The organism is Caulobacter sp., assembly GCF_049283275.1.
Lineage (GTDB): Bacteria > Pseudomonadota > Alphaproteobacteria > Caulobacterales > Caulobacteraceae > Caulobacter.
In genome coordinates, this window is sequence record NZ_JBAPVS010000220.1 from 1 (window position 1) to 53,615 (window position 53,615).

Here is a 53,615-nt window from a genome sequence, read left to right on the forward strand (position 1 = left end):
GTCTGGGCCTGGGCCGCCGCGCCCTTGGGCTCGGGCAGACCCAGGGCCGTGGCCAGGCCCACGGCCGACGGCGCGCAGAAGGTGGCGGGACGGGTGAAGGCATAGAGCTCCAGCACGTCAAAGATCCCGCGCGCCCGGGCCGGGGTCTGCAGGTTCAGCCGCTTGGCGGTCATCGAGGCATGGGCGACCAGCACCGGCCCGTATTCAAACAGATCGCGCGCGTCGGGCGTGCGCAGGACGCGCCCCTCGCCCGAGCCGTCGGCCACGCCGGCGCGCGGGCCGGGCAGAACCACCAGGGCGGGGGCAAGATCGAGGGCGGGAATCTGTGCGGTCACGCGCCCTTTTAGCGGATCGGCGGCAGAAACGGAACGGGAACAATCCACAGCTTGGCGAGAGCCCAAGGCTCTGCCATGGTTACAACCTCAAATGGACAAATCGATGCGCCTCCTCGTCCTCGTCAGCCTGCTCGGGATCGCTCCCTCGCCGCTCTTGGCCCAAACTCTGGACCCGACCAAGCCGACGATCACGGTGATCGGCGACGGTCGCGCTGAGACCCCGGCGGAGTTCGCCTGGCTGTCGTTCAACCTGCGCGGCGAAGGTCCTACCTCGCCCGAGGCGGTCACGGCCCTGACCACTACCCACCGCAAGCTGGACGCCAGCTTCAGGGCTCTGCCGGGCAAGCCCGCGCTGGAGACGCGCGACGGCACGCTCTCCATCCGGGAAGTCCGCCCCAAGGCGTGCACGGTCAACTATGGCGCGCCCAATCTCAGCACCGGCGAATGCGCGGTGATCGGCAGCATCGCCACCACAAACGTTCAGGTGAAGGTCACGCCGGCCAAGCAGGTCGGCGACGTCGCCTCGCTGGCGGCCCAACTTGGCGCCGCCGACGTCAACGTCAGCAATGGCGGTTTGACCGACACTCAGCCGCTGGAGGACAAGGCCATGCGGTTGGCGGTCGCCGACGCCAGGCGCCAGGCCCAGCTGATCGCAGACGCATCCGGGCGCACGCTGGGTTCGATCTTGCGCATCCAGGACTCGCAGACCAGCGTGAACAGCCCTCTCCCGATGCCGCCACCGCCAGCGCCACCGCCCGCCTACGAGGCCCGGGAGGACATCGTGATTTCCGCCGCCAAGCTTGCGGCGCCCCTGGCCATGACGCCGCCGACGATCACGCGCGCGGCGCGGGTGAGCGTGACCTACAGCCTGCTGCCCTAGAAGGTTCAGGCGATCGGGGTTTCCGACGACCCGCCCTCAAGGCGCTCGACGGCGTCCTCGGCCATCTCGGCCACTTCAGCGTCGTCGCTCTCGGCCGCCATCCGGTACAGCTGCACAGCCTTGGCGCGGCTGGCTTTCACACCTTCGCCGTCCTCGTACATCTGGCCCAGGTCGTAATAGGCCGCCAGGTTGCCGGCGCTGGCCGACAGGGCGAAGAGGCGCAGGGCCTTTTCCAGATCGACCTCGACCCCCTCGCCGTTGCGAAAGGCGGCCGCGACATTGGCCATGGCCACCGCCGAGCCCTGCTGCGCCGCGTCCGCGTAGAGCGTCAGGGCCTGTCCCTCGTCGACCGGCACGCCATACCCCTGCAGATAGTACGAACCCAGGTCATTGATCGCGTCGACCGAGCCGGCGGCGGCCGCCTCGCGCATCCAGGCCACGGCCTGAGTCTCATTGGCGGGCACGCCGCGGCCCAGCTGATAGGCCAGGGCCAGCTTGTACATGCCGCCCTCGTCGCCGCCGGCGGCCGCGCGCCAGTACCAGCCCAGGGCCTGGGTCAGGTCGTCAGAGCTGACCTCGTAGACCAGGCCGGCGTTGTAGGCGCCCAGGGCGTCGCCGTTGGCGGCGGCGGCCTTGTACAGCGACAGGGCCTTGGCCTCGTCCTGGTCCAGGTCCTCGCCCGCGAAATAGAGGTTGCCCAAGGCGATCATGCAGTCGGTGTCGCCGGCCCTGACTCCGACGTTGAGCCAGCGCACCGCGGCGTCGACGTCGCGCTGGTCGCCCTTGGCGTTCAGATAGCTGTCAGCGAGCAGGTCATAGGCGCTGACGTCGCCGGCCTGGGCGCGACGCAGCAGTTCGGTGCGGGCGGGCTCGTCGCGCCCTGCGGGCGCCGCCCAGACCGGGGCGCCCGTCGCCAGCATCGCCGCCACGGCCAAGCCCGCCAGGCCGCTCTTCGCCATCCATCCCATCGTCGCACGCCCCCAACGGTCTGAAACCACGGATGGACTCGCGTATCATTCTTGTCAAAAGACCGGAAAGCGGCAGGTAGCCGCATGGAAACGGAACGGGAACATGCTATAGGCCTGGGCAATGCTCGCGGCGACCGCCCTTCCTGCACGCTTTCAAGAGTGGTTCGCCTCGCGCGGGTGGGCGCCGCGGCCGCATCAGTTGGCCATGATCGAGAAGGGCCGACAGGGCCGCGACGCCCTGCTGATCGCCCCCACCGGCGGGGGCAAGACCCTGGCGGGTTTCCTGCCCAGCCTGATCGAACTGGCCGAACGTCCGCCACGCAACACCCCGGCCGGCGTGCACACCCTCTACATCTCGCCGCTCAAGGCCCTGGCGGTCGATATCGAGCGCAACCTGGCCACGCCGATCCGCGAGATGGGCCTGAACATCGTCGCTGAAAGCCGCACCGGCGACACCGGCGAGGCCCGCAAGCAGCGCCAGCGCCTGCGGCCGCCCGACATCCTGCTGACCACCCCCGAACAGCTGGCCCTGTTCTGCGCCTGGGAGGGCGCCCGGGGCTATTTCGCCGACCTGTCGTGCGTGATCATCGACGAGGCCCACGCTCTCTGGCCGTCCAAGCGCGGCGACCTGCTGTCGCTGGGCCTGGCGCGGCTGCAGGTGTTCGCCCCGAACCTGCGGCGGGTCGGTTTGTCGGCGACGGTGGACGATCCGGACCTGTTGCGGCGGTGGCTGGGCTGGAACCGTCCGAGCCCTCTCCCTGTGGGGGAGGCGACGCGAAGCGTTGGTGGGGGGAGTCTTGATGAGCCACCCCCTCTCCCCTCCGTCGATCTTCCATCGACACCTCCCCCACAGGGGGAGGACCTTCATTCCGTTGATCTCGTCCTGGGTTCCGGCGGCGCGCAGCCGATCGTCGAGGTGCTGGTGTCCGGCGGCAAGGTGCCGTGGGCCGGGCACACGGCCCAGCACGCCATGGCCGAGATCTACGAGATCATCAAAGGCGCCAAGACCGCCCTGGTCTTCGTCAACACCCGCTTTCAGGCTGAGTTCGCCTTCCAGGAGCTGTGGAAACTGAACGATGACGGCCTGGCCATCGCCCTGCACCACGGCAGCTTGGCGGCCGAGCAGCGGCGCAAGGTCGAGGCCGCCATGGCGCGCGGCGAGATCCGGGCCGTGGTTTGCACCTCGACCCTGGACATGGGCATCGACTGGGGCGACGTGGACCTGGTGATCCAATTGGCCGCGCCGAAGGGCGCTTCGCGGATGGTCCAGCGGATCGGCCGCGCCAACCACCGCCTGGACGAGCCCTCGCGCGCCATCCTGGCCCCGGCCAACCGCTTCGAATATCTGGAGTGCCGCGCCGCCGCCGACGCCATCCTGGGCGGCCACCTGGACGGCGAGCCGGCCCGCACCGGCACGCTGGACACCCTGGCCCAGCACATCATGGGCTGCGCGTGTTCCGAACCCTTCGCCCTGACCGACCTCTATGACGAGATCCGCACGTCCGGCCCCTATGCCGACCTGTCGTGGGAGGACTTCGAGACCGTCGTCGACTTCGTCTCGACCGGCGGCTACGCGCTTCGCACCTACGACAAGTTCCGCCGCATCGTGCCCGGCCAGGACGGGCTGTGGCGGGCCCGAAACGCCCAGGCCGTGCTGGCCCACCGGATGAACATCGGGGCCATCGTCTCGCCGGCCATGATCAATGTGCGGATCGGCGGTGGAAAGCGACCGATGGGCGGGCGTAAGGTCGGCGAAGCCGAGGAAGGCTTCTTCGAGGCGATGAAGCCCGGCGACACCTTCGTCTTCGCCGGCCAGGTCTGGCGGTTCAACAGCCTGGTCGGGGCCGACGCCTTCGTCACCCCCGCCCCGGACAAGGACCCGATGATGCCCAGCTGGGGCGGGTCGAAGTTCCCGCTGTCGACCTATCTGGCCGGGCGCGTGCGGGCGATGATGCACGACGAGCGGGAGTGGCCCGCCCTGCCCCCTGACGTCCAGGAATGGCTGAACTACCAGAAGGTCCGCTCGATCATGCCCGAGCAGGACGAGATGCTGCTGGAGACCTTCCCGCACGGCAAACGGTTCCATCTGGTCTGCTATCCCTTCGAGGGCCGCCTGGCCCACACCACCCTGGCCATGCTGTTGACCCGGCGGCTGGATCGGCTGGGCGTCGGCCCGCTGGGTTTCGTGGCCAACGACTACGCGGTCGCCATCTGGTCGCTGAAGCCGATGGACGGGCTCGACCTGGACGAGCTGTTCGCCCAGGACATGCTGGGCGACGACCTGGAGGCCTGGCTGGACGAGAGCTTCCTGATGAAGCGGGCCTTCAAGGCCTGCGCCCTGATTTCCGGCCTGATCGAGCGCCGCCATCCGGGTCAGGAGAAGTCGGGCCGTCAGGTGACCTTCTCGACCGACTTGATCTACGATGTCCTGCGCCGCCACCAGCCCGACCACCTGCTGCTGCGCTGCGCCCGCGCGGACGCGGCGACAGGGTCGCTGGACGTGGCGCGGCTGGGCGACCTGCTGGCGCGGATCGGCGGCGGCCGGATTCGCCATGCGGCGCTGGATCACGTTTCGCCGTTCGCCGTGCCGATCATGCTGGAGATCGGCCGTGAACGCGCGCCGGGCGACGCGGCCGGGGAAATGATCCTGGCCGAGGCCGAGGAAGACCTGATCGCCGAGGCGATGGCTTAGTGAGCGGCTTTTTGTGAGGGTGTGGGCGACGTGACCAGTCTGGCGTTCCAAATCGGCGATTGCGGCGGCCTGCGGATCCAGATCGCGGGCGCGCCCGCCGTGCTGCGCCACTCCGGAGCCCTATGGCTCGAAGCGGAGCGCACGATGGTCGTGGCCGATCTGCACTTCGAGAAGGGCAGCAGCTACGCCGCCCGCTTTGGCCAGATGCTGCCGCCCTACGACACGCGCGAGACCCTGGACCGGCTGGAGCGGGAATTGGCGTCGCTGTCGCCCGCGACCCTGGTCTTCCTGGGCGACAGCTTCCACGACGGGGCCGGCGAGGATCGGCTGCCGGGCGATGACCGGGCCCGCATCGCCGCCCTGGCCCTGGGCCGGCAACTGGTCTGGGCGGTGGGCAATCACGACGCGGACGGCCCCCGCGCCCTGCCCGGCGACGTCGTCGACGAGGCGAGGATCGCCGGCCTGACCTTCCGCCACGAGCCCCTGCCCGGCGCCCAGCCTGGCGAGGTGGCCGGCCACCTGCATCCGGCCGCCAAGGTGACCAGCGGCCGGGCCACCATCCGACGGCGCTGCTTCGTCACCGACGGCGCGCGGTTGATCCTGCCGGCCTTCGGGGCCTTCACGGGCGGGCTGAACATCCTGGACCAGGCGTTCGCGCCACTGTTCGGCGGCCCGCCCCTTGCCGCCGCCCTGGGTCCTCGGCGCGTGCACGCGGTCGGTTGGAAGTCGCTGCGCCCGGACTAGGCCGCAATCGGACGGATCACCCTTCGCGTCCGGGCGTTTGATCCCCGGGACATTGGAAATGGAGAACCGTTATGCGACCGATCCTGATCGGCGTCGGCGCTGTTCTGGCCCTGTCGGCGCCGCTGGCCGCCATGGCCGGCGAAGCCCCGGTAAAGACCGTGGCCAAGCTCGACGCCAAGGACCCGAAATACGACACCGAAGCTTGTAAGGCGCTGCGCGCCAAGGCGATCGACTACGAGAAGCCCGGCCTGCTCAACAAGGCGCTCAGCATGGGCGGCAACGCCGTCGTGCCGTTCGCCGGCACCGTGGCCTCGGCAGCTTTGGGCATGCAGCAGGGCGGCAAGGAAGAAAAGCTCAGCAAGCAGGTGGCGGTGGCCTGCGTTTCGGACCCGCTGAACGAGGAAACGCCGCTGATCAATGCGCCGAAAGCCGAGGTCGTCCCGGTGGTCGACGCTCCGAAGGCCAAGGCGGCCCCGGTGGTCGTGGTCGCCGCGCCGGTGGCCGATGTCGCCACGACCGGGGCGGTGAACGCGGCTGCGACCGAAACGGTGGCCACCACGCAGTAGTCGATCCTAGAGGTGGAGGGCTTGCTCCAGGGCGAAGGCCAGGGAGATGGCCGCGCCGGACGTCAGCAGGGTGCGCAGGCGTGGGCGCCAGGCGGGTCCGTCATGGTTGGTCACGTCCCACAGCCATTGCAGGATGAAGACCAGCAGGAAGCCCGAAAGCTGCCAGGCCGGCTCGAACTTCAGACCGCCCAGCAACAGGCCGAAACCGGCCAGGGGGAACAGAAGCGACAGGCCCAGGGTGAGCCAGCGGGGGTTGGCGCGTTCGATCTCGAGGCCGCAACGCACGCCGCCCAGGTAAGACATCATGGCGCTTGAATAGGCCAGCAGGCTGATCAGCGCGACCTGACGCAGGTCGATCGGGCCGTAGCAGAACAGGACCGAGCAGATGACGAAGGGTATCAGAGTGGCCAGGCCGCAAACCCATACGGCCGGGGGAACCGGCACGCGATCTTGCGGATGATCGGCCGCTGCTGCTTCAAACGCCATGTCTACTCCTTAGAGCGCGAGCTCCGACGCGCGCCCTTCCCCCCGGAAGGGGCGACTATTACCGAGGTCGGCCCATAGGTCCACGGACGATATTCGGCAACGGGCCGCGGCTTGTGGACAAGGCGGGGTGGGTGTTCGACCGCAAAGGCTTTCAGAACTTGGCTTTGGGGACGAAATAACCGACCGGACTCAGCGAGCCCAGGTCGACAAATGGCTGAGGGTTTCGCCGTCAAGCGCCCCGGAGGTCTGGAGATTCTGGTCGCGTTGATAGGCGGCGATGGCCATCTGCAGGGCCGGCGAGGTGACGCCGTCCTGCGGGCCTTGATAGTAGCCCAGCTTGGACAGGGCGCGCTGGGCGGTGGCCAGGCCCGCGCTGGGCGCGACGGCCGAGGCGACGGCCTGAACGGGTTCAGCGGCCTGCGAGCGGAAGGCGCTGGCCGAACGCTCGGCGATCCGCTGACCTTCAGTGGTCAGTTGGGCGCGCAGGGCCATGGCCCGGGCGCGCGAAGCGGTGTCGCCCGACCGCGCCGCGATCAGGTACCACTTGTAGGCCTCGGTGGGGTTCTGGCTGACGCCCCAACCGCCTTCATAGAGCTGGGCGAGATTGAACTGGCTGTCGACCAGACCCAGGTCCGACGCCTTGCGGAACCAGCTCGCGGCCTTGGTCGAGTTCCGCTCGCCGCCGTCGCCCTTGTAGTAGTAGAGGGCCAGGTTGTGCATGGCGCGGGCTTCGCCGGCCGTGGCGGCGCGCTCGGTCCAGCGACGGGCTTCGGCGAGATCTTTCCTCACCCCGCCCTCGCCGGCTTCGTACAGCTTGGCTAGGTAGAATTGGGCGCGCGGCAAGCCCAGATTGGCGGCCTTGCGCAGGCTTTCCAGACCCGTGCGGTCCTTGGCCTCGATGCGGCGTACGCCCTCGTCGTAGAGAAGCTGGGCGTTCTCGCCGGGTTGAACGGCGGCGGGCGCGGCCGGGATCGCCTCAACGGACGTCGGAGAGGCAAGCGCCACGGCGGCTCGGGCGCCGGCGAGATTGGCGTCGATCTCGGCGGTGCGGATCTCGCCCGTCGACTTGCCGGACACGCCTTGGGCCACGCGCTCGGGGAGCGGGCCCGTGGGGTGGAGCGAACTGATGACGACGCCGGCGGCGCCGGCGCAGGTGAAGGCGGCGACGGCCGAGACCATCAGCGCGGTCTTCATGCCGCCCTTCTTGGCCTTCTTCTCCGAGCCCTTGGCGCCGAAACCGGCGAACAGCGAGGCGCCGGCCTTTTTGATCTTTTCCTTGCCCTTGGCGTCGCCGGTCAGAGCCGCCTGGCGGGCGGCGGCCCGGGCCTGCTCGATGACTTCGCGCGTCGACAGCGGGCGCGGCGGCGCGGACGGTTCTTGCGGGGCGGAGAACTCAGCCGAGGCGAACTCGGCGGCGGCGAACTCGGGGACGCCGAACTGCGGAGTCGAGAAATCGCTGGCGTCTTCGGCTTCCAGCTCGAACGCCGTTTCCGGTTCCAAGGCCGAGGTGAAGCCGTCGGCGGCCTCGAAATCCTCTTCGTCGAACTCGAGGGCGGACGGCCCGCTGGAGGGGAAGGCTGTGGAGTCGAACACCTGAGCCTCGAACGCGGTCGAGGCGACGTTACGGGCGGGAATGGCGGCGGCCGGCTGATCGAAAACATCATCGAGAACGGTCTCGCCGTCCGGCGAAGCGTGCTCATCGTCGTCGAACGACGCCGAGACGGGATTTTCGGGCGGCGCGGCCGCGACGGCGGCCTGTTCGGCCAGGCGGCGTTGCGCCTCGCCCAATGTGGCGTCGATCTTTTCGCGGGCTTCCTCCAGCAGGCGCGCCGTGCGCTCCTCGCTCTGGCGGATGCGGTCGACCAACTCCTGGGACGTGCGCTCGTGACGCTGGTTCAGGCGATCGGTGACACGGGTGACCTGGTCGCCGACGTCGTCAATGGCCAGGGCGTTGCGGCGTTCGGCGGCGCCGATCCGCTCTGCCAGCTTCTCGGTGATCCGAGCGATTTCCGTACCGAGCTTCTCGAGGGCCTGGGCCTGGACGCTGTCGGCGCGGTTCAGCTTCTGGTCGATGCTGGAGGCGACCTGTTCGATGGCGGCGGCGTTGCGGGCTTCGGAGGTCTGGACGCGGCGGTTCAGGGCGTCAGCCATGCTGACCACCTCGTGACCCATGCGCTCGATGGCCTGGGCAGAGCGCTGCTCGGCGGCCTGCACGTGGGCGGTCATCTCGCCCAGCTTGTGCTCCATGCGGTCGAAGCGGCCGTCGGCGGATTCGCGCAGCTTGGCGGCCATTTCCAGGCGGGCGGCCTCCATGCGTTCGGTCAGGCTGCCGGTCAGGTCGTCCAGGCGCTTCTGGACGCCTTCGCCCGGCGCGCCGTTTTCGACGGTCTGCAGACGGCCGTCCAGGGCGCTGAACGAGGCGTTCAAGGCATGCAGGGCTTCGGCGGTGCGGGCCTCGGCCGCTTCCAGACGCTGACCCAGGCGGGCCACGACCTCTTCGACCAGAGCCGACGGATCGCCGCCCGCGACGCCCGCCTGGCTGTCCAGCCGCTGTTCCAGATGGGCGATGGTCTCCCGTGTGCGGGCTTCGCCTTCGTAGAGGTGGCCGGCGACCTTGCCCAAGGCGCCTTCAAGCGCTCGCAGCGCCTCGGCCGAGCGCGGGCCGGCGGCTTCGGCCTCGATACGGCGCAAGCGTTCGGCGGCGCGGTTCTGGTCGGTCTTGATCTCGCCCACCGCGCCCTCGAAGCGGGCCGCCACGGCGACCTGCTCGCGCTCGGCGGCGACGAGACGCTGGAGAGCGTCGCGCACGGACTCGTCGATGCCGGTGATGGCCTGGGCCGAACGCTTCTCGGCCGCCTCGATGCGGTCGGTCAGGCGGTCCAGGGCGACAGCCACGCGGCCGACCTCGTCGGCGGGATGTTCGCGGGCTTCGATGCGCGACAGCGCGCCGCCACGGGCGGTTTCGTAATAGGAAGGGTTGGTGCGGTCGTTGTTGACCGCCAGGGAAGGACGATTGGGTTGGCCGAAGGCTTCGAGAGAGGAGGCGTCGAAACCCTCACCCTCGATGATCATGCGGTTGAGCCACTCACCGAGCGTCATGCCGGAGCGACGCGCGAGGTCTTTGGCGACCTCACGTGCCTTGGGGTCGATCCCCTTAACGCTCCATGGCGCAGCGGCCGTCATCCGAATCGTTCCCTATGCACCTGGGAACCAACGCTAGTCACCGATTCCTAGCGTGTAAACGCGACCTCAACCGCTACATATAGTTACGGCCAAGATTAACTGTGGATGGTTAACAGGCACACCTTCTCAACGTGTGTACCTAAGATTCGGCTGCACGTGGTTAACGCGTGTTAACGATTTGCATGGCCGATTGTCGCAGGCCATGAGAGGCGAATGGACCTTTCTACGACCATCGTCAGCGCCGTCATCGCCCTGCTGTTCACCGTGTTCTGCGGCTGGCGCGGAGCCCGTCCGATCAATGTTTTAAAGGGTCCGCGCATGATGCCGTGGCGTCCGCTGATGGTGGCCGGCGCCCTGGCGACCCTGCTTCTGGCGGCTCATATCCTCAATCTTCTGGGGATGAAGACGGGCGACCCGCGCTACTAGGTCGCGGCCTTTTCGTCAGGCCGGAGACGCCGCCGGACGACAACAGGCCGATATCGGCGAGCAGAAATGGGATCGTCCACTTGTGAGGCGCGGCAATGTAACGCGGCTGCCAGACCGGATCGTACTTGTCCTTGTACCGTCGCACGCCCTGGAAATTGTATATTTCCTCGCCACGCTCATAGAGCAGTCGGCCCACGCGCGACATGATCGGGGCCAGCGGACGGTCTTCCAAGCCGGCCAGCGGAGCCACCCCGAACTCGAACGCCTGGTAGCCTTGCTCCTTGCCCCAGCCCAAGAGCTCGACGAACAGGTAGTCCATGACGTTCTTGGGCGCGTCGTCCGAATAGCGCATCAGGTCCATCGAGAACGAGACCTTGCCCGCGGTGGTCCACAGGGTGGCGAAGGCGACGATCTGGTCCTCGACCCGCACCAGGGCGACCGGGAACTCGGCCACGTAGCGCTCGTCGAAGCCGCCCATCGAGAAGCCCTTCTCGCCGCCGGCATGGTGGGCCAGCCAGGCGTCGGAGATCGCCTTCAGCTGCGGCATGACCGTGTGAACCTGCTCGGCCGGCAGCACCTCGAAGGCCGCCCCGCCCTCCCCGGCCTTGCGCCAGTTGCGGCGCAGCACCTCGCGGCGGCGGCCGGCCAGGGAGAAGGCCTCCAGCGGCACCGCGGCGCTCTCGCCGGTCTTCTGGATGGCCAAACCCAGGTCGACGCTGTCGGGCAGGTCGGCGGGGCCCAGGGCGTAGAAGCCGGCGCGGGCGGCATGCGCGTCGGCCAGTTCGCGGAACCGCCAGAACAGCTCCATGCGCTCGTCGTCGCGCCCGATCGGCGGACCCATGGCGATCCACGAGCGGCCGCGCACGCCGAACATCAGGAAGCTCTCGCCCGAGGCCGAGAACAGGAAGCGCTTGTCGCCCAGCAGGGCCAGGTTCGAGGACGGTTCGGCGTTTTCGGCCTTGGCCAGGATGGCGCGGACGCGATCGAACTCCGGATCGGTGTCGTCGACCACCGGCGGGGTGGCCGGCGTCGCGATCAGCCGCCACACGCCGATGGCCATCAGCACGATGGCGGCGGCGGCCGACGAGCGGATGGCCCGGGCCACTTCGCGGTCCCCGATCGTCTTCATCACAGATTGGTCGGCATATTCGGTGTGGGCGAAGGTCCACCAGCCGCACAGGGCCACTCCAACCAGGGCCGCCGCCGCCGACAACAGCCAGCCAGGCGTGATCTCCATCCGCGACAGGGCCGCTTTGCGCGGGAAGGCTTCGTGGAACGGCAGCATGGCCAGCAGGATGGCCGCCAGGATGACGGTCTCTTCCCAGTTCAAGCCCTTGAACAGCGCCAGGACGGCCCCGCCGGCCAGGGTGAACAGCGCCGCCCACCAGGCCGCGTCCAGGCGCGCGCGCAGGCCGAAGGCCAGCAGGATCAGGACCAGGCCCAGGATAGACGAGACGAAGTGGCTGATCTCGATCAGCGGGCCGGGCGCGACAGCCACCCAGATCGCGAAGCGGGTCGGCTCGGACGGCGTCGCGCCCGAGGCCAGCAGCAGGATCCCGGCGCAGGCCGCCAGGATGGCCGACAGCGTCGGCGCGACGGCAAGGAAGGCTGGCCTCAGTTGCGGCGCGGACATCAAGACCCCTGATCGGCGAATCCCGGCGGGACACGTCACCAGCCCTTCTATAGCGCGGCTCGCCCCCAGCGGGCGCCCGCCGCGTGGCGAACAGGTGTTTGAATCAACTTGCCCCCATCGTTTCATCGCGTAGTCTGCCGGCCGAACGGCGCGGATAAGCGCCGCGAACGACAAGGCGAACCGGTTAGGGAGAACGGCCATGGCGGATTTCGGCGGCGGCGAACTGGACACCTTCCGAGCCGAGACGCGCGCTTGGCTTGAACAAAGCTATCCCGCGTCGCTGAACGCCCCGATGGGCGAGGACGACGCGCCCTGGGGCGGCAAGAAGTTCAAGTGGAAGGACCCCGACGCCAAGCTGTGGCTGGACCGCATGGCCGAGCGCGGCTGGACCGCGCCGATGTGGCCCAAGGAATACGGCGGCGGCGGCCTGTCCAAGGCTCAGAACAAGGTGCTGGAGCAGGAGCTCCGCCGCCTCAAGGCCCGCCCAGCCCTGATGAGCTTCGGCATATGGATGCTTGGGCCGGTGCTGCTGGAATACGCCACCGAGGAACAGAAGCAGCGCTTCCTGCCGCAGATCGTGCGCGGCGAAATCCGCTGGTGCCAGGGCTATAGCGAGCCGGGCGCCGGTTCGGACCTGGCCTCCCTCCAGACCAAATGCGAAGACAAGGGCGACCACTGGCTGATCAACGGCCAGAAGGTGTGGACCAGCTACGCCGACCAGGCCGACTGGATCTTCTGCCTGGTGCGCACCGACACCACCAAGAAGCACGAGGGCATCTCGTTCGTGCTGTTCGACATGACCTCGCCGGGCGTGGAGGCCCGGCCAATCAAGCTGATCAGCGGCTCCTCGCCGTTCTGCGAGACCTTCTTCGACAATGTGAAGGTCCCCAAGGAACAGCTGGTGGGCAAGGTCAACGGCGGCTGGGACATCGCCAAGCGGCTGCTGCAGTACGAACGCCAGAACATTTCGGCCTCGGGCTTCGGCGGCGGCGGCGGACTGGACCTGGTCGACGTGGCCAAGAAGGAGATCGGGGTCGACGCTTCGGGCAGGCTGGCCGACGGCGACTTGCGGGCCCGCATCGCCCATCACCGCATGGACGCCCATGCCTTCATGCTGACCGTGCGCCGCGCCGAGACGGAGTCCAAGCAGGGCTCGGGGCCCAGCGCCGCCGTGTCGATCATCAAGTACGCCGCCGCCAAGATGAACCAGGAGCGCACCGAGCTGCTGGTCGAGGCCATGGGCCTGCAAGGTCTGGGCTGGGAAGGCGCTGGCTTCGACAAGGACGAACTGGCCGTGCCGCGCGCCATGCTGCGCGCCAAGGGCAACTCGATCGAAGGCGGCACCAGCGAGGTCAACCTCAACGTCGTGGCCAAGCGGGTGCTCGGGCTGCTGGACCATCAGTAGTCCGATGATCGAGTTCTGGTACGACTTCGCCTCGACCTATTCCTACCCCGCCGCCATGCGCGTCGAGGCGATGGCCCAGCGCGCGGGCGTGGCGGTGGCGTGGCGACCGTTCCTGCTGGGGCCGATCTTTCATGACCAGCAGGGCCTGAACGACAGCCCGTTCAACGCCTTCCCGGTCAAGGGCGACTACATGTGGCGTGACCTGCAGCGGGTCTGCGACATGGAGGGCCTGCCGCTTGTCCATCCCAGCCAGTTCCCGCGTAACAGTCTGCTGGCGGCTCGCGTCGCGATCTGCGGGCTGGACGACGGCTGGACCCCGGCTTTCAGCCGCGCGGTTTACCAGGCCAATTTCGTCGACGACCAGGACATCTCGAAGCCCGAAGTGCTGGCCCCGCTGATCGCCTCGGTCGGCGCCGGGCCTGACGAGGTGCTGGCCGCCGCGGCCACCGATCCCATCAAGACCCGCCTGAAGGATCACGTCCGCCAGGCCCAGGAGCGCGGCCTGTTCGGCGCGCCCTCCTTCCTCACCGCCGACGGCGAGCTCTTCTGGGGCAACGACCGTCTCGAACAGGCCCTCGACTGGGCCGTCCGTCATCAAAATCCGGAGCATGCCTGACATGGCCGTCCTGACCGAAGAACAGACCATGCTGCGCGACGCCGCCAAAGGCTGGGCGCAGGACAGCGCGCCCGTCGGGGCCCTGCGCAAGCTGCGCGACAGCGGCTCTAAGCAGAGCTTCGACCCGGCGACCTGGAGCGAGATGGGAGCCATGGGCTGGGCCGGCGTCGTCGTGCCCGAGGACCACGACGGCTCGGCCTTCGGCTATCTGGGCCTGGGGCTGATCCTGGAAGAGACGGGCCGCAACCTGGTGGCTTCCCCCCTGCTCTCCACCGCCCTGGTCGCCGCCTCGGCCCTGGTGCTGGGCGGCTCGGACGCCCAGAAGACCGCCTGGCTGCCGAAGATCGCGGCGGGAGAAGCCGTCGCGACCCTAGCGGTGGACGAAGGCGCGCATCACGCGCCGCTGAATACGGCGCTGCGCGGCGACAAGGTCGGCGACGGCTTCGTCCTGAACGGGACCAAGACGTTCGTGATCGACGGCGAGGCCGCCGACCTGTTGATCGTCGCCGCCCGCACCTCGGGCGCGCCCGGCGACAGCGACGGGATCACCCTGTTCCTCGTACCCGGCGACGCCAAGGGCGTGACCCGCACGCACCTGGCCCTGATCGACAGCCGCGGCGCAGCCCAGATCAGCTTCGACAAGGTCGAGGTCGGCGCCGACGCGGTGCTGGGCGAGGTTGGCCAGGGCTGGGCGATCCTGGAGCTGGTGCTGGACCGCGCCTATGCGGGCCTGGCCGCCGAGATGCTGGGCACGGCCACGGCCGCCTTCGAGATCACGCTCGACTACATCAAGACCCGCACCCAGTTCGGCCAGCTCATTGGTACTTTTCAGGCCCTGCAGCACCGTGTGGCCAAGCTGTTCACCGACCTGGAGACCACCCGCTCCTGCGTCGAGGCCGCCCTGGAAGCCGCCGACGCCCATTCTTCTACAGGGGCCGGGGACACCCGCTTGCTGGCCTCGCTGGCCAAGGCCAAGGCGTCCGAAGTGCTGCACCTGGCGTCCAACGAGATGGTCCAGATGCACGGCGGCATCGGCATGACCGACGCCCACGACGCCGGCCTCTACATGAAGCGCGCGCGCGTCGCTGAAGCCTTGTTCGGCTCGGCTTCGTTCCATCGCGACCGCTACGCGAGGCTGTCGGGCTTCTAGTCCACACTGGCTCATCCCGGCGAACGCGGGATGAGCCAGTGTGCGGGGAAACCAAGCGGCCCGTGCGCCAGACCTCGACGGCGACGGCCGAGGCGCGCCGCTAAGACATCACGTGTCGTTCCAAGGAAAGAAAACACCGCATCCGCCTTGGCCAACGAAAGTTCACGCAGATGCACGTTCGCGCACCAGGCCGGCGTTGTGAACTGTTCCTGTAATGTCGGGTTTCCGACGCATTCAATAGCGATTTCGGAACGCTGTGCAGCGTTCTACATTTGTGTCGACTACTCGACAGCACCGTCCCGGGTTCCAACCTATAGCTTCGAATCTTTACCGCATACCGGTGATCGATTCGCTCGACGGGACTGTCGCACCCTTGAAAAATCGTCTGCTCGCCGCCCTGCCGTCCGAGGATTTCGGGCTGATCTCCCCCCAACTCACTCATCATGAGCTGGAAAAGGGCCGCCATCTGTATGATCCAGGCGACCAGGTCGAGCACGTCTATTTCCCGCACGACTGTGTCATCTCGCTGATGACCTTGATGGAGAATGGCGCGGCGATCGAGTCGGCGCCGGTGGGCCGCGAAGGCGCCCTGGGTCTGATGGCCGCCGTAGCGCCGCGCCAGTCGCTGGTGCGGGCCATCGTCCAGGCCCCCGGCTTCGCCTCGCGGATCAGCGCCTCAGCTCTGCATGACGCCTGGATCCGCAGTCCCACTCTGCGACATCTGATCGACCGTCACAACGAGGCGCTGTTCGGTCATGCGATCCAGTCGGTGGCCTGCAACGCCCTGCACGGCGTCGAGGCCCGCTTCTGTCGCTGGCTGCTGTCTTGCCGCGACCGCATCGACGGCGACACCATCAGCCTGACCCAGGAATTCCTGGCCGACATGCTGGGCGTCCAGCGCACCACCGTCACGGCGGTGGCCGGTTCGCTGCAGGCCAAGGGTTTGATCCGCTATCGTCGCGGTGTCGTCGACATCCTGGATCGCGCCGGCCTGGAGGCCATCACCTGCGAGTGCTACGCCGCTGTGCGGCGGGGTTACGAGCGCCTGCTGCCGCTTCCCTTCGGCTGAGGCCCGCTACCGTTTGCGCGTCGGAAACGGCGCGTGAGCCAGGCGCAGCAGATTGGCCGCCCCGGGCGCTCCGAACGGCGTGCCGGCGACGATCAGAACGCGCTCGCCAGGGCCCACCAGATTCAGTTCGACCGCCTTGGCGACGGCGTCCGAGGTGACCACCTCCAGGCTGTCGGGCTGACCGCTGACCCGGGCCTCCACGCCCCAGACCAGGCACATGCGCCGCACGGCCTCGATGCGCGGCGACAGGGCCAATACGGGCTGCAGCGGCCGCTCGCGGGCCAGGCGGCGGGCGGTGGCGCCGGTGGTGGTGAAGGCCACCAGGCACTTGGTCGAGCCGGCCTTGGCGGCCTGGGCGGCGGCGACCACCAGGACGTCGGCGTCCTCGTCGTCGTGCGGTTGTTCGGCCTGCATCAGCTCGGGCCAGCGCGGGTCGCGCTCCACGCGCTCGATGATGCGGCTCATCATCGTCACGGCTTCCTCGGGATAATCGCCCGCTGCGCTTTCCGCGGAAAGCATGACCGCGTCCGCGCCCTCGTAGACGGCATTGGCGACGTCCGAGGCCTCGGCCCGCGTCGGGGTCGGTGAGCTGGTCATGGATTCCAGCATCTGAGTGGCGACGATCACTGGAATGCCGCGCTCGCGGGCGGCCCGCAGGATGACCTTCTGGGCGACCGGCACTTCTTCCGGCGCCATCTCGACGCCCAGATCGCCGCGCGCCACCATCACCCCGTCGCAAAGATCGAGGATCGGGCCGAGGACTTCCAGGGCCTGCGGCTTTTCGATCTTGGCCAGCACGGCGGCGCGCCCTTCGACGATGCGGCGCAGCTCGGCCATGTCTTCGGGCGCCTGCACGAACGACAAGGCCACCCAGTCGACGCCCAGGCGCAGGGCGAAGGCCAGGTCCTCGCGATCCTTCGGCGTCAGGGGCGACATCGGAATCACGACATCCGGCACGGCCACGCCCTTGCGTTCCGACAGCTTGCCGCCGTTGACGACCGTGGTGTTGGCGTAGCCTGGCCCGGCGTCGGTCACCGTCATCCGCAGCTTGCCGTCGTCCAGCAGCAGGGTCGCGCCCGGCCGCATGGCCACCAGGATCTCGGGATGCGGCAGGTGCACCCGAGTCTCGTCGCCCGGCGTCGGATCATTATCGAACCGGAAGGCCTGGCCGGCCTTCAGCGTCACCGGGCCGTCGGCGAACTTGCCCACGCGCAGCTTGGGGCCTTGCAGGTCGGCCAGGATGCCCAGCGGGCGATCGACGACCTTCTCAGCCGCGCGGATGGCCTCGTAGGCGGCGGCGTGGTTGTCGTGACTGCCGTGGCTGAAGTTCAGGCGGAAGACGTCCGCCCCAGCCCTGGCGAGCGTGACGATCATCTCCGGCGAGTTGCTGGCCGGGCCGATGGTGGCGACAATGCGGGAGCGGCGCGCGCGGATCATGAACCTGCTCCGGAGAGGCTATAAAATGCTGCAATGCGGCAAGAAATGCCGCAGAGCGGAAAGGATTTGCTTCGGGCGAACGCCATTCTCGAATTTCGCACCTGACAACGTTGTCTAACGGTCCGAGCCTGGATTCGCCATCGCTGACTTAACGTCAACTCCAAAGCCTTTCCACCTCCATAAGAAATATGGCGCGTGGCGGACTTGGGCTTTGAACGCTCAGGCGGACTTCGGGTCGCGTCGAAGGACTCGAGCCTAACCGCCGATCCGACCGGTGGACTCACGGACCACCAGCTCGAAGTCCAGCAGACGCGATGGCGGCGGCGCATCGCCCTCCGCGCGGGTCGCGCCGCTCAGCAGCAGGTCGGCGGCGGCGGCGGCCATGGCCTGGATCGGCTGGCGCACCGTGGTCAGCTGCGGCCAGACGACCTTGGCGCCGGGCGTGTCGTCAAAGCCGGCCACCGACAAGGTCTGGGGCACTTCCAGGCGCAGGCGGTTAGCCACCGCCATCACGCCCAGGGCCATGTCGTCATTGGAGGCGAAGATCGCCGTGGGCCGATCGCTGCGGTTCAACAGCCGCTCGGCCGCCTCGAAGCCGGAGCGAAACGAGAACCAGCCCTGCTCGACATGCTCCGGACGCACAGCGTGGCCGTGCTCCTTCATCGCCGCCACATAGCCCTCGTAACGCAGGTGCGAGGCGCCGTGCTCGGGGTGGCCCTTGATGAAGCCGATGTCGGTGTGGCCCAGGCTGATCAGGTGGGCGGTCATCTCATAGGCGGCGCGCACGTCGTCCATGCGCACGTGGGCCGAGCGGTCCAGGTCCTGGTCCGGCGACAGCCGCACATAGGGCACGCCCTCGGCCTCCAGCACGTCCAGCACGGCGACGTTGTCGCACACAGGCGGCGTCAGGATCACCCCGTCCATTCGCAAGGTGTGCAGCATAGGCTCCACCTGGGCCGCCACGTCGCCGGTCGAGTCCAGCGGTTCGACGATCAGGTGGTAGCCCTCCTGACGACAGCGGGCGATCGCGCCCAGCTGCACGTCGGTGACGTAGGCTGGGCTGGGATTGTCGAAGAACACCCCGATCAGATAGGCCTTCGAGCCCGCCAAGCTGCGGGCCGAGATGTTGGGCCGATAGTTCAGGGCGGCGACGGCTTCCTGCACGCGGACGCGGGTGTCGTTCTTGACGTTCGGCTCGCGGTTCAGCACCCGCGAAACGGTCTTGATCGATACGCCCGACATGCGGGCGACCTCGTGGATCGTAACCTTGGAACTCAAGACCGGCCTCGCGAAACGTCGGAAATATCGACAAGCGACGCAATAAAGGCATGACAGCCTTGTCAAGGCGAGCCCACTTCAGGTGGAAAACTCGCCTTGGGTGACCGGAACGGGTCCGTTCCGGACGAAAAGCCCTACGAAATGGCCGCTCGACCGTCCGGGGTCATGGCAACGGCCGCGCCGATCAGGGCGGTGTGGGGGTTCATCACCACATGGGTGGGGATGGCGCGCGTGTAGTCGCTGAGCCGGCCCTTCGACTCGAATCGCTCGCGGAACTGGCCCTTTTCCAGCAGGTCGATGATCCGCGGCGCGATGCCGCCGGCGATGAACACGCCGCCCCGCGCGCCCAGCGCCAGGGCCAGGTCGCCGGCCGCAGAGCCGAGGATGGCGCAGAACCGGTCGATCGTGACCTTGCAGCATTCGTCGCCGGTCAAGCCGTGCTCGGTGATCTGCTTGGCGGTCAGTTCGTCGGCCTTGCGGCCCTCGACTTCGGCCAAGGCCATATGGAGATCCTCCATGCCGGGGCCCGACAGGATCCTCTCGATCGAGCAGCGACCGAAGCGTTTCATCAGAATGCGGAGGATCTCGATCTCGACCTCGTCGAACGGCGCGAACGCGATGTGGCCGCCTTCGGTGGTCAGGGGCGTCTCGACGCCGTGCCGACGCACCATGCCCGCCGCGCCGAAGCCGGTGCCTGGACCAAGGATCGCCAGGTCGCCCTCGCCCGAGGTCTGGTGCGGACCGATCTGGCGCAGGTCCTTGGGAGTCAGGCGCGGGGCCGCCAGGGCCTGGGCGGTGAAGTCGTTGATCAGTTTGGCCGTGCGGAAACCACCGGCCCGGCGCAGGCCGTCTTCGGACAGCTTCCAGTCGCTGTTGGTGAAGTGCACGGCGCCGTGCTCGATCGGCCCGGCGACAGCCACCACCGCCTGGTCGGGGTGCTTGAGGCCCATCTTCGCCAGATAGGCTTCGACCGCGTCCTCGGCCTGATCGTAATCCTCGCCCTTGTACGAGGTCGGCTCGATCAGCCGGGGATCGGCGCCGTCGAAATCGACCAAGGCGAACCGCGCGTTGGTTCCGCCGATGTCGCCGACCAGGCCAAGCCCGATGGAGTTCAAGCCGCTCATCTTCGTCTTCATCCTAAGCAAACAGCACGGAGCCGCCGTGGTCGGCCGCGCCGACCCCCGCCCGCATCCAGCCGAACAGTTCCCGCCCAAAGCCCGGCTTGGACGCCGGGACGCTCGCCGGCGTGCGGGCGCGCAGAACCGCCTCGTCCACCAGGATTTTCAGTTCGCCCGTGTGGGCGTTCAGGGAGATCACGTCGCCGTCCTGGACATAGGCCAAGGGGCCGCCTTTGGCGGCTTCCGGCGTGAGGTGGATGGCCGCGGGGGTCTTGCCCGAGGCGCCCGACATCCGGCCGTCGGTGACCAGGGCCACCTTGAAGCCGCGGTCCAGCAACACAGAGATCGACGGGGACAGGTTGTGCAACTCGGGCATGCCGTTAGCCGAGGGGCCCTGGAAGCGGACCACCACCACCACGTCGCGGTCGAGCTCGCCGCGCTTGAAGGCGGCGATGAAGTCTTCCTGTTCCTGGAACACGGCCGCCGGGGCGGTGATCACCTGGTGTTCGGGCTTGACGGCCGAGACCTTGATCACCCCGCGACCGAGGTTGCCTGTGAGCAGGCGCAGGCCGCCTTCCGGGCTGAACGGGTCCGACGCCGGGCGCAGGATGTTGAGGTCCAGCGACTGCTCGGCGCCCTCGCGCCAGGCCAACTCGCCGTCGATCAGGACCGGCTCCTGGGTGTAGCGCGACAGGCCTGGGCCGACGACGGTCAGGACGTCCTCGTGGGCCAGACCGGCCTTCAGCAGTTCCCGGACCACGAAGTGGATGCCGCCGGCGGCGTGGAACTGGTTCACGTCGGCCGAGCCGTTCGGATAGACCTTGGCCAGCAGCGGCGTGTTCTTCGAGATGTCGTCCAGGTCTTCCAGGGTCAGGATGATGCCGGCCGCATGGGCCATGGCGACCAGGTGCAGGGCCAGGTTGGTCGAACCGCCGGTGGCCATCAGGCCGACCACGCCGTTGACCACGGCCTTCTCGTCGATCATCCGGCCGACCGGGATCCAGTCGTTGCCCTTGTGGGTGATGGCGGCCACGCGCTTGGCGGCTTCCTTCACCAGGGCCGTGCGCAGCGGGGTGTTCGGATGGACGAAGGCCGAGCCCGGCAGGTGCAGGCCCATCAGCTCCATCAGCATCTGGTTGGTGTTGGCCGTGCCGTAGAAGGTGCAGGTGCCGGGACCGTGATAGCTGGCGCTCTCGGCGGCCAGCAGTTCCTCGCGGCCGACCTTGCCCTCGGCGTAGAGGGCGCGGATCCGGGCCTTCTCCGAATTGGGCAGGCCCGAGGTCATGGGCCCGGCCGGCACGAACATCGCCGGCAGATGGCTGAAGGTCAGCGCGCCGATCAGCAGGCCCGGCACGATCTTGTCGCAGACGCCCAGGTAGAGCGCGCCGTCGAACGCGTCGTGGGTCAGGGCGATGCCCGTGGCCATGGCGATCACGTCGCGCGAGAACAGGGACAGCTCCATGCCTGGACGGCCCTGGGTGACGCCGTCGCACATGGCCGGCACGCCGCCGGCGAACTGGGCGGTGGCCCCGACCTCGCGCGCGGCCTCCTTGATCAGCGCCGGATACTGTTCCAGCGGCTGGTGGGCGGACAGCATGTCGTTATAGGCCGAGACGATGCCCAGGTTGGGAGCGTTGACGTCCAAGGCGCGGACCTTGTCCACCGCCGGCGAAGCGGCGAAGGCGTGGGCCCAGTTGGCGCAGCTGAGTTTGGCGCGGCCTGGCTGAGCGGCGGCGGCGGCATCGAGATTGGCCAGGTAGGTGGTGCGGCTTTCGCGGCTGCGTTCGATGATCCGCGCGGTGACTTCAGCGATGACAGGATGCAAGGCCATAGGATTACTCCGCCCAGAGGATGCGGACCGGGGCACGGTCTTGGTTCAGGATGGCGGCGATCGGCAGGCTCGGATCGACCGGCCCTTCCAGCAGAGCCTTCTTCGCCTCGCCGGTGACCAGCAGGACGATCAGCGACGACTGGATCAACGCCTGGAAGGTCAGGCTGATCCTCGGCAGGTCCGGGGCGGGCTGGCCGGGCGGGACCGCGATCACCGTCCTTTCGGACTTGGGGTCCAGCCCTTCCGCCAGCTTCGGGTTGCCGGGGAACAGCGACGCGAAGTGGCCGTCGGGACCGACGCCCAGCAGGACGACGCCGAACGGCAGGGCCCCGGCGACGCCGGCCTCAGCCTTGGCCGCGACCTGATCCTGAGCCAGACCGTCGAAATAAAGCGGTGCGAAGCTGGCCTCGGCCGCCTCCCCTCGCAGCAGATGCCGGCGAACCAGGCCTTCGTTGCTGCTGGAATCGGATGACGGCACGAAACGCTCGTCGGTCAGGGTGACCACGATCTTGTTCCAGGGAACCGTCATCGTCGCCAGCCGATCATAGACCGGGGCGGGCGTCGAGCCGCCGGTGGCGGCGAAACCGGCCTGACCGCGCTTTGCCACGGCCTCGGTCAGGGCCGAAGCCACCACCGAAGCGGCGGCGTCGTACAAGGCCTCGCGCGTGGCGAAAGCTTCGATCTCGGGTGGGGTCACGGCCGCCATGCCTATTCGTTCCAGGCCCGGCCCTGGGGCGAGATCAAGGCCGTGGCGCCGTGCGGCCCCCAGGTGCCGGCGGCGTAGGGCGCGGGCTCGATCTTGGCCTCGGCCCAGGCGGCCGAGACGCCGTCCACGAACTTCCAGGCCTGCTCGACCTCATCACGACGCACGAACAGAGTGCGGTCGCCGCGGAACACATCCAGCAGCAGCTTCTCATAGGCGATCCGCCGACGACCGCCCGCCGCGCTCATGGCCAGGGACAGCGGCAAGGACTGCAGGCGCATGCCCTCTTCCGACAGGCCCGGACGCTTGGTCATCACGGTCAGCGAGATGTCCTCGTCCGGCTGCAGGTCGATGACCAGACGGTTGGCCTTGGTCTCGGCCTGGGCGGCGACGCCGAAGATGTTGTGCGGCACGGGCTTGAACTGCACGACGATCTGGGTGCGACGGTCGGGCAGGTTCTTGCCGGTGCGCAGGAAGAAGGGCACGCCGGCCCAGCGCCAGTTGTCGATATCGACCTTCATGGCCACGAAGGTCTCGGTCCTGGAGGCCTTGCCGACCTCTTCCAGATAGGCTTCACGCGCCGTGCCCTCGACCACGCCGGCCACGTACTGTCCGCGCACGGTGTCGTGGGCAACATTGGCCTTGGTGAAGGGGCGCAAGCTGCGCAGCACCTTGACCTTCTCGTCGCGGACGGCGTCCGGGTCGAAGCCCGAGGGCGCCTCCATGGCGACCAGGCACAGCAACTGCAGCAGGTGGTTCTGCAGCATGTCGCGCAGGGCGCCGTACTCGTCGTAATAGGGCCAGCGCTCGCCGACCTTCTCGGTCTCGGCGATGGTGATCTGCACATGGTCGATGTGCTTGTTGTCCCACAGCGGCTCGAACAGCACGTTGCCGAAGCGCAGGGCGGTCAGGTTCTGAACCGTCTCCTTGCCCAGATAGTGGTCGATGCGGAAGATCTGGCTCTCGTCGACCACGGCCCCGACCGCGCCGTTGATGGTGCACGAACTGGCGAAATCCTTGCCGATCGGCTTTTCCAGCACCAGACGGGTCCGAGGGCCGGTCAGACCGGCCGACTGCAGGGCGGCGCAGACCGAGCCGTAGAGGCTGGGCGACAGGGCGAAATAAACGACCAGATCGCCGTGCTTGCCGACCTTTTCAGCCAAGGCCTTGGCGCCGTCTTCCTGGGTGATGTCGACCGACAGGTAGTCCAGGCGGGCGGCTAGGCGATTCCAAGCCGATTCCTCAACGGCGGCCCGCTTGCCGAGTTGCTCGCGCACCAGCTGCCGATAGCTGTCGGGGGTGTGGTCGTGACGCGCCAGGCCGATGATCCGCAGGTCGTGCGGCAGCAGGCGATCGACCTCAAGAAAATAAAGCGAAGGCAGCAACATGCGCAGGGCCAAGTCGCCCGCGCCGCCCAGCAGCACCAGCACTTCTCGACCCGCTTGGTCGGCGTTCGTCTCTTTAGTCAATGCTTCCACCCTATGACAACGTTGTCATGACACGCCCCTCAGAGCAATGCAAGCGAGCCCTATTCGCCAGGAGCCAACGTCTCGTATCGACGCCCTGACAGACTGCGCGCGCGGCGTCTAACTAAGGGGTTTGGGACGGCGCCGCCAGAAGACCAATCGCTTTTCGCGCTTGAAGGTTCGCCGCTGAGCAGACAAGACGCGGTCGCCTTCGCCAGAGGGGAACGCGCCGGCTGCCTAGGCGCCCTTTTTGCTGGCCTGGGCGCGGAAGCGATCCTTCATCTTGCCCACCCAGCCGTTGAAGGCCTCGTTGTCGGCGGTGACCTTGCTGAAGTCGTCGCTGGAGAGGCTGCCGGAATCGGCGCCGGCCAGGGCCACGCGCAGACCGTCCGGATTGCGCGCCCCTTCGACGAAGCCGCCATAGCGTTGACGCAGGCGCCCCAGCGAGGCGTCGTCGTCGGCCAGACTGAAGGCCACGGCCGAGCGGAGCAGCTTGGATTCGTCAGCGGGGCTCAGGAGCCCGGGGGTCTTCCAGCGATCGGCCAAGACGCGCTCGTACAGGGCGCCGGCCAGGGGCCAGGTGCGCTGCTTCCAGGCGATCTCGGCGCGGACATCCTCGGCGTCGCGGCTCTTGTCGCTTTCGATCACCTCCAGGGCGGCGTCGTAGCGACCCAGACCCATCAGGGCGTGGGCGGTGGCCAGCCGGCGCTCGGCGTTGAGGGCCGGCGGCAGGATCGTGGTGCGGGTGGCGTTGATGGTGTCCAGCGCGCTCTCGGGCTTGCGGTCCATCAGATAGATCCAGGCCAGATCGGTGGCGACCTGGGCCTTGGGCACGCCGTTCAGGCGGTTGTCGACCTGGTATTTCAAGAGCTTGGCGGCTTCGTCCAGCAGATCGACGTCGACCAGGCGGCGCACCAGATTGCGGACCATCTGGTCGCCGTCGGCGCCGAGCGGGGTCAGGTCCTGGAAGTCATAGAACAGCCCCACCGCCTGGATCGGCTGCATGCCGTCGGCAAGACCGTCCAGGAACAGGGTTCGGAAGGCGATGTTGAGGTCGTTGCGCAGGGCGACGGCCTGCGGCAGGTCGGACTGCACGTTGCGGGTGGAATGCAGCACCTCCAACGCCTCGCGATAGCGGCCTTGGCGGATCTGCAGCTGGCCGAGCGCGCGGATCGTGTCCAGCTCTACGCCATCGCCGCGCCAGCGGAAACGCAGCTGGTCCAGCCCCTTGGCGGCGACGTCGGCGTTGATCTGGTTCTTGGCCAGGCGAAGTTGGATGGCGTGCAGGGCGGCGGGCGCGGCCAACCGGTCGACGCCGCTGCGGGAAATCGCCTGGAACATCGGCAGGGCGCGGGAGTCGTTCTTGGCCTCGAAGGCCTTGGCCAGGGTCAGGCGCAGCTCCAGTTGGTCCTCAACCGGGATATTGGGCAGCTTCAGCGCCTGGCCGATCAGTCGAATGGCGGTCTCGGGCGCGCCCACACCGACCGCCGCCTCGGCCTGGGCGCCCAGGAAACGGGCCTGCCACACGGCGGGGAACATGTTGAGCACGGACGCGCCTTCGGCGAACCGCTGATTGGCGTCGACCCACTGACCGGTCTTGCTGGCGATATAGCCGCGCCACATCGCGGCCGACGGATCGCCGGTCAGCACGGGCGAGGCGAAGTCGGTCTCGGCCTCGGCGTACCGGCCCGCCATCGCCTTGGCCGCGCCGCGCAGGCCGCGGAATTCGCCATCGCCCATCAGATTCTGGTGGGCGCGCCCCGCGGCGTTGAGCACGCCGATCGCTTCGAACGAAAGATTGGAGCCCACTAGGAAGCGGGCCAAGGCCATGCGGGCCGCCGTATCGTCGCTCTTGCCGTCGACGCCCCCGGCTGTGGAAACCGCGCTGAGCAAGGCGTCGTAGCGGGCTATGAAGCCGCCCGAGCCGGTCTTGGACCAATGCTCGGGATCGATCAGGGCCGGCATGGACATGGCCTGAGGCGCGCCGGCGCCGGCGTCGGCCAGGACCTGGCCGCTGGACGACGAGGAAAGCAGCAGGCCATTGGGCCGGCCGATGCGGACGATGTCGCCGACGGCGGTCATCTGCAGATCGCCGGAATAGCTTTCGACCGCCAGGCCGGTGGCCGACTGCAGCAGGGCCATCTGGACATAGTCGCGACGCGACGGCAGGCCCTTGGACGGCGCAAGAGCGGTGACCACGCCGATTCGGTCGCCGACCGCCGCGTCGCTGACCCAGACGATCTTGGTCGTGCCGGCCAAGTTGGCGCTCAGGGTGGCGGGGCTGACGTTTTCGTCCCGGGCCACCCGGACGAGATCGGGCGAGTCCTGCGTCCCCGCGCCGAGCGCGATCGTCCAGCTGGAGCCCACGCCGTCAGCGTAGAACGGCGTGCCCTGCGGCGTGCTGATGCGCAGCGCCGTGTAGTCGGGCCCCTTGAAAGCCTGGATGTTGCGGTATTGCGGCGTGCTGGCGGGCAGCTTGCCGATATCCAGCCGGGCCGGCGTGTCGAACACCACCCAGACGGCCTCGCCCCGGCGGAACACGGCCGCCCCGGCCGGATTGGCCCACTCGAAGCTGAGCTGGACCTGGCTCGAGACCCTGGAAAGTCTGACCGGCACCACGCCGTTGGCCGGCATCGGGTTGAGGCGCTTCGCGGCGCCCGTCGCGACGGGAGCCAAAGCCTGAACGGCCTGCTGGCGAGCGAACAGATTGATGAAGTCGTCGCCCTCGTCGTTGCCGACCCGGAAGTCGGCGTCGTCGCTGAGGGCGACCACAATCTCGACCACACCGCCGACATGTCGCGCCTGGGCGCTCTTGACCCAGCGCGGCGGACCTAGATTGAGGGATGAAAGATTGGGACTGGCGTCGCGCGAGAAGCGCAGGACGACGGCCGTCCCCTCGCGGCGGGCTTGCATGCCACGCGAACCGGGGAACTCCAGCCGCGTGAAGTCCGGCGCCTGGGCGACCCGAACCTGCAGGCCGGTCGAAGTCACGGAACGGACGTCCGCAGGCGCCGGGGCGACTTTGCGGGCCACGGCCTTGCGGGGCTTGGGCTTTTGCTGGGCGGACTTCGAGACACGACGCGGCTCGGCGGAGATCGACACCGTCGGGGTTGCGACCCCGAGGATGCAGATCGCCACGACGGTCGATCTCAGAAACGCCCCCAGCTTCATGCCCCCGCCTTCACTCCTGTCCTAGCCGGCCTTTTTGCCATCCGCCGGACTCGCGCCCGCCAGCGGCGCGGTCGGATCGGCGGCGGGTTTATCGGCGGCGGCCAGGGCGGCGCGCTGCTTGGCGATAGCGTCAGCCGACAGGCGATTGGCCAGTCGCTCGGTCAGGATCTTGGCGTCGCCAGGCGACATGTTGGCCAGGATCATGCTGAGCGTGCGCTCCTTCATCTTGGCCGCGATCGGCAGGCGCACGGAATCGTCCAGCACGCTCATGCGGGCGGCGGCGTCCTTGGGCTTCATGGCCGAATAGACCAGCACCATGCGGTTGGCTTCGACTTCCTTTTGGGCGTCGGCCTGGCCCAGCAAGCCTTGAATCTCGCCTTTCATGCCGCTCAACGTCTTCATCTTGCTGTCGAGCTTGGCTTCGGCGGCGGCCAGCAGCTGCAATTGGACGTCGATATCCTGTTCGCGCTGGTCCAGTTGGCCGCGACGCTGGCCCAGGCTCTGCAGCACGCGCAGCTCGGCCGGCGACAGACCGGCGTCCTTGGCCAGTTGGGCCGATGACGGCGCGCAGACCGGCGGCGGCGCCTTGGCCGCGGCCTTGGCGTCAGGCTTGGCGATGTCCTGGGCGAAAGCCTTGGCGCCGCTCAGCATGTCCGGCATCGACTTCGCGCCGGCCAAGGCGTTGACGGCGAGCACGCCGACCACGGTGACCCCGATGATCGGCAGGATACGCGGAATGTTTTTCATCGACGGCCTCTAAAGGTAGAGCCGGGGCGCGGCGGATCTTCCGGGCCCTCGAACAGGTCATCATCTATCCGCGCTCGTGAACGCGGAGTTTCCTTTGGCCCAGAAGACCGGGCGGCGGAAGGTGACGGGGCGTCGCGGGGTATGCGGGCCTCCCGGTCCAGCAGTTTCTCGAAATCCTCGGCTCGCAAGCGGCGCTGAGCTTCCGAGGGAAGCTCGGGCTGGGCTTCTCGCGTAGGACGCATCGGGGCGGCGGGGCGCGAGGCGGTCGCCGGCGGCGGAGTCACCATCGGCCGGTTCAGACGCTCATCCAGCTGAACGGCCAGGGCGTGGGCTTGGGCGATGCGGTCGGCCAGGGTGTCGGCGGCCTCGTCGGTGGCGGCGCGCAGATCGGCCAAACCCTGCTCGGCCCGCATGGCGGCGCGGTCGAGGTCCGCCACGGCCTTGGCGAAGCCGTCGTGACTGTCGCGCAGGGCCTTCAGCCGACGCTCCAGGCGCACGCCGAAGGCCAGGGCGATCAGCAGCAGGATCGCCAGCAGACCGTTGAGGGCGATGGCCGTCAGACTCATTTGATCTTCTGAACCGCTTTCCTGGCCGCCGTGGTCAGGGGCGCGTCGGCCCGGATCGCGATCGAATGGTTGCGGCGGCCCATGCGCCCACGGGTCAGCGGGATGGCGCCGGCGCGCAGCTCCACCGGGCTGTCCGGCGTGGCGTTGAGCATCAGGATGTCGCCCACCTGCAGGTTCAGCACCTTGCTGAGCGGCAGCTGCTGCTCATCGAGCACGGCGCGCACCTCCATCTGCGTGGTCCAAAGTTCGGTGGCCAAGTGGCCTTCCCAGATGTTGTCGCGACCGAACTTCTCGCCCATGAACTGCTGCAGCAGCATCTTCCGGATGGGTTCGAGGGTCGCATAGGGCAGCAGAAGCTCGATTCTGCCGCCGCGGTCTTCCATGTCGATCCGAAGCTTCACAAGAATCGCGGCGTTGGCCGGCCGGGCGATGGCGGCGAAGCGCGGATTGGTCTCCAGGCGGTCCAACGAGAAGTCGACTGGATGCAGCGGCTCGAAGGCGCTCTTCAAGTCATGCAGCACCACCTCGATCATCCGCTGCACCAGCACCCGCTCGATGGTGGTGTAGGGACGGCCCTCGATGCGCATGGCCGCGGTGCCGCGACGACCGCCCAGCAGCACGTCGACGATCGAGTAGATCAGGTTGGAGTCGACGGTCAGCAGACCGTAGTTGTCCAGCTCCTCGGCCCGGAACACCGCCAAGATGGCCGGCAGCGGAATGGAGTTCAGATAGTCGCCGAAGCGGATCGAACTGATGTTGTCGAGGCTGACCTCGACGTTGTCGGAGGTGAAGTTCCGCAAGGACGTCGTCATCAACCGCACCAGGCGGTCGAAGACGATTTCCAGCATCGGCAGGCGCTCGTAAGAGACCAGGGCCGAGTTGATGATCGCGCGGATGCCGGTGCGGTCGTCGTTGCCGTCGCCGGACATGTCGAAGCCCAGCAGGCTGTCGATCTCGTCCTGGTTCAGGATGCGCTCGGCGCCCATGCCGTCGCCGCCGCCGTCGTCCCAGCCGCCCATGCCGCCGCTGAAGTCGCCGAACTGATTGTCGCCCGCGCCGCCGTCGTCGGCGGGCGGGTTCTCCGAGGCCCATTGGGCCATCGCGGCCTGATCGTCGTTTTCTTCCGCCATGTCGGTTCGCCTCACCCAGCCCTAGGGACTAGTTGATCAGCATCTCCTCGATCAGCACCGCGTTCACCTTGGAGGGCGCGGCGACCAGATTAACGCGACGCAGCAGTTCGGCGCGCAGCTGATAGCTGCCCTGACTGCCGTTGAGGTCTTCCGGACGCAGTTCGCGCAGGAAGGTCTGGAACATGTCCTGCAGACGCGGGAGGTTCGGCGTCAGGGCGTCGGCCGTCTCCTGGTCAGGCAGTTCGAAGGTCAGCTTCAGCTTCAGGAAGGTCGAGCGGCCGTCGGCGGCCTGCATGTTCACCACGATGTCCGGCAGGGTGTAGAAAATTACCCCGTCGGGGCCTTCCTTGATCACCGGCCCGCCGGCCACGGGCGCGCCGCCCTCGGCGCCGCCATGGCCCTTCTCGTCCTTCTTCTTTTCCTTCTTCGGCTTCTCGTGGCCCGCTTTGCCGTGGGCCTCGGGCTTGGGCTTCAGAAGCAGAAAGCCGGCCACGCCGCCGCCAATCAGCACGACGGCCGCCGCGGCCGCGATAATGATCATCATCATCGGCGGCTTCTTTTTCGTCGAAGCTTCGCCCTCGACGACGCCCTCTTCACCTTCCGGGACGGAATCTTGGGGGGGAGTGTTGGCCACGCGCGCGGTTCCTTGGAATCTACGGATCTACTCATGCGGCGGGCATGGTTAACGATGTCTTTTGAAGGCCATTTCGCCGCAGGCTGAATCTGCCCGGCAGACTCGGCCACCGGAGGTCCATTAACCTTTCTTTCCGTTGAAATTACTGAACTTTTCGAGTTGGCACGAGGGTTGCTTACAGACTTGCGGCGCATTTGTCGCGCCAGCCGTCTCGGTAACCGTCATGGAAAACGCGCTGTATGTAGGACTTTCGCGGCAGATGACTCTGCGCCGCGAACTCGACATCGTGGCCAACAACATCGCCAACGCGAACACGACCGGCTTCAAGGTCGAGGAGCTGATGGTCCGCACGGAACCCGCGAAACCCGCGAGGACCGTCGGCGGGGCGAACCCCGTGAAGTTCGTGCTGGACGACGGCGTGGCGCGCGACTTCGGTCAGGGCGCGCTGAACAAGACCGAAGGCGACTTCGACCTCGCCCTGGAAGGCCAGGGCTTCTTCAGGATCTCGACCCCCGGCGGCGAGCGTTACACCCGCGACGGCCGCTTCACCATGGCCCCCGACGGCAAGCTGGTCACCCAGGCCGGCCAGCCCGTGCTGGACGCAGGCGGCGGCGAGATCAACATCGACCCCCTCAAGGGGCCGGTCACCATCGGCAAGAACGGCACGGTCAGCCAGGGCGCCGAGCGCCTCGGTCAGATCGCCGTGGTGCGTCCCACCGACCTGGCCGCCTTCCGCAAGGACGGTGACAACCTCTACCGCAACACCACCAACGACACCCCCCAAGCAGCCCCCGACGCCGTGATCCATCAGGGCATGCTTGAGGCCTCGAACGTCCAATCGATCACCCAGATCACCAAGTTGATCGAGGTCAGCCGCGCCTACGAGAGCATGGCCAAGATGATGGATCAAACCTCGGAACTGTCCCGGAGCGCCGTCGAGCGCCTGGGCAAGGCGTAAGGATAACTCACGATGCAAGCTCTTCGCACCGCCGCGACCGGCATGTCAGCCCAACAGCTGAACGTCGAAGTCATCTCCAACAACATCGCCAACATGAACACCGTCGGCTTCAAGCGCCAACGGGCCGAGTTCCAGGACCTGATCTATCAGACCATCGAACGCGCCGGCTCGCAGTCGTCGGGCGACGGCAACGTGGTCCCGACGGGCGTGCAGATCGGCGGCGGCGTGAAGGCCGGCTCGGTCTATCGCATCCACGAACAGGGCACGCCGTCCATGACGAACAACGAGTTCGACGTGGCCATCCAGGGCAAGGGCTTCCTGCAGATCCTGCTGCCGTCGGGCGAGACGGCCTATACCCGGGCCGGCAACTTCGCGACCAACGACCAGGGCCAGATCGTCACCGAGGACGGCTACACTGTTCAGCCCGGCGTCACGATCCCGCAGAACGCCGTCGCCACCACGATCACAAAGACCGGCCTGGTGCAGGTGAAGCTGGAAGGCGATCCCGTCCCCCAGACGGTCGGTCAGCTTGAACTGGCCAACTTCATGAACGAAGGCGGCCTGGAAGCCATCGGCGACAACCTGTTCATGGAAACCGCCGCCTCGGGCGCCGCCAACATCGCCGCCCCCGGCCAACCGGGCTTTGGCACCTTGCTGCAGAATTACACCGAAGCCTCCAACGTCGACTCGGTCAGCGAAATCACCGCCCTGATCGTCGCCCAGCGCGCCTACGAGATGAACTCCAAGGTCATCACCACGGCCGACCAGATGCTTCAAGCCACCTCGAACCTGAGGTCCTAAGCTCATGAAAGCCCTCGCCTTCTCCGTCGCCGCCCTGCTGATCGCCACCCCGGCCTTGGCCGGTCAGGCCGTGTCGCTGCGGTCCGACACCACCGATGCCGACGGCAAGATCACCCTGGGCGAGCTGTTCGACGGGGCCGGCGCGGCCTCGAACGTGGTGGTCGCCGCCCGCATCGGCCCGTCGGCCGTGCTCGACGCCGGTGCGGTTCAAATCGCCGCCCGCCGGGCCGGCCTGGACTGGACCAACGACGCCGGCGTGCGTCGGATCATTGTCCGCCAAGGCTCGGACAGCGGCTCCAATGGCGGATTGGCCGGGGCTCCGCGCGGCAACGTGGAAGTTCTTGCCTACGCCCGCAGCCTGGCGACCGGTGAAATGGTCCAACCGGAGGACCTGGTCTGGACGAAGATGGCCGCCAGCCCGTCGGACGCGCCCCGCGACGCGGACGCGGTGATCGGCATGACCGCCAAACGCCCGCTGCGCCAGGGTTCGGCCGCCAGCCTGCGCGACGTCTCGACCCCTCAGGTCATCAAGGCGGGCGATATCGTCGCAGTCACCTACGAGGACGCCGGCGTGGCGCTGACCTTGCAAGGCAAGGCCATGGCGGCGGCGGCCATCGGCGAGAGCCTGATGGTCCAGAACACCGCCAGCAAGAAAATCATCGAAACCGTGGTCACCGGACCCGGCTCGACCGCCGTCGGCCCCCAGGCGATGCGCCTGAAGGCCAACCGTAACAACACGCTGCGCTACGCCGCTCGCTGAGAAGGTCACACACGATGCGCCCCGCCCTCGCCGCTCTCCTGCTTCTCGCCCCGCTCGCCGCCTGCTCGACCGTCACCGAAGCGGTGAAGGGTCCTGAGCTGGCCCCCGTCGGCTATCCCGCCCAGTTGGCGCCGATGACCCAGCAGTTCGTCGCCCCGCCCCAGGCCGCTTCGGCCAACTCGCTGTGGCGCACCGGCGCGCGCACCTTCTTCAATGACCAGCGGGCCAGCAAGGTCGGCGACATCCTGACCGTCAACATCGACATCGACGACAGCGCCAACACCAAGAACCAGACCTCGTCGTCGCGCACCTCGAACAGCAATCTGGGCGTGCCGAACTTCCTGGGCCTGGAGTCGAGCCTCGGGAAGGTTCTGCCGGGCGGCTTCGATCCGTCCAACATGATCAACACCAAGTCGGGCTCGGCCAACGCCGGGGCAGGCGCGGTGAATCGCGCGGAGAAGATCACCCTGACCATCGCCGCCGTCGTTTCCGGCGTGATGCCGAACGGCAACCTGGTGATCCAGGGCACCCAGGAGGTGCGCACCAACGCCGAACTGCGCCAGCTGACCGTGGCCGGCATCGTGCGGCCCGAGGACATCTCCTCGGCCAACACCATCAAGCACACCCAGATCGCCGAAGCCCGCATCAGCTACGGCGGCCGCGGCGACATCAGCCGCGTCCAAAAGACCCCGGGCGGTCAAGCTCTGGTCGAGAAATTCTCGCCGTTCTAGGACCTGGTCATCGACGTCCGGACCGCCGGACCGGACGTCGATCCTGCCCTGGGTGCAATCGCCGTCTATCGGTAGCTCAGGCTCCAGCTCACGGTCAGCGGCCTTGACGACGCCCACGGCCCGCTCGTGCATTCGGTCAGGCTTTGGAACGCGCCGGTGGGCGTGCGGTAGGCCTCTTCGTCCGCTAGCGGACGTGACGCGCAGCTCAGCCCCGTCGCCTTGAAGCTCCGAACCTCGCCCTGGCCGTAGGTCGTGACGCCGCCCGTGGTGCTGGGCGTGGTCGAGAACGCGGCGAAGGACAGGTCCACGGCACTGATCGCTTGCCGCTTGCTGGGCGTGAACACGTCCGTGCGGCTGATTCTGCCGGGCTCCAGCACATAGGTCGTCTTGACGCTGAATCGGTTGTCGGCGATCGGCGCGCCGGCGCCCAGCCTGTCGAGTTGGCCCTGCTCATAGGTGACGATGGTCCGCGCGCCCTGTTCGGTGACCTTGACGTTCCGGGCATAGGCCAGCGGCATCAGCCGCGAGCCGTCGTTCAGGGTCAGGCGCGGCAGAAGTTGCGGGAACTCGCCATCGGCGACGCCGGCCAGCATGCCCGGCGAGAACGGGATCGGATAATAGGGCGTGTTCTCATGCTGGCCCTTGCCGCCGTTGATGATCGGCAGACCTATGACCCTGCCCCTGTCCCGCAGCGTCACCACCAGCCGATCGTGTTCCCCGCGCGCGAACCACGTGACCGAGCGTTTGGGCAGCGTATCCAGCCAGGCGGCGTAGCCGGGGTCCGGCGCCTTGTCCTTGAAGCCCAGCTCGTTCCAGATCGCGTTGGTATAGATGTGCTGACGCGCCAGGCTGAGGTTCTCGCCCAGGATCCGGTGCTTGGCCCGATAGGCGTCGGTGCGCCGGCCATGCTCCCACAGGTCCACCGAACCCATTTCGGCATCGAACCAGAAGTCCATGTGGCGGGCGGTGACACGCGAGGAGAAGGCGTAGGCCATGGCCTTTTCCTTCGGGGTCAGCACGTCCAGCTTGGCCGCCGCGGTCAGCACCTCCAGGAACGCCGTCTCGCCATAGGTCCCGATGCTGCGGCCGTATTCGAAACCCTCGCCCTGCATATTCAGGCGCGGCAGCATCAGGTCGACCGACTTGCGCAGCCAGCCCTTGACCTCGGGCGTCGCCGGCATGCCGGCCTCGATCAGGCGATGACTGATCTCGCCGATCAGCAGCACGCTGTAGCGGTCGAAGCGCCCCTCCCCGTCGGTCTCGTCGGCGAAACCGTATTCGCCGGAATATTTGCGATAGTGGTCGAGCGTGCGCTCCAGCAGGGCCTCGCTGGCCGAGGCGTCCTCCCATCCCAGCTGGTGGCGCAGCCGCGCCACGCTGAAAGCCACGCCGTAATAGTTGTTGGGCAGATCGATCAGGGTCAGGTCGTCGGCGCGGACGAACTCGCGCCAGTCCAGCTTGGCCTTCAGTTTGGCCAGGGTCTGCGGCGACACCGCCTGTTCCAACAGACCCGCCTCCTGCAGCATGTGCAGGGCTTGGCAGTAATAATAGATGCCCCAGGTGCTGTTGGTGTCGTCGATGGTCATGTCGGCGATCTGGCGATAGCCGGCCAGGTAGGTCGCGAACTTTGGATCGGCGCGCGGGGTGTCGATCAACAGGTAGGCCAGGCCGATCGCCACCTTGCCGGGCAGGAACTTGTCGTGGGCGTCGAACACGCGAACGCCATCCAAAGTCGTGTCGTGCTTCTCGACCATCAGCTTGTCGAGCAGGACGGCCATTTGCGGCAGCAGTCGGGTCTCGACGGTGCGGTTCATCGGCGCGACCGTCGCATAGACTTGTCCACGCCCGCCGGGATCGACGGAAGGCGTGGCGGCCAGAACCGGCGCCGCGGTCAAGCCCAGGGCGGCGGCCAGGATCAGGCGCTTGCGGATGGATTTGAGCGACATCGTTTCCCCCGCCCTCGTCAACCTTTGGCGGAGACGACTTCTTGTATGGCCGGGCTATCAGCTATCGCCGCTACAACCATTGTCAAGCCAATTGGCTTGTCGTGGCAACATAGGTCAGGCCAATTTCAACAATTGGAAATCTAGAATGCGAGACCACTCCGCGCCGCCGCGAGACGACGCGGAGCACAGGCGTCACCAGTTGTACATGGTCCCGTCCTCCAGCCGGTTCACCGGCAGGTAGGCGCGCTGATAGGGATACTGTTCGGCCAGGGCCTCGTCGATGTCGACGCCCAGACCCGGCTGCTCGCCCGGATGCAACATGCCGTCCTTGAAGCTGTAGGCATGCGGGAACACCGCGTCGGTCTGCGGCGTGTGGCGCATGTATTCCTGCAGCCCGAAGTTCGGGATCGACATGTCGAAGTGCAGGGCCGCGGCCATGGTCACCGGCGACAGGTCGGTGGCGCCGTGACAGCCGGTGCGTACGTGGTGCAGGTCGCAGAAGGCGGCGATCTTGCGCAGATTGGTGATGCCGCCGGCGTGCAAGACCGTGGCCCGCAGATAGTCGATCAGCTGTTCCTGGATCAGGATATTGGCGTCCCAGACGTGGCTGAAGATCTCGCCCACGGCCAGCGGGGTCGTGGTGTGCTGGCGGATCAGGCGGAAGCCGGCCTGGTTCTCGGCGGGCACCGCGTCCTCCAGCCAGAACAGGCGGTAGGGCTCCAGATCCTTGCCCAGGCGCGCCGCCTCGATCGGCGTGAGGCGGTGATGGACGTCGTGCAGCAGGTGGACGTCGTCGCCCAACGCCTCGCGCGCGGCTTCGAACAGCTTGGGCGCATGCTTGAGGTACTTGGCTGTCGACCAGACGTTCTCGGTGGGCAGGTTCCCGTCGGCCGGCTCGTAGAACATCTTGTCGCCCGACACCCCATAGGTGCTGGCCAGGCCGGGCACGCCGGTCTGCAGGCGGATGGCCTTGTAGCCCAGGCCCTTGTACTTCACCGCCTCGGCGACGGTGTCCTCAATGGTCTCGCCGTTGGCGTGGCCATAGACGGTGACGCCCTCGCGGCAGGCGCCGCCGAGCAGTTGATACAGAGGCAGGCCGGCCACCTTGGCCTTGATGTCCCACAGCGCCATGTCCACCGCCGCCAGGGCGGTCATGGCCACCGGGCCGCCGCGCCAGTACGAGCCGCGATAGAAGAATTGCCAGATGTCCTCGATGCGGTGGGCGTCGCGGCCGATCAGACAGGGGATCATGTGATCACGAAGATAGCTGACCACCGCCAGCTCGCGTCCGTTCAGCGTCGCGTCGCCGACGCCGGTGACGCCGTCCGAGGTGGTGATCTTCAGGGTGACGAAGTTCCGCCCTGGGCAGGTGATGATGACCTTGGCGTCGATGATCTTGAGCATGGAGTGTTGGTCTACCTGGATCGCTTAAGTGGCCTGACCAATCCATAGACAAGATAATATGAACGCGCCAGAGCGACGTGGCGTCTTTCGCGGCCATGATCTAGGCTGTCATCGGCCCGGCGATGCGCGTTGGGCGGGAAAGTCGCATGACCACGTCGACCGCAGAAACTCGCAAACTCTATCAGCAGGTCGCCAACGCGATCGCCGAATCGATCCGCGAAGGCTCGTATCAGCCTGGCCACCGCCTGCCCTCGGAACGCGATTTGGCCGAAGACTACAAGGTCAGCCGCCCCACCGTGCGCGAGGCGATGATCGCGCTGGAAATCCGCGGCCTGGTTGAAGCCCGCCACGGCTCGGGCGTCTATGTCACCGAAGCCGCGCCGGTCGAGATCCCCGCCCCCGAGCTGGACATCGGCGCCTTCGAGCTGACCGAGGCCCGCCGCCTGATCGAGGGCGAATCCTGCGCCCTGGCCGCCACGACCGTCACCGACCAAGAGCTGATCGACCTGGAAAAGATCCTCGACGACATGGTCGAGGAAAACGAGCACGACGTGCGCGGCGATCTGGCCGACCGCCGGTTTCACGTCACCATCGCCCGCGCCACCCGCAACAGCGCCCTGGTCACGGTGATCGAGAACCTCTGGGACCTCCGCTACAAGTCACCGCTGTGCCGGGCGATGCTGGAACGCGCCCGTCAGGTCGGGGTGCGGCCGCTGATCGACGACCATCAGGAAATCCTCAGCGCCCTGAAGGCTCGCGATCCCAAGAAGGCTCGCAACGCCATGCGCGAGCACCTGGGCCGGGTGATCGACAACCTGCTGACCGCCACCGAGATCGACGCGATGCAGCAGGCTCGCAGCGAAGTCGCGGCCCGTCGCAACGAGCTGGCCCGTCGCTCCCTGATCTAGACACGTAAACCCGATGGATGGGCGGCTGGAGGAAGGCTCCAGCCGCCCGTCGCCGGCCGGCCCCGGGAGGAGGTTGCGATGAAGGACAAGTTCATCGCGTAGGCCGACGAGGTTCGTCAGAACCCAGCTTAGCTCAGTCATGGCCTGATGCAAGATAATTGGCCTGACCATTAATCGCACAAAGTTAGCGTATGGTCAGGCCGATCGCGCTCACACGGCGAAACCGCTCTCTGTTGACTTGACCGTCGGCCAAACCGACCTAGCACTGGCCGGCGACGTGACGGCATAGGTCACGCGCCTCGGGGAAGAAAGACGCCATGCGCGCCAGCCTGATCATCGTCCTTTTCGCGCTGGCCCTGACCTCCGCCGCCGCTGCGGCGCCCTCCCCTGAGCCGGCGAGCGAGCAGACAGCGATAGCGGCCCAAGCTCCGACGCTGGGCCGCAAGGTCGCCGCCTGGCAGCTGACCCACATGGACAATTTCGACTACACCCACGGCCACCGCGCCACGCCCGATCCGCGCGGCTGGGTGCAAGGCGCCCTGTTCGTCGGCCTGGCGGCGTTCGCCGAACGCACCGGCGATCCCGCCCTGATCCAGGCCGTTCGCGATCACGGCGTCCAGCAAGCCTGGGGCCTGGGCCGCCGCCCGCTGCACGCCGACGACCATGTGATCGGCCAGGCCTGGCTGTGGGTGCACGGCCGCGACCACGATCCGGCCCAGATCGCCCCGCTGAAGGCCCGCTTCGACGCCATCCTGGCCGATCCGCCCAAGGCCGACCTGAGGTTCATCGACGGAACCGAGGATCAGCCCTGCCAGGCCCGCTGGTGCTGGAGCGACGCCCTGTTCATGGGTCCCGCCGCCTGGACAGGCCTGTCCCAGGCCACCGGCGATCCGCGCTACGCCGCCTACGGCGACAAGGAGTTCTGGGCCTCCACCGACTGGCTGCTCGACAAGGACGAAGGCCTCTACTACCGCGACAGCCGCTATTTCGACCGGCGGGACGACAAGGGCCGCAAGATCTTCTGGAGCCGCGGCAACGGCTGGGCCTATGCGGGCATTGTCGACATCCTGAAGACCCTGCCCGCCGACCATCCGTCGCGGCCGCGCTACGAGGCCCTGTTCCGGCGGATGTCGGATCGGCTGATCTCGCTGCAGAAAACGGACGGCTACTGGGCCCCGTCCCTGCTGGCGCCCGAAAACACCCCACCCGAAACCAGCGGCACCGGCTTTTTCGTCTACGGCCTGGCCTATGGCCTGAACCATGGACTGCTGAAGGGCGCCAGGTACGAGACCGCCATGACCAAGGGCTGGAACGCCCTGGACGTCGCCGTCCAGCCCGACGGCAAGCTGGGCTGGGTGCAGCAGATCGGCTACGCTCCTGATCATGTCGAAGCCGACGACACCCAACTCTACGGCGTCGGCGCCTTCCTGCTGGCGGCTTCCGAGGTCGGCGCGCGATAGAACCCAACAGCAGCTCGTTTCGTTGAGACAGCCATGGCCGAAACCGTCAACATCGTCTGCCCGCACTGCGACGCCACCAACCGCCTGCCGGCCGAGCGCGACGCCAAGGCCGCCAAGTGCGGCCGTTGCGGGGAGCCGTTGTTCACCGGCCGGCCGGTCGACCTGACCACCGCCCGTTTTCGCAAGCATGTAGCGGCAAGCCAGATCCCGATCATCGCCGACTTCTGGGCGGCCTGGTGCGGCCCCTGCAAGGCCATCGCGCCGATCTTCGCCAAATCGACCGCCGAACTGGAGCCGCGCGCACGCTTCGTGAAGATCGACGTCGACGCCGAGCCGGCCCTGGCCCAAGCCTATGGCGTGCGCGGCATCCCCGCCCTGTTCCTGTTCAAGGACGGCAAGGTCGCCGCGAACCAGGCCGGCTTGCCCGACCCCGGCTTCTTCCGTCGCTGGCTGGACGAGCATGCGCCCGTCGGCTGAACTGGCGTCGCGGACCTTAAGATGCCTCGGCGCGTTTTCAGGTCCTACGCATCCACCCGCAGGACGATCGCGATGCTCAAGCAACTCGGCCTGATAGCCCTGCCTCCCCTTGCCCTGCTGTTGTCGAACTGCAGTTCTGGACCGGCCCTGCCGCCCGAGCAGGGCTACGGCCCCAACCCCGTCCTGCCCGCCGCCAGGAAGCAGACGATCCCGGTCATTAAGATCGCGCCGGCCGTGCGCTGGGCCGACGGCCAGACCCCGGACGCCGCTCCGGGCTTCGTCGCCACCGCTCTGGTCCGCGGCCTCGACCATCCGCGCTGGCTGTACGTGCTGCCCAACGGCGACGTGTTGATCGCCGAGACCAACGCCCCGCCCAAGCCGCAGGACGGCAAGGGGATCAAGGGTTGGTTCGAGAAGATCATCATGGGCCGGGCCGGCGCCACCGTGCCCTCCGCCAACCGCATCACCCTGGTGCGCGACGCCGACAATGACGGCACGCTGGAGGCGCGCACCACCTTCCTGTCGGGCCTGAACTCGCCCTTCGGCATGGCCCTGGTCGGCGACACCTTCTATGTCGCCGACAGCGACGCCTTGCTGGCCTTCCCCTACCAGACCGGCCAGACCCAGATCACCGCCCCGGCCCGCAAGGTCGCCGACCTGCCCGCCGGGCCGATCAACCACCATTGGACCAAGAACGTCATCGCCAGTCCGGACGGCTCCAAGCTGTACGTGACCGTCGGCTCCAACAGCAATGTCGGCGAGAACGGCATGGCCGCCGAGGAGCGCCGCGCCGCGATCCTGGAGATAGATCCGGCCACCGGCGCCAGCCGCGTCTTCGCCTCGGGCCTGCGCAATCCCAACGGCATGGACTGGCAACCCACCAGCGGCGCGCTGTGGACCAGCGTCAACGAGCGCGACGAGATCGGCAACGACCTAGTCCCCGACTACATGACCTCGGTCAAGGACGGCGGTTTCTATGGTTGGCCCTACAGCTACTATGGCCAGACGGTGGACGCCCGCGTGAAACCGCAGCGGCCGGACCTGGTGGCCAGGGCGATCAAGCCGGACTACGCCCTGGGGGCCCACACCGCCTCGCTGGGGCTGACCTTCTACAAGGCCGACGCCTTCCCGGCCCGTTATCGAGGCGGAGCCTTCATCGGCCAGCACGGCTCGTGGAACCGCAAGCCGGTCAACGGCTATCGCGTGGCCTTCGTGCCGTTCGCCGGCGGCATGCCGTCCGGTCCGGCCGAACCGCTCCTGACTGGTTTCCTCGACGCCAAGGGCCAGGCCCTGGGCCGACCGGTCGGAGTGGCGGTCGACAAGTTCGGCGCCCTGCTGGTGGCCGACGATGTAGGCAACACGATCTGGCGGGTCTCGCCCAACGCGCCCTCGCCGAGCAAGCCCGCGCGCTAAGCCGACAAAGCCCCTGAATCGATCAAGCGCGCAAAACGGCGCCCGGCGTCGGCGTGTCACATGGCCAACGCCCAGACACCGGCTTTAGATAGGCTTCAGTCGCAGCCTTAGCCCCCGAGAAACCCCATGAGCCTGTCCTTCCTCTTCGGCGCCGTCATTGGCTCGGGGATCTTCATCCTGCTGGGCCGCGCGCCGGCGCAGAAGCTGGTTTCGGTCGTTCAGGCTCGCATCGGCAAGCCGCGCTAGGGGCGATCGGAAACAACACAAACGCGCTGAAAAGTCTTCGCCACACTTTAATGTCCAGACACGCGAGCGTGTCGGAACGAAAGTCTTGGCCAACGCCTTTATTCCGCATCGGCACGCGGCTCGCGCGCCTTTTGATGCCAAGGAGGCGTACATGTCTATTCTTGCGTGGATCGTACTCGGCCTAGTCGCCGGTTTCATCGCCAGCAAGCTGGTCACCCGCAGCGGCGGCAGCCTGGTGGTGGACCTGGTGCTCGGGATCGTCGGCGCCGTCGTGGGCGGGTTCCTGTTCAATCAGTTTGGTTCGGCCGGAGTCACGGGCTTCAATCTCTACAGCCTGCTGGTCGCCGTGATCGGGGCGGTCGTCGTCCTGGCGATCTACCACGCCTTCACCGGTCGCCGAGCGCTCTAGCGTTCAAGACGCGATTAGAAACAGCGCCTTCGGCCTAGCCGGAGGCGCTTTTTCATGCCTGCCGTTTTGTCAGAGCATCACGGCCTGCTGCAGCATCTTCAGCGCCACCCGCAAGCATTCGATCCGGAACGGGCCGCGCCCGATGTCGCCCAACTGAGCCTGGCGATGATGGGTGTAGCCGCCACGCCGAGCGCAGGCGAAATGGACGAGACCGCCGGGTCTTTCGGGATCGCCAACCTCCTCGGCCCAGCCGGTGATCGACACCGCCACATCGGCGCTCGACCGCCTGATCGCCCCTTCCGCCATGGCGATCGCCGTCGGCTGCGAGACCGCGCCGCCATGCGACAACAGGGCCGGCGACACGTCCAGAAGCTCGATCTTGGCGGCGTCGGTATAGACCACGAAGCCGCGCTCGAAGGCGTGCGAGCAGCCCGGCACATCGGTGAGCAACGAGGCCAGCAGGCCGCCGGTGCAGCTCTCCGCCGTGGCCAAGGTCAGCGCGCGCGCGCAGGCGGCCTCAAGGACCGCCTGCGTCAGGTCGTCGATGTCCGATGGCAGGATCGGATCAAGCGCCTCGGCCATGGGCCCTCCGAAAGTGGAGGAAGGCCCGAAGGCCTTCCCCCGGAACGTCAGTTCGGCTGTTTGCCGCCCATTTCGGCCATCAGCTCTTCCTTGCGCGCCTTCATGCGCTGACCCATGGCCTCGAGGTCTTCGTCGCCCTTCTTGGCCTGGGCGAAGATGCCGCCGGGCTGCTCCTCTTCCTTGACGTGGTGCTTGATGTACTCGCCCAGAACCTTGACCTTGGCGTCGTAGTAGTCGTCGCTGGGCTTCATCGCTTCGATCTCGGCGATCAGCTTCTTGGCGCCGTCGTGCTCGACATAGGCTTCGTCCAGCATGTCGTCCTCGACCTCGCCGCGTTCCTCCGGATAGAAGATCTCCTCCTCGATCCGGGTATGGACCTTGAGGGCCAGGGCGATCTTGTTGAACAGGGCCAGCTTTTCGGCGTCGGCTTCCAGTTGTTCGTACTCGTCGAACCAGCTCTCCACCTCGCGGTGATCCTTCTTGAGCAACGTGATCGCCAGCGGATCGCGACGGCCGGTGCGGCGCGTGCGACCGGCCTTGGCCTTGGTCGATGAGCTCTTGGCGGAGGTCGCCATGGTGTCTCTCCCTGAATGCTTGGTCGCCGAAGGCGGCGGACCACAAAAACACTTCAGTTCAGGGGGCGTTCCCGCCGAGCAGCCTAAGCGCCCAAGTATTGCAAAGCATGTCGAGTTCTCGACGAAGATTATTCGATAATTATTCTCAAAAAGGTGCGGCGCACGAAAAAGCCCGGACGCGAAACGCCCGGGCTTTTCCGTCTGGCTTGATGGCCGGAGCTAGTGGCCGCCGGCCACCGCGTCCTCCTGGATCTGGTGGATCGTCGCACCCTTGGCCGCGAACGAGAACCACAGGACGTACAGGTAGCAGACCAGCGGCACGATGAAGGCCAGCGAACGGGCCCCGATCGGGAAGTGGGCCACCAACTGGTCCACCGTGAAGCCGTACAGGATCGAGATGAACCCGCCGCCGCAGATGGCCATGCACATCAGGCCCGAGGTCGCCGAGGCCGGGGCGGACGAGCGTTCCAGCGTGATGGTGAAGATGGTCGGGAACATGATCGAGTTGAACAGGCCGATCAGGATCGCCGCGACGCCCGGGATGAAGCCCATGGTCAGCGGCGCGATGTAGTCGCCGGGCAGATGGACGCTGCCGGCCAGCGGCGTGGCGGGCATGTGGTAGGTGGCGACCACCAGGGTGCAGAGCCCCGCGGCGCAGGCCGCCACGATCGCCAGCATCGTCGTGGCCTTGACGTAGCGCAGCAGCACCGAGCCGCCGAACCGGCCGAACATCGCGAACAGCATGAAGATCGGGCCGACATAGCCGGCCACCTGCGAGGGCAGGTTCATGATCTGCTTCTGCTCAAGGAAGAAGATCATGCCCGAGATCACGCAGACCTCGGCGCCGACATAGAGGAAGATGCCGATCGAACCCAGGTTGGCCCACTTGGACTGCAGGGCCTTGAACGGCGACTCCGCGTGCTCGGCCATCTTCGGGGCGTGGTGGGTGATGGTGTTGCGCACCATGAACACCGCCAGGGTGAACACCGCCAGGACCACCGCGATCAGCAGGTAGACGTTAGTCACGAAGCCCAGTCCCATGGCCCTCATGCTCTCGGTGACCACGACGTCCTTCTCGAACAGCGGGCCCTGCAGCAGGAACTTCGCGCCGAAGATGCCGCCGACATAGGCGCCCATCGAATTGAAGGCCTGGGAGAGGTTCAGGCGGAAGTGCGAGTTCTTCGCCTCGCCCATCGAGGCGATCAGCGGATTGGCCGCGACCTGGAGCAGGGTGATGCCCGAAGCGGCCACGAACAGTCCCAGCAGCACGGTGATGAAGTTGTGCGAGAAGGTCGTCGACCAGGCGATCAGACAGCCGGCGACGATGCCCGTCAGACCCAGCACGATCGACTTGGCGTAGCCGTTCTTGGCCAGATAGGCCGCCGAGGGGATCGACATGATCCCGTAGGCGATGAAGAACGCGAACTGGTTCAGCTGGGTCTCGAAGTCCGTCAGCGTGTAGATGACCTTCATGCTCTTCACGAGCGGGTCGATCAGATTGGTGACGAACGCCCAGATGAAGAACAGCGCCGTGACGTAGACGACGGCCAAGATCAGGCCGCCTCCCCCGGTCTTGGGCGCCGCTCCGGTCGTCGGAGCCTGCGCCGCACCCTTACCTGCCATGTTGTTTACTCCCCTGTCCGACGTTGCGGGACGCGACATCCACCCCAACGGTGACAACGTTGTCAAGCGTCGAGGGCAAAAGGCGGCCACTCTGATCCACCGCCAGGAACCGATCACTCGATTCGACGGTTACGCCGAAAACTCCGACAAATCCCTTCGGATGGGAAGACCATGATGTCGATGATCGCCATTCTGCTGGTCTCGGGCCTGGTGACCGTGATCGCCGTGATCGGTCTGGCCGACGCCTTTACGCATCTGCTGTGCTGGTCGGCGCGGTCGCTCAGGGAGCCGGAGGCGATGCGCGTCTCCGGCCCTTCCGCCGACGTGGCGCGCCGCGACCGTCTGGTCGCCTAGGCGGCCTTGCGGCTCGGACTCGGCGCGGTCGAGGTGTTCCACACGTCGTGAGCGGCTTCGCCCGCCAGGATGTTCTCGGCGGTCAACAGACCGCTGAGCGTGGCGTAGTCGCGTTCGCCGTCGCGGTGCAGGCCGTTGCGGCCCGCCAGGTGCAGGCTGGGGAACTGCATCTTCAGATCCAGGCGGATCATCGCCCGGTGTTCAGCGCATTCTTCGTCCTCGATCGGCAACACCTTGCGCTGGCGCACGACAAGGGCGTCGCTGACGGCGGTCGGGTCCATCAGCCCCATCACCGCGGCCTCGCGCCAGGCCAGGGCCACCAGGTCGGCGTCGCTGGCCGACCACAGGCCGTCGCCCTCGAAGCAGAAATAGTCCATTCCCAGGCAGCTGGCCGCCTCGCCTTCCGGAGCCATGGCCGGCGACCAGGCGCGGTAGTTCTGCACCCGGCCGACCTGCAGTTCGGTGTCGTGGACGTCGATCGCGGTCTCGCGCAGCGGCTTGCGCGTGCGGCCCACCAGGGCGACCGTGATCTGGTCGCGGTACATCAGCTCGCCGGCGTGGAACAGGCTGATCGGCGTCGGCCGCAGCATGCTCATCAGCTCGCGCAGCGGCGCGGTCGAGACCACATGGTCGGCGGTGCGGACTTCGTGGGCGCCGTCCTCGCGCCGGATCGTCACCGTCCACAGCTTGGCGGCGGCGTCGAACTTCAGGGTCTCCACGCGGCGACCCAGGGCCACCTCACCGCCTAGCGTCGCGATCCCGTCGGCGCAGGCTCGCCACACCGAGCCGGCCCCGTCGCGGGGATAGCGCAGGCTGGCCGTCGGCTTGGCGGCGTTGACGCGGCCGGCCGGAATCTGGTCGCTGATCAGGCCCGACACCTTCTCGGCGAAGGGGCGGAACAGCATCGTCGACAGCCGTTTTCCGACCCGGTTGCGGATTTCGTCGGCGAAGGTCCTGGGCGTCTTGATCGGGCGGATCTTGGCCAGGCCGAACGAGGCCAGGCAGGCCGCCGCGCCGCGCAGCCCCAGATGGGCCAGGGCCTCCAGGTTCTTCAGCGGATAGGCGTAGAGGTGGTCGCGGTGATAGATTCGCGCCGCGCGCGGCTGCTCGACGAAGCCGTCCGGCAGCAGTTCGGACCACAGGTCCAGCACGCGGGGCGAGGTCGAGGCGTAGGTCCCGCCGCTCAGGTCTATCTTGAAGCCATTGTGGTCGATCGTGCGGCTTGAGCCGCCGACCTGGCTGGGGTCCATCTCCAGCACGGCGACGTCGCGCCCTGCCTTGGCCAGGACGTAGGCGGCGGTCAAGCCGGCCGGCCCGGCCCCGATCACCAAGGTTTCGACGTGCTGCCCCATGACGCGATGGTCCCCGTTCGAGAAACACCTTCGCGCAATAAGGTTAAGATCACCCCGCCGGACATGGTGAAATAGCTCTAAACGCGCCCATGGGGCGCTATGCCGCGCGGCGTCTCCTCTAGGCCAGTTGGTCGCCGATCGGCAGGGTCCGGATGCGCTTGCCGGTCGCCGCGAAGATCGCGTTGACCAAGGCGGCGGGCGACGGCGGCAAGGCCGGTTCGCCCAGGCCGGTCGGCGGGTTGTCGCTGGTGACGAAATGCACCTCGACGTCGGGCGCGTCCGCCAGGCGCAGCATCGGGAAATCGCCGAAATTGCTCTGGGTCACCGCGCCGTTCTCGATGGTGATCGCCTGGCCAAGGCTGCTGCCGATCCCGTCGAGGACCGAGCCTTGAACCTGCTGCTCGGCGCCGTTCGGGTTGACGATCTGCCGGCCGACATCGACCGCCGCCCAGGCCTTGCGGACCTCGACCTTTCCGTCGGCGACAGCCACCTCCATGACCACCGCCACATAGCCGCGATGGCTGTAGTGGCAGGCGACGCCCAGGCCGACGCCCTTGGGGGTCTTGCGGCCCCAGCCGGACGCCTGGGCGGCCCGGTCGAGCACGGCGCGCATGCGGCCGGTGTGGAAGCTGTCGCCCTTGCCCGGTTCGCCGATCAGCCGGGGTTCGCCCAGCAGCTTGCGGCGGAAAGCCACCGGGTCGGCGCCCGCCGCGTGGGCGACCTCGTCGATGAAGCCCTGGTAGACGAAGCCATAGGCGTTGTTGCCCGGGGCCCTCAGCCAGCCGGTCGGCACGCCCAGCGGCATGACCGACACGTCCTGGGCATAGTTCTCCACCGCGCCGTACGGGAACTGCGTACCGCCGATATTGGCGCCCCGCGCGAACTTCTGGCCCTCGCCGAAGGTCACGAAATGGTTGCGCCAGGCCGTCAGTCCGCCCTGTGTGTCCAACCCCGCCGTCAGCCGGTGGAAGCCGGCCGGACGGTAGAAGTCGTGCTGAATGTCGTCTTCGCGGGTCCACAGCAGCTTGACCGGCGCCCCGACCGTCTTGGAGATCCACGCCGCCTCGACCATGAAGTCGTTCATCAGCCGCCGACCGAAGCCGCCGCCGCTGCGCGTGAAGTGGATGGTGATGTCCTCGGGCTTGATCCCCAGGGTCTTGGCCACAAGCTCGCGGCCGTCCTCGGGGTTCTGGGCCGGGGCCCAGATCTCGACCTTGCCGTCCTTGAAGCTGGCCGTGCAGTTCTGCGGCTCCAGCGTGGCGTGGGCGTTGAAGGGATAGCTGTAGTCGGCCTTGACCACCTTTGCCGCGCTCTTGAGCGCCGCATCGACGTCGCCGACGGTCTTGAGGTTCCGATGCGGCGGCTGGCCGTGCAGTTCGGCCGCCTTGGCGACGAAGCCGGCGCTGCTCTGGCCGCTGGTCGGATGATCGGCCCAGGTGACCTCCAGCGCGTTGCGGCCCTTGCGCGCCGCCCACCAGGTGTCGGCCACCACGACCACGCCGCCCAGCAGGCCTTCCAGTTCGGTTCCGCCGTCGACCACAAAGGCGTGGCGCACGCCCTTGACCGCCTTGGCCGGCGCCAGGTCGACCTTGGCCACCTTGGCGGCGAACACCGGGGCCTTCAGGAAGGTGGCGTACAGCATGCCCGGAACCTGCACGTCGATGCCGTACAGCGGCTTGCCCGCGACGATGGCCGGCGTGTCCGACTGCGGCTGGGACTTGCCGATGATCCGGTAGGTCCTGGGGTCCTTCAGCGTCAGGGTCTTGGGATCAGGCGCGGTCAGGCCGGCCGCGGTCTGGGCCAATTCACCGTACGACGCGCGGCGCTTGCCGGCCTTGTCGACCACGAAGCCGGGCTCGGTGGTCAGGCCGGCGGCAGGAACCTTCCAGCGCTGGGCCGCGGCCTGGATCAGCAGGGCCCGGCCCACGGCGCCGACCTGGCGCATCGGCTCCCAGTCGTCTGGGGTGGAGGTGCTGCCGCCGGCCGACTGCTCGCCGAACACCTTGGCGTCGATCGGGGTCTGCTCGATACGGACGGCCGACCAGTCGACGTCCAGCTCCTCGGCGATCAGCATCGGCATCGAGGTCTTGATCCCCTGCCCGATCTCCGGCCGCTTGGCGGCGATGGTCACCACCCCGTCAGGGGCGATACGGACGAAGGCGCTGAACGGATTGGCCGTCACCCCACCTTCCGCCCGGACCAGGCCCGGCAGGCTGAACGACAGCAACAGACCGCCGCCGGCCGCGACGCCGGTCTTCAGAAACAAACGGCGGGACGGGGTCTCGAGGATCGTGGTCATGCTCACGCCTCCACCTGGTCGGACGCGGCCTTGATGGCCTTGCGGATGCGGATGTAGGTGGCGCAGCGGCAGAGGTTGCCGTTCATCGCCGCGTCGATCTCGTCGTCGGTCGGCTTGGGCGCGGCGGCCAGCAGGGCGGTGGCCGACATGATCTGGCCGGCCTGGCAGTAGCCGCATTGCGGCACGTCGATGGCCGTCCAGGCTTCCTGCACCTTGGCCCCGATCGGGTTCGCGCCGACCCCCTCTATGGTGGTCACCGCCTTGGCGCCCACCCGGGCCAGCGAGGTGACGCACGAGCGCATGGCCACGCCGTCAATATGCACGGTGCAGGCCCCGCACTGGGCCACGCCGCAGCCGTACTTGGTTCCCACCAAGCCCAGCACGTCGCGCAGCACCCACAGCAGGGGCGTATCGGGTTCGGCGTCCACCGTGTGGACCTGGCCGTTGACCTTCAAGCTCGTCGACATCCCGCTGCTCCCAAACCGCGCCGCGCCCAGAGTGCCAAAGGCTCGGCGCCGCGACCAGAGGGCACGATTGTCATAAAACCGTCATGCGGGACTTGAACCCGGCCGGCTTCCGTGGTTCCGCTCCGCCGCGCCGGGCGCTCCTCCGTATAAGGACGTCCGCGAAACTCTCCACGCTTCGAACAGAGGATGAAGCGACCATGCTGGGCTTGTTCCGGGCTGTCATGCCCAAGGAAGACCGCTTCTTTGAGCTGTTCGCGCAGCATGCCGCCATCCTGGTGGCCGGGGCCAAGGCGTTGCAGGACCTGATGCAGGGCGGCGAAGGCGTCGAGGCCGCCAGCGGCCGCGTCTATCAGCATGAGGAAGAAGCCGACGAGATCACCCGCCAGGTGATGGGCGCGGTCCGCCGCAGCTTCATCACCCCGTTCGACCGCAGCGACATCCAGGATCTGACGACGTCGCTGGACGACGCCATCGACCAGATGCGCAAGACCGCCAAGGTCGTCAGCCTGTTCGAGGTCAAGACCTTCGAGCCGCAGATGCGCGAGATGGCCGCGATCATCGTCCAGGCCGCCGAACTGACCGTCCAGGCCGTGGCCTTGCTGCCTGACATGCGCAAGAACGCCCACCGCCTGACCGAACTGGCCGTCAAGGTGACCCAGATCGAGGAACAGGCCGACCAGATGTACGACCAGGGCCGCAAGGCGCTGTTCCTGGCGCACCGCGCCAGCGACCCGATGACCTTCATTGTCGGGGTCGACATCTACAGCCACCTGGAAAAGGTGGTCGACCGCTTCGAGGACGTCGCCAACCGCATCAGCGGCATCGTGGTCGAGCAGGTCTAGTGGACCCGACCTTCCTGATTCTGGTCGTTCTGATCATCGTCGCTCTGGGCTTCGACTTCCTGAACGGCCTGCACGACGCGGCCAACTCGATCGCCACCATCGTCTCGACGCGCGTGCTGTCGGCGAAGTGGGCGGTGCTGTGGGCGGCGTTCTTCAACTTCATCGCCTTCGCGGTGTTCGGCACCAGCGTCGCCAAGATGGTCGGAGCCGGCATCGTCGATCCGCACATCATCACCGACCGGCTGATCTTCGGCGCCCTGATGGGCGCGATCAGCTGGAACCTGATCACCTGGTGGGCCGGCATCCCCTCGTCCAGCTCCCACGCCCTGATCGGCGGTCTGGTCGGATCCTCGGTCGCCAAGGTCGGCGGCCTGGGCGCGGTGCAATGGGCCGGCCTGGGCAAGACCGCCGCGGCGATCGTCGTGTCGCCGACCCTGGGCTTCATCCTGGCCCTGCTGCTGGTGCTGACCGTCTCCTGGACCTTCCTGAAGAGTTCGCCTTTCTTCGCCGACCGGTTTTTCCGCAAGGCGCAGTTCGTTTCGGCCGCCCTTTACTCGCTGGGCCATGGCGGCAACGACGCCCAGAAGACCATGGGCATCATCGCCGCCCTGCTGTTCGCCCACGGCATGAGCAATCAGCCGGGGCACATTCCGTTCTGGGTGGTGATCTCGTGCCAGACCGCCATGGCGCTGGGCACCCTGTTCGGCGGCTGGCGGATCGTCCACACCATGGGCAGCAAAATCACCCGCCTGACGCCGATGCAGGGCTTCTGCGCTGAAACCGGCGGGGCCATCACATTATTCTTCTTTACGCATCTTGGCGTTCCGGTCTCGACGACTCACACGATCACGGGCGCTATTGTCGGCGTCGGCGCTTCGCGCCGGGTTTCGGCCGTCCGCTGGGGCGTGGCCAAGAGCATCGTGACCGCCTGGATCGTCACCCTGCCCGCGGCCGGCCTCGTCGCGGCGGCGTTCTACTATCTCGGGTTCTGGATGAAGTGACGGACACGACGGACGGCAAGCAGGCGGGACGCAAGTCCGCAACACGGCGCCGTCAGGTGGCCGCCCTGCCCTGGCGGGCCGATCCGGTCGAGGGCCTGCAGATCTTGCTGGTCTCGTCGCGTGAAACCCGCCGATGGGTGATCCCCAAGGGCTGGCCGATGAAGAGCAAGGGCGACGCCCAGGCCGCCGCCCAGGAAGCCTACGAAGAGGCCGGTCTCGACGGCCGCATCGCCAGCCGGCGGATCGGCGAATATCCCTATCTCAAGCGCCTCAAGAGCGGCGTCGCACGGCGGGTGACGGTCGACGTCTATCCGCTGGAAGTCACCGGCGAGCACGCGACCTGGCCGGAGAAGGGCCAACGCACCCTGAAATGGATGTCGCCCGTCGAGGCGGCGTTGGCGGTGCAGGAGCCGGACCTGCGCGAGCTGATCGCCCGCTTCGCCAAGGTCGAACTGCCCGCCGAAGAGCGCCCGGCCCCCGCGCCGGCTCCGACGCCGATGCGCGTGGCCCTGACGCGTCTACGTCGCCGGATCACGGTGCTGTGGGGCCGCAGGCGACGCTGGCCCTGACGACCAGCCCGGGAACAAGCTGGGGATAACTCGACAAGCCGCTTTGCGTTCACTATGTTCTCGTTACGTTCCGTAGCGAGATTCGCCATGCAGCTGTCCCTCGACCTGTCGACCTCGCCGCTCGAAGCCATGCGCGACGGGCTGCTCAAGACTTTCGGTCCGCAGCGGCCGACCAAGCGGCTCGATCCGGTGTCGCAGCTGATCAAGTCGTCGATCAGCGGCCGGACCAAGGACGCCGTCTCCTGGGCCGTCTATCACCGTCTGAAGGAACGCTTCTCCAGCTGGGAGGCGCTGGCCGAAGCGCCCGACGCCGAGGTCCAGGAGCTGATCAAGGATGTCACCTTCCCCGAGGAAAAGGCCCGCCATCTGACCCACGCCCTGCGGCTGATCCAGGTGCGCAGCGGCTGGACGCTGTCGCTGGACCATCTGGCCGAGCTGGAGCTGGACAGCGCCCGCTGGTGGCTGCAGGGCCTGCCCGGCGTCGGCGTCAAGGTCGCCGCCTCGGTGCTGAACTTCAGTCCCCTGAACATGCGGGCCCTGGTGGTCGACACCCACGTCCATCGTGTCGCCGGCCGGCTGGGTCTGATCCCGGCCAGTTATGACACCGCCCACGCTTATCGCGCCCTGATGGACATGGTCCCAGACAGCTGGACGGCCGAGGACCTGTACGAGTTGCACTGGCTGATGAAGGGCCTGGGCCAGCTGCTGTGCTCGCATCACGCGCCGCGCTGCGGGGCCTGTGCGTTGAAGGGCTCCTGCCCACGGGTGGGTGTTGAGCGAAGCGCGGATATCCTGGCTTGGCGCCCGCGGGCCTGAACCACGGCCGCCTTCGCACGCTCCCTACGGATGCCCCACGACATCCGCATCGGCGCCGCCGGCTGGAGCTTTGCCCGAACCCTGAATGGCTTCCCCGCCGAGGGATCCGGCCTCGAACGCTATGGCGCGGTGTTCAAAGCCGTCGAGATCAACTCGTCCTTCTACCGGCCCCACCAACGCAAGACCTACGAGCGCTGGGCGGCGTCGACGCCGGCGGACTTCCGGTTCGCGGTGAAGGCTCCCCGGACGATCACCCACGAGCGGCGGCTGGCCGATGTCGCCGAGCCGATGATGCGGTTCCTCGACGAGTGCGGCGGGCTGGGCGGCAAGCTCGGGCCGCTGCTGATCCAGCTGCCGCCGAGCCTGACGTTCGACATTCGCCTGGTGGAGGCCTTCCTCGCGGCGTGGCGAGCGGCGACAACCGCCGCGACGGTGTTGGAGCCGCGCCATCCGACCTGGTTCGAAGCACCGGTCGAGGCCCTGCTGCGGACCTTCCAGATCGCCCGGGTCGCCGCCGATCCCGCCGTGGTCCCCGCCGCCGCCGAGCCCGGCGGCTGGAGCGGCCTGATCTATCGCCGCCTGCACGGCTCGCCCGTGATGTACGACTCGCCCTACCCGCCGGCGGCGATCGCAGCCCTCGCCAAGGCCATGACCGTCGAGGCCGAACAGGCCCCGACCTGGTGCGTGTTCGACAACACCCGGCTGGGCGCGGCGACCACCGACGCCTTGGCGTTGAAGGCCGCTACCTCGCCAGCTCGGTGAAGGTCTTGGTCCCGATGCCGTAGCTTCGCCAGTCCTTGTAGTCGAAGTGCCACCACTCCTCGGGATAGATCTCAAAGCCCTGGGCGACCATAGCCTCGCGCAGGATCGCCCGCATCGCCCGCTGCCGGGTCGTGCCGCCGATGAAGTCGGCATAAGAGCGGCCCGACATCTCGTCGTAGCGGCTGGGCATCTCGACGGGCTTGCCGGTCTTCAGGTCGTAGAGGGTCAGGTCGACGGCGCAGCCGCGGTTGTGGCGCGAACCCTTGGCTGGGTCGGCCACGAACATGTGGTCCTCGGGCGGGGTGGCCTCCCAGAACATCCAGGTCACGAACCAGGGCCGGTAGGCGTCGTGGATCAGGACGCCATAGCCCTGGGCCTCCAGCGCCTTGGCGGCCCGCGCCAGGGCCTCAGCGGCCGGGCGCTGCAGGTAGGCGGCCGAGCGTTCGTAGACGGCCAGGCCCATGAAGTTGTCGACGCCGGCATAGCGAATGTCGAAGCGGATCGTCGGGTCCAGGGTGGACAGATCGACGAGGTCAGCGGGTTTGTGCGACACCGTCTCGACCGGCGGGGTGGCGGCCAGGGCCCTGGCGCGCAGGGCGGCGGGGTCGGCGCGCACCGCCGCGCGG

48 protein-coding genes and 1 pseudogene are annotated in these 53,615 nt (G+C 67.6%); 24 read left to right on the forward strand and 25 right to left on the reverse strand.

Features of this window, described 5'->3' with window-relative positions; all coding sequences use genetic code 11:
- Positions 1 to 335 (reverse strand): annotated as a pseudogene (locus WAL33_RS12175) (ATP-dependent DNA helicase); the annotation flags it as partial.
- 103 nt (positions 336 to 438) lie between these two features.
- Between WAL33_RS12175 and WAL33_RS12180 the strand changes: the two are divergent.
- The gene (locus WAL33_RS12180) at positions 439 to 1,215 is read left to right on the forward strand and encodes an SIMPL domain-containing protein (protein ID WP_422181773.1); all 777 of its coding nucleotides are present in this window, start codon (positions 439 to 441) and stop codon (positions 1,213 to 1,215) included.
- 5 nt (positions 1,216 to 1,220) lie between these two features.
- On the opposite strand, the gene WAL33_RS12185 is transcribed toward WAL33_RS12180, so the two are convergent.
- Complete coding sequence (locus WAL33_RS12185) at positions 1,221 to 2,174, reverse strand: tetratricopeptide repeat protein (protein WP_422181775.1); 954 nt, start codon at positions 2,172 to 2,174, stop codon at positions 1,221 to 1,223.
- Between the two features lie 130 nt (positions 2,175 to 2,304).
- Here WAL33_RS12185 and WAL33_RS12190 point away from each other — a divergent pair, with 130 nt between their 5' ends.
- The 3 genes from WAL33_RS12190 to WAL33_RS12200 all read left to right on the forward strand — a co-directional run bounded on the left by WAL33_RS12190 (position 2,305) and on the right by WAL33_RS12200 (position 6,185).
- The gene (locus tag WAL33_RS12190; protein WP_422181777.1) at positions 2,305 to 4,875 is read left to right on the forward strand and encodes a ligase-associated DNA damage response DEXH box helicase; all 2,571 of its coding nucleotides are present in this window, start codon (positions 2,305 to 2,307) and stop codon (positions 4,873 to 4,875) included.
- Positions 4,876 to 4,914: 39 nt separating this feature from the next.
- Entirely contained in the window at positions 4,915 to 5,619 is a 705-nt protein-coding gene (gene pdeM / locus WAL33_RS12195; RefSeq protein WP_422181867.1) for a ligase-associated DNA damage response endonuclease PdeM, read from the forward strand.
- Between the two features lie 71 nt (positions 5,620 to 5,690).
- Positions 5,691 to 6,185, forward strand: coding sequence for a hypothetical protein (locus WAL33_RS12200; protein WP_422181779.1), 495 nt, complete (start codon positions 5,691 to 5,693; stop codon positions 6,183 to 6,185).
- A gap of 6 nt (positions 6,186 to 6,191) precedes the next feature.
- Here WAL33_RS12200 and WAL33_RS12205 read toward each other — a convergent pair whose 3' ends face one another.
- Both WAL33_RS12205 and WAL33_RS12210 read right to left on the reverse strand, forming a co-directional pair.
- Positions 6,192 to 6,671 carry a DUF3429 domain-containing protein gene (locus WAL33_RS12205; RefSeq protein WP_422181781.1) on the reverse strand — a complete coding sequence of 160 codons (480 nt, stop codon included), beginning with the start codon at positions 6,669 to 6,671 and terminating at the stop codon, positions 6,192 to 6,194.
- A 189-nt stretch (positions 6,672 to 6,860) separates the two neighbouring features.
- Positions 6,861 to 9,854, reverse strand: a complete 2,994-nt coding sequence (locus WAL33_RS12210; RefSeq protein WP_422181783.1) for a peptidoglycan-binding protein — start codon at positions 9,852 to 9,854, stop codon at positions 6,861 to 6,863.
- 213 nt (positions 9,855 to 10,067) lie between these two features.
- Here WAL33_RS12210 and WAL33_RS12215 point away from each other — a divergent pair, with 213 nt between their 5' ends.
- Positions 10,068 to 10,280 (forward strand): hypothetical protein, encoded by a 213-nt coding sequence (locus WAL33_RS12215; protein ID WP_422181785.1) that lies wholly within the window; start codon positions 10,068 to 10,070, stop codon positions 10,278 to 10,280.
- Here the strand turns inward: WAL33_RS12215 and WAL33_RS12220 are convergent.
- A complete protein-coding gene (locus WAL33_RS12220; RefSeq protein ID WP_422181787.1) occupies positions 10,240 to 11,913 on the reverse strand; it encodes a phosphatidylglycerol lysyltransferase domain-containing protein in 1,674 nt (557 codons plus the stop codon). The two genes, WAL33_RS12215 and WAL33_RS12220, sit on opposite strands and share 41 nt — an antisense overlap.
- A 199-nt stretch (positions 11,914 to 12,112) precedes the next feature.
- Between WAL33_RS12220 and WAL33_RS12225 the strand changes: the two genes are divergently transcribed.
- From WAL33_RS12225 to WAL33_RS12240, 4 genes are all read left to right on the forward strand, one after another.
- Positions 12,113 to 13,318: an acyl-CoA dehydrogenase family protein gene (locus WAL33_RS12225; protein WP_422181789.1), complete on the forward strand. Its 1,206-nt coding sequence runs from the start codon at positions 12,113 to 12,115 to the stop codon at positions 13,316 to 13,318.
- A gap of 4 nt (positions 13,319 to 13,322) precedes the next feature.
- Positions 13,323 to 13,934, forward strand: a complete 612-nt coding sequence (locus WAL33_RS12230) for a 2-hydroxychromene-2-carboxylate isomerase (RefSeq protein ID WP_422181791.1) — start codon at positions 13,323 to 13,325, stop codon at positions 13,932 to 13,934.
- A 1-nt stretch (position 13,935) separates the two neighbouring features.
- Positions 13,936 to 15,084 (forward strand): acyl-CoA dehydrogenase family protein, encoded by a 1,149-nt coding sequence (locus WAL33_RS12235; protein ID WP_422181793.1) that lies wholly within the window; start codon positions 13,936 to 13,938, stop codon positions 15,082 to 15,084.
- Between the two features lie 373 nt (positions 15,085 to 15,457).
- Complete coding sequence (locus tag WAL33_RS12240) at positions 15,458 to 16,153, forward strand: Crp/Fnr family transcriptional regulator (protein ID WP_422181795.1); 696 nt, start codon at positions 15,458 to 15,460, stop codon at positions 16,151 to 16,153.
- A 6-nt stretch (positions 16,154 to 16,159) separates the two neighbouring features.
- On the opposite strand, the gene pyk is transcribed toward WAL33_RS12240, so the two are convergent.
- The 11 genes from pyk to WAL33_RS12295 form a co-directional block, all read right to left on the reverse strand.
- Positions 16,160 to 17,590: a pyruvate kinase gene (pyk, locus tag WAL33_RS12245; protein WP_422181797.1), complete on the reverse strand. Its 1,431-nt coding sequence runs from the start codon at positions 17,588 to 17,590 to the stop codon at positions 16,160 to 16,162.
- A gap of 255 nt (positions 17,591 to 17,845) precedes the next feature.
- Complete coding sequence (locus WAL33_RS12250) at positions 17,846 to 18,868, reverse strand: LacI family DNA-binding transcriptional regulator (protein ID WP_422181799.1); 1,023 nt, start codon at positions 18,866 to 18,868, stop codon at positions 17,846 to 17,848.
- Between the two features lie 134 nt (positions 18,869 to 19,002).
- Complete coding sequence (gene glk, locus WAL33_RS12255) at positions 19,003 to 19,992, reverse strand: glucokinase (protein ID WP_422181801.1); 990 nt, start codon at positions 19,990 to 19,992, stop codon at positions 19,003 to 19,005.
- Between the two features lie 13 nt (positions 19,993 to 20,005).
- Entirely contained in the window at positions 20,006 to 21,817 is a 1,812-nt protein-coding gene (edd, locus tag WAL33_RS12260; protein WP_422181803.1) for a phosphogluconate dehydratase, read from the reverse strand.
- Positions 21,818 to 21,821: 4 nt separating this feature from the next.
- Positions 21,822 to 22,523: a 6-phosphogluconolactonase gene (pgl, locus tag WAL33_RS12265; protein WP_422181805.1), complete on the reverse strand. Its 702-nt coding sequence runs from the start codon at positions 22,521 to 22,523 to the stop codon at positions 21,822 to 21,824.
- Between the two features lie 2 nt (positions 22,524 to 22,525).
- Positions 22,526 to 23,989 (reverse strand): glucose-6-phosphate dehydrogenase, encoded by a 1,464-nt coding sequence (zwf, locus tag WAL33_RS12270; RefSeq protein WP_422181807.1) that lies wholly within the window; start codon positions 23,987 to 23,989, stop codon positions 22,526 to 22,528.
- 234 nt (positions 23,990 to 24,223) lie between these two features.
- Complete coding sequence (locus tag WAL33_RS12275; protein ID WP_422181809.1) at positions 24,224 to 27,157, reverse strand: endoglucanase; 2,934 nt, start codon at positions 27,155 to 27,157, stop codon at positions 24,224 to 24,226.
- A 21-nt stretch (positions 27,158 to 27,178) separates the two neighbouring features.
- Positions 27,179 to 27,904, reverse strand: a complete 726-nt coding sequence (locus WAL33_RS12280) for a MotE family protein (protein WP_422181811.1) — start codon at positions 27,902 to 27,904, stop codon at positions 27,179 to 27,181.
- Positions 27,901 to 28,470: a DUF6468 domain-containing protein gene (locus tag WAL33_RS12285; protein ID WP_422181813.1), complete on the reverse strand. Its 570-nt coding sequence runs from the start codon at positions 28,468 to 28,470 to the stop codon at positions 27,901 to 27,903. Before WAL33_RS12285 ends, WAL33_RS12280 begins: the two co-directional genes overlap by 4 nt.
- Positions 28,467 to 29,600 (reverse strand): flagellar motor switch protein FliM, encoded by a 1,134-nt coding sequence (fliM, locus tag WAL33_RS12290; protein ID WP_422181815.1) that lies wholly within the window; start codon positions 29,598 to 29,600, stop codon positions 28,467 to 28,469. The genes WAL33_RS12285 and fliM overlap by 4 nt, the downstream gene beginning before the upstream one ends.
- A 28-nt stretch (positions 29,601 to 29,628) precedes the next feature.
- Positions 29,629 to 30,234, reverse strand: a complete 606-nt coding sequence (locus tag WAL33_RS12295) for a flagellar basal body-associated FliL family protein (protein ID WP_422181817.1) — start codon at positions 30,232 to 30,234, stop codon at positions 29,629 to 29,631.
- Positions 30,235 to 30,457: 223 nt separating this feature from the next.
- Between WAL33_RS12295 and flgF the strand changes: the two genes are divergently transcribed.
- The 4 genes from flgF to flgH are packed head-to-tail and all read left to right on the forward strand — an operon-like array spanning position 30,458 to position 33,484.
- Positions 30,458 to 31,192, forward strand: coding sequence for a flagellar basal-body rod protein FlgF (gene flgF / locus WAL33_RS12300; protein WP_422181819.1), 735 nt, complete (start codon positions 30,458 to 30,460; stop codon positions 31,190 to 31,192).
- Between the two features lie 12 nt (positions 31,193 to 31,204).
- Positions 31,205 to 31,993, forward strand: a complete 789-nt coding sequence (flgG, locus tag WAL33_RS12305) for a flagellar basal-body rod protein FlgG (RefSeq protein ID WP_422181821.1) — start codon at positions 31,205 to 31,207, stop codon at positions 31,991 to 31,993.
- 4 nt (positions 31,994 to 31,997) lie between these two features.
- Positions 31,998 to 32,753, forward strand: a complete 756-nt coding sequence (gene flgA / locus WAL33_RS12310; RefSeq protein ID WP_422181823.1) for a flagellar basal body P-ring formation chaperone FlgA — start codon at positions 31,998 to 32,000, stop codon at positions 32,751 to 32,753.
- Between the two features lie 14 nt (positions 32,754 to 32,767).
- Positions 32,768 to 33,484, forward strand: coding sequence for a flagellar basal body L-ring protein FlgH (gene flgH, locus WAL33_RS12315; RefSeq protein WP_422181825.1), 717 nt, complete (start codon positions 32,768 to 32,770; stop codon positions 33,482 to 33,484).
- A 65-nt stretch (positions 33,485 to 33,549) separates the two neighbouring features.
- On the opposite strand, the gene WAL33_RS12320 is transcribed toward flgH, so the two are convergent.
- Together WAL33_RS12320 and manD are read right to left on the reverse strand one after the other, a co-directional pair.
- Positions 33,550 to 35,430 carry a hypothetical protein gene (locus WAL33_RS12320; protein WP_422181827.1) on the reverse strand — a complete coding sequence of 627 codons (1,881 nt, stop codon included), beginning with the start codon at positions 35,428 to 35,430 and terminating at the stop codon, positions 33,550 to 33,552.
- 192 nt (positions 35,431 to 35,622) lie between these two features.
- On the reverse strand, positions 35,623 to 36,834 hold the full coding sequence (manD, locus tag WAL33_RS12325; protein ID WP_422181829.1) for a D-mannonate dehydratase ManD: 1,212 nt from the start codon (positions 36,832 to 36,834) through the stop codon (positions 35,623 to 35,625).
- A gap of 146 nt (positions 36,835 to 36,980) precedes the next feature.
- Here manD and WAL33_RS12330 point away from each other — a divergent pair, with 146 nt between their 5' ends.
- From WAL33_RS12330 to WAL33_RS12350, 5 genes are all read left to right on the forward strand, one after another.
- Positions 36,981 to 37,742 carry a FadR/GntR family transcriptional regulator gene (locus WAL33_RS12330; protein ID WP_422181831.1) on the forward strand — a complete coding sequence of 254 codons (762 nt, stop codon included), beginning with the start codon at positions 36,981 to 36,983 and terminating at the stop codon, positions 37,740 to 37,742.
- A 317-nt stretch (positions 37,743 to 38,059) separates the two neighbouring features.
- Complete coding sequence (locus tag WAL33_RS12335; protein ID WP_422181833.1) at positions 38,060 to 39,202, forward strand: glycoside hydrolase family 88/105 protein; 1,143 nt, start codon at positions 38,060 to 38,062, stop codon at positions 39,200 to 39,202.
- A gap of 33 nt (positions 39,203 to 39,235) precedes the next feature.
- Complete coding sequence (gene trxC / locus WAL33_RS12340; protein ID WP_422181835.1) at positions 39,236 to 39,679, forward strand: thioredoxin TrxC; 444 nt, start codon at positions 39,236 to 39,238, stop codon at positions 39,677 to 39,679.
- Positions 39,680 to 39,751: 72 nt separating this feature from the next.
- Complete coding sequence (locus WAL33_RS12345) at positions 39,752 to 41,092, forward strand: PQQ-dependent sugar dehydrogenase (RefSeq protein WP_422181837.1); 1,341 nt, start codon at positions 39,752 to 39,754, stop codon at positions 41,090 to 41,092.
- 397 nt (positions 41,093 to 41,489) lie between these two features.
- Positions 41,490 to 41,747 carry a GlsB/YeaQ/YmgE family stress response membrane protein gene (locus WAL33_RS12350; protein WP_422181839.1) on the forward strand — a complete coding sequence of 86 codons (258 nt, stop codon included), beginning with the start codon at positions 41,490 to 41,492 and terminating at the stop codon, positions 41,745 to 41,747.
- A gap of 69 nt (positions 41,748 to 41,816) precedes the next feature.
- Here WAL33_RS12350 and WAL33_RS12355 read toward each other — a convergent pair whose 3' ends face one another.
- The 3 genes from WAL33_RS12355 to WAL33_RS12365 form a co-directional block, all read right to left on the reverse strand.
- Positions 41,817 to 42,329, reverse strand: a complete 513-nt coding sequence (locus WAL33_RS12355) for a CinA family protein (protein ID WP_422181841.1) — start codon at positions 42,327 to 42,329, stop codon at positions 41,817 to 41,819.
- A 47-nt stretch (positions 42,330 to 42,376) separates the two neighbouring features.
- Positions 42,377 to 42,904: a hemerythrin domain-containing protein gene (locus WAL33_RS12360; protein WP_422181843.1), complete on the reverse strand. Its 528-nt coding sequence runs from the start codon at positions 42,902 to 42,904 to the stop codon at positions 42,377 to 42,379.
- A 219-nt stretch (positions 42,905 to 43,123) separates the two neighbouring features.
- Positions 43,124 to 44,527, reverse strand: coding sequence for an MFS transporter (locus WAL33_RS12365; protein WP_422181845.1), 1,404 nt, complete (start codon positions 44,525 to 44,527; stop codon positions 43,124 to 43,126).
- A 174-nt stretch (positions 44,528 to 44,701) separates the two neighbouring features.
- Here WAL33_RS12365 and WAL33_RS12370 point away from each other — a divergent pair, with 174 nt between their 5' ends.
- Positions 44,702 to 44,881 carry a hypothetical protein gene (locus tag WAL33_RS12370; protein ID WP_422181847.1) on the forward strand — a complete coding sequence of 60 codons (180 nt, stop codon included), beginning with the start codon at positions 44,702 to 44,704 and terminating at the stop codon, positions 44,879 to 44,881.
- Here the strand turns inward: WAL33_RS12370 and WAL33_RS12375 are convergent.
- From WAL33_RS12375 to WAL33_RS12385, 3 genes are all read right to left on the reverse strand, one after another.
- A complete protein-coding gene (locus WAL33_RS12375) occupies positions 44,878 to 46,233 on the reverse strand; it encodes an FAD-dependent oxidoreductase (RefSeq protein WP_422181849.1) in 1,356 nt (451 codons plus the stop codon). The genes WAL33_RS12370 and WAL33_RS12375 overlap by 4 nt on opposite strands.
- Positions 46,234 to 46,351: 118 nt before the next feature.
- Complete coding sequence (locus WAL33_RS12380) at positions 46,352 to 48,532, reverse strand: molybdopterin cofactor-binding domain-containing protein (protein WP_422181851.1); 2,181 nt, start codon at positions 48,530 to 48,532, stop codon at positions 46,352 to 46,354.
- Positions 48,533 to 48,534: 2 nt separating this feature from the next.
- Positions 48,535 to 48,999: a (2Fe-2S)-binding protein gene (locus WAL33_RS12385; RefSeq protein WP_422181853.1), complete on the reverse strand. Its 465-nt coding sequence runs from the start codon at positions 48,997 to 48,999 to the stop codon at positions 48,535 to 48,537.
- 197 nt (positions 49,000 to 49,196) lie between these two features.
- Here WAL33_RS12385 and WAL33_RS12390 point away from each other — a divergent pair, with 197 nt between their 5' ends.
- From WAL33_RS12390 to WAL33_RS12410, 5 genes are all read left to right on the forward strand, one after another.
- Entirely contained in the window at positions 49,197 to 49,841 is a 645-nt protein-coding gene (locus tag WAL33_RS12390; RefSeq protein ID WP_422181855.1) for a DUF47 domain-containing protein, read from the forward strand.
- Positions 49,841 to 50,842, forward strand: coding sequence for an inorganic phosphate transporter (locus WAL33_RS12395; protein ID WP_422181857.1), 1,002 nt, complete (start codon positions 49,841 to 49,843; stop codon positions 50,840 to 50,842). Before WAL33_RS12390 ends, WAL33_RS12395 begins: the two co-directional genes overlap by 1 nt.
- The gene (locus WAL33_RS12400) at positions 50,839 to 51,411 is read left to right on the forward strand and encodes an NUDIX hydrolase (protein ID WP_422181859.1); all 573 of its coding nucleotides are present in this window, start codon (positions 50,839 to 50,841) and stop codon (positions 51,409 to 51,411) included. Before WAL33_RS12395 ends, WAL33_RS12400 begins: the two co-directional genes overlap by 4 nt.
- Before the next feature lie 87 nt (positions 51,412 to 51,498).
- Entirely contained in the window at positions 51,499 to 52,227 is a 729-nt protein-coding gene (locus WAL33_RS12405; RefSeq protein ID WP_422181861.1) for an endonuclease III domain-containing protein, read from the forward strand.
- Positions 52,228 to 52,257: 30 nt separating this feature from the next.
- A complete protein-coding gene (locus tag WAL33_RS12410; protein ID WP_422181863.1) occupies positions 52,258 to 52,989 on the forward strand; it encodes a DUF72 domain-containing protein in 732 nt (243 codons plus the stop codon).
- Here the strand turns inward: WAL33_RS12410 and WAL33_RS12415 are convergent.
- On the reverse strand, positions 52,970 to 53,615 hold a 646-nt coding region (locus tag WAL33_RS12415; protein ID WP_422181865.1), incomplete at its 5' end, for a M15 family metallopeptidase. The genes WAL33_RS12410 and WAL33_RS12415 overlap by 20 nt on opposite strands.

Excerpts from the sequence above, each read along its gene's own strand:
- WAL33_RS12180 (WP_422181773.1), top strand. The coding sequence starts at position 439 with ATGCGCCTCCTCGTCCTCGTCAGCCTGCTCGGGATCGCTCCCTCGCCG.
- WAL33_RS12185 (WP_422181775.1), bottom strand. The coding sequence starts at position 2,174 with ATGGCGAAGAGCGGCCTGGCGGGCTTGGCCGTGGCGGCGATGCTGGCG.
- WAL33_RS12190 (WP_422181777.1), top strand. The coding sequence starts at position 2,305 with ATGCTCGCGGCGACCGCCCTTCCTGCACGCTTTCAAGAGTGGTTCGCC.
- WAL33_RS12200 (WP_422181779.1), top strand. The coding sequence starts at position 5,691 with ATGCGACCGATCCTGATCGGCGTCGGCGCTGTTCTGGCCCTGTCGGCG.
- WAL33_RS12205 (WP_422181781.1), bottom strand. The coding sequence starts at position 6,671 with ATGGCGTTTGAAGCAGCAGCGGCCGATCATCCGCAAGATCGCGTGCCG.
- WAL33_RS12210 (WP_422181783.1), bottom strand. The coding sequence starts at position 9,854 with ATGACGGCCGCTGCGCCATGGAGCGTTAAGGGGATCGACCCCAAGGCA.
- WAL33_RS12215 (WP_422181785.1), top strand. The coding sequence starts at position 10,068 with ATGGACCTTTCTACGACCATCGTCAGCGCCGTCATCGCCCTGCTGTTC.
- WAL33_RS12220 (WP_422181787.1), bottom strand. The coding sequence starts at position 11,913 with ATGTCCGCGCCGCAACTGAGGCCAGCCTTCCTTGCCGTCGCGCCGACG.
- WAL33_RS12225 (WP_422181789.1), top strand. The coding sequence starts at position 12,113 with ATGGCGGATTTCGGCGGCGGCGAACTGGACACCTTCCGAGCCGAGACG.
- WAL33_RS12230 (WP_422181791.1), top strand. The coding sequence starts at position 13,323 with ATGATCGAGTTCTGGTACGACTTCGCCTCGACCTATTCCTACCCCGCC.
- WAL33_RS12235 (WP_422181793.1), top strand. The coding sequence starts at position 13,936 with ATGGCCGTCCTGACCGAAGAACAGACCATGCTGCGCGACGCCGCCAAA.
- pyk (WP_422181797.1), bottom strand. The coding sequence starts at position 17,590 with ATGATCCGCGCGCGCCGCTCCCGCATTGTCGCCACCATCGGCCCGGCC.
- glk (WP_422181801.1), bottom strand. The coding sequence starts at position 19,992 with ATGAGCGGCTTGAACTCCATCGGGCTTGGCCTGGTCGGCGACATCGGC.
- edd (WP_422181803.1), bottom strand. The coding sequence starts at position 21,817 with ATGGCCTTGCATCCTGTCATCGCTGAAGTCACCGCGCGGATCATCGAA.
- pgl (WP_422181805.1), bottom strand. The coding sequence starts at position 22,523 with ATGGCGGCCGTGACCCCACCCGAGATCGAAGCTTTCGCCACGCGCGAG.
- WAL33_RS12275 (WP_422181809.1), bottom strand. The coding sequence starts at position 27,157 with ATGAAGCTGGGGGCGTTTCTGAGATCGACCGTCGTGGCGATCTGCATC.
- WAL33_RS12280 (WP_422181811.1), bottom strand. The coding sequence starts at position 27,904 with ATGAAAAACATTCCGCGTATCCTGCCGATCATCGGGGTCACCGTGGTC.
- WAL33_RS12285 (WP_422181813.1), bottom strand. The coding sequence starts at position 28,470 with ATGAGTCTGACGGCCATCGCCCTCAACGGTCTGCTGGCGATCCTGCTG.
- fliM (WP_422181815.1), bottom strand. The coding sequence starts at position 29,600 with ATGGCGGAAGAAAACGACGATCAGGCCGCGATGGCCCAATGGGCCTCG.
- flgF (WP_422181819.1), top strand. The coding sequence starts at position 30,458 with ATGGAAAACGCGCTGTATGTAGGACTTTCGCGGCAGATGACTCTGCGC.
- flgG (WP_422181821.1), top strand. The coding sequence starts at position 31,205 with ATGCAAGCTCTTCGCACCGCCGCGACCGGCATGTCAGCCCAACAGCTG.
- flgA (WP_422181823.1), top strand. The coding sequence starts at position 31,998 with ATGAAAGCCCTCGCCTTCTCCGTCGCCGCCCTGCTGATCGCCACCCCG.
- flgH (WP_422181825.1), top strand. The coding sequence starts at position 32,768 with ATGCGCCCCGCCCTCGCCGCTCTCCTGCTTCTCGCCCCGCTCGCCGCC.
- WAL33_RS12320 (WP_422181827.1), bottom strand. The coding sequence starts at position 35,430 with ATGTCGCTCAAATCCATCCGCAAGCGCCTGATCCTGGCCGCCGCCCTG.
- manD (WP_422181829.1), bottom strand. The coding sequence starts at position 36,834 with ATGCTCAAGATCATCGACGCCAAGGTCATCATCACCTGCCCAGGGCGG.
- WAL33_RS12330 (WP_422181831.1), top strand. The coding sequence starts at position 36,981 with ATGACCACGTCGACCGCAGAAACTCGCAAACTCTATCAGCAGGTCGCC.
- WAL33_RS12335 (WP_422181833.1), top strand. The coding sequence starts at position 38,060 with ATGCGCGCCAGCCTGATCATCGTCCTTTTCGCGCTGGCCCTGACCTCC.
- trxC (WP_422181835.1), top strand. The coding sequence starts at position 39,236 with ATGGCCGAAACCGTCAACATCGTCTGCCCGCACTGCGACGCCACCAAC.
- WAL33_RS12345 (WP_422181837.1), top strand. The coding sequence starts at position 39,752 with ATGCTCAAGCAACTCGGCCTGATAGCCCTGCCTCCCCTTGCCCTGCTG.
- WAL33_RS12350 (WP_422181839.1), top strand. The coding sequence starts at position 41,490 with ATGTCTATTCTTGCGTGGATCGTACTCGGCCTAGTCGCCGGTTTCATC.
- WAL33_RS12355 (WP_422181841.1), bottom strand. The coding sequence starts at position 42,329 with ATGGCCGAGGCGCTTGATCCGATCCTGCCATCGGACATCGACGACCTG.
- WAL33_RS12360 (WP_422181843.1), bottom strand. The coding sequence starts at position 42,904 with ATGGCGACCTCCGCCAAGAGCTCATCGACCAAGGCCAAGGCCGGTCGC.
- WAL33_RS12365 (WP_422181845.1), bottom strand. The coding sequence starts at position 44,527 with ATGGCAGGTAAGGGTGCGGCGCAGGCTCCGACGACCGGAGCGGCGCCC.
- WAL33_RS12370 (WP_422181847.1), top strand. The coding sequence starts at position 44,702 with ATGTCGATGATCGCCATTCTGCTGGTCTCGGGCCTGGTGACCGTGATC.
- WAL33_RS12375 (WP_422181849.1), bottom strand. The coding sequence starts at position 46,233 with ATGGGGCAGCACGTCGAAACCTTGGTGATCGGGGCCGGGCCGGCCGGC.
- WAL33_RS12380 (WP_422181851.1), bottom strand. The coding sequence starts at position 48,532 with ATGACCACGATCCTCGAGACCCCGTCCCGCCGTTTGTTTCTGAAGACC.
- WAL33_RS12385 (WP_422181853.1), bottom strand. The coding sequence starts at position 48,999 with ATGTCGACGAGCTTGAAGGTCAACGGCCAGGTCCACACGGTGGACGCC.
- WAL33_RS12390 (WP_422181855.1), top strand. The coding sequence starts at position 49,197 with ATGCTGGGCTTGTTCCGGGCTGTCATGCCCAAGGAAGACCGCTTCTTT.
- WAL33_RS12405 (WP_422181861.1), top strand. The coding sequence starts at position 51,499 with ATGCAGCTGTCCCTCGACCTGTCGACCTCGCCGCTCGAAGCCATGCGC.
- WAL33_RS12410 (WP_422181863.1), top strand. The coding sequence starts at position 52,258 with ATGCCCCACGACATCCGCATCGGCGCCGCCGGCTGGAGCTTTGCCCGA.